Annotated in this window: 59 protein-coding genes (2 of these 59 only partly in view); 43 read left to right on the forward strand and 16 right to left on the reverse strand. The window is 34.7% G+C overall.

Annotated features, from left to right (window positions below; genetic code table 11):
• The 7 genes from MHI40_RS04950 to pepF form a co-directional block, all read left to right on the forward strand.
• Nucleotides 1-825 carry the 3' portion of an ABC transporter ATP-binding protein gene (locus MHI40_RS04950; protein ID WP_340761774.1) on the forward strand. 240 nt of this gene lie to the left of the window's left edge, so 825 of the gene's 1065 nt are visible here — the last part of the coding sequence; its start codon lies beyond the left edge, outside the window; it ends in the stop codon at nt 823-825.
• Nucleotides 825-1766 (forward strand): ABC transporter ATP-binding protein, encoded by a 942-nt coding sequence (locus MHI40_RS04955; protein WP_340761775.1) that lies wholly within the window; start codon nt 825-827, stop codon nt 1764-1766. The genes MHI40_RS04950 and MHI40_RS04955 overlap by 1 nt, the downstream gene beginning before the upstream one ends.
• Before the next feature lie 424 nt (nt 1767-2190).
• A complete protein-coding gene (locus MHI40_RS04960; RefSeq protein ID WP_093535591.1) occupies nt 2191-3399 on the forward strand; it encodes a putative glycoside hydrolase in 1209 nt (402 codons plus the stop codon).
• A gap of 392 nt (nt 3400-3791) precedes the next feature.
• Nucleotides 3792-4187 (forward strand): transcriptional regulator SpxA, encoded by a 396-nt coding sequence (spxA, locus tag MHI40_RS04965; RefSeq protein ID WP_175453953.1) that lies wholly within the window; start codon nt 3792-3794, stop codon nt 4185-4187.
• Between the two features lie 225 nt (nt 4188-4412).
• On the forward strand, nt 4413-5081 hold the full coding sequence (gene mecA, locus MHI40_RS04970; protein ID WP_093535589.1) for an adaptor protein MecA: 669 nt from the start codon (nt 4413-4415) through the stop codon (nt 5079-5081).
• Nucleotides 5082-5204: 123 nt separating this feature from the next.
• Nucleotides 5205-6356 carry a competence protein CoiA gene (locus tag MHI40_RS04975; protein ID WP_340761776.1) on the forward strand — a complete coding sequence of 384 codons (1152 nt, stop codon included), beginning with the start codon at nt 5205-5207 and terminating at the stop codon, nt 6354-6356.
• A gap of 62 nt (nt 6357-6418) precedes the next feature.
• A complete protein-coding gene (gene pepF, locus MHI40_RS04980) occupies nt 6419-8239 on the forward strand; it encodes an oligoendopeptidase F (RefSeq protein WP_340761777.1) in 1821 nt (606 codons plus the stop codon).
• 487 nt (nt 8240-8726) lie between these two features.
• Here the strand turns inward: pepF and MHI40_RS04985 are convergent, their stop codons facing one another.
• The 4 genes from MHI40_RS04985 to MHI40_RS05000 form a co-directional block, all read right to left on the reverse strand.
• Nucleotides 8727-9542, reverse strand: coding sequence for a ClpXP adapter SpxH family protein (locus MHI40_RS04985; RefSeq protein WP_245762631.1), 816 nt, complete (start codon nt 9540-9542; stop codon nt 8727-8729).
• Nucleotides 9539-9937 (reverse strand): globin domain-containing protein, encoded by a 399-nt coding sequence (locus MHI40_RS04990; protein ID WP_093535583.1) that lies wholly within the window; start codon nt 9935-9937, stop codon nt 9539-9541. Before MHI40_RS04990 ends, MHI40_RS04985 begins: the two co-directional genes overlap by 4 nt.
• Before the next feature lie 248 nt (nt 9938-10185).
• Nucleotides 10186-10836: a lytic transglycosylase domain-containing protein gene (locus tag MHI40_RS04995; RefSeq protein WP_340761778.1), complete on the reverse strand. Its 651-nt coding sequence runs from the start codon at nt 10834-10836 to the stop codon at nt 10186-10188.
• A gap of 5 nt (nt 10837-10841) precedes the next feature.
• Nucleotides 10842-11417, reverse strand: coding sequence for a CYTH domain-containing protein (locus MHI40_RS05000; RefSeq protein ID WP_340761779.1), 576 nt, complete (start codon nt 11415-11417; stop codon nt 10842-10844).
• A gap of 98 nt (nt 11418-11515) precedes the next feature.
• Here MHI40_RS05000 and MHI40_RS05005 point away from each other — a divergent pair, with 98 nt between their 5' ends.
• The 6 genes from MHI40_RS05005 (at nt 11516) to MHI40_RS05030 (ending at nt 16471) form a co-directional block, all read left to right on the forward strand.
• The gene (locus tag MHI40_RS05005; RefSeq protein WP_340761780.1) at nt 11516-11899 is read left to right on the forward strand and encodes a UPF0738 family protein; all 384 of its coding nucleotides are present in this window, start codon (nt 11516-11518) and stop codon (nt 11897-11899) included.
• 32 nt (nt 11900-11931) lie between these two features.
• Complete coding sequence (locus MHI40_RS05010) at nt 11932-12606, forward strand: GTP pyrophosphokinase (RefSeq protein ID WP_093535578.1); 675 nt, start codon at nt 11932-11934, stop codon at nt 12604-12606.
• A gap of 3 nt (nt 12607-12609) precedes the next feature.
• A complete protein-coding gene (locus MHI40_RS05015; protein WP_340761781.1) occupies nt 12610-13416 on the forward strand; it encodes an NAD kinase in 807 nt (268 codons plus the stop codon).
• Nucleotides 13413-14324, forward strand: a complete 912-nt coding sequence (locus tag MHI40_RS05020; protein WP_340761782.1) for an RluA family pseudouridine synthase — start codon at nt 13413-13415, stop codon at nt 14322-14324. Before MHI40_RS05015 ends, MHI40_RS05020 begins: the two co-directional genes overlap by 4 nt.
• Before the next feature lie 343 nt (nt 14325-14667).
• Complete coding sequence (gene mgtE / locus MHI40_RS05025) at nt 14668-16053, forward strand: magnesium transporter (protein ID WP_093535572.1); 1386 nt, start codon at nt 14668-14670, stop codon at nt 16051-16053.
• 52 nt (nt 16054-16105) lie between these two features.
• Nucleotides 16106-16471, forward strand: coding sequence for a hypothetical protein (locus MHI40_RS05030; protein WP_340761784.1), 366 nt, complete (start codon nt 16106-16108; stop codon nt 16469-16471).
• Between the two features lie 127 nt (nt 16472-16598).
• Here MHI40_RS05030 and MHI40_RS05035 read toward each other — a convergent pair whose 3' ends face one another.
• Complete coding sequence (locus tag MHI40_RS05035; RefSeq protein ID WP_340761785.1) at nt 16599-17114, reverse strand: CotY/CotZ family spore coat protein; 516 nt, start codon at nt 17112-17114, stop codon at nt 16599-16601.
• Nucleotides 17115-17250: 136 nt separating this feature from the next.
• On the opposite strand from MHI40_RS05035, the gene MHI40_RS05040 reads away from it, so the two are divergent.
• From MHI40_RS05040 to MHI40_RS05070, 7 genes are all read left to right on the forward strand, one after another.
• A complete protein-coding gene (locus tag MHI40_RS05040; protein ID WP_340761786.1) occupies nt 17251-17643 on the forward strand; it encodes a hypothetical protein in 393 nt (130 codons plus the stop codon).
• Nucleotides 17643-18098, forward strand: a complete 456-nt coding sequence (gene spoVAC, locus MHI40_RS05045; protein ID WP_340761787.1) for a stage V sporulation protein AC — start codon at nt 17643-17645, stop codon at nt 18096-18098. Before MHI40_RS05040 ends, spoVAC begins: the two co-directional genes overlap by 1 nt.
• A complete protein-coding gene (locus MHI40_RS05050) occupies nt 18092-19099 on the forward strand; it encodes a stage V sporulation protein AD (protein ID WP_340761788.1) in 1008 nt (335 codons plus the stop codon). The genes spoVAC and MHI40_RS05050 overlap by 7 nt, the downstream gene beginning before the upstream one ends.
• A gap of 1 nt (nt 19100) precedes the next feature.
• The gene (gene spoVAE, locus MHI40_RS05055) at nt 19101-19466 is read left to right on the forward strand and encodes a stage V sporulation protein AE (protein WP_340761789.1); all 366 of its coding nucleotides are present in this window, start codon (nt 19101-19103) and stop codon (nt 19464-19466) included.
• A gap of 67 nt (nt 19467-19533) precedes the next feature.
• Nucleotides 19534-19692 (forward strand): YjcZ family sporulation protein, encoded by a 159-nt coding sequence (locus MHI40_RS05060; protein WP_093535558.1) that lies wholly within the window; start codon nt 19534-19536, stop codon nt 19690-19692.
• Nucleotides 19693-19724: 32 nt separating this feature from the next.
• Nucleotides 19725-19970 (forward strand): stage VI sporulation protein F, encoded by a 246-nt coding sequence (locus tag MHI40_RS05065; RefSeq protein ID WP_340761790.1) that lies wholly within the window; start codon nt 19725-19727, stop codon nt 19968-19970.
• A gap of 98 nt (nt 19971-20068) precedes the next feature.
• Nucleotides 20069-20371: a hypothetical protein gene (locus MHI40_RS05070; RefSeq protein WP_340761791.1), complete on the forward strand. Its 303-nt coding sequence runs from the start codon at nt 20069-20071 to the stop codon at nt 20369-20371.
• 158 nt (nt 20372-20529) lie between these two features.
• On the opposite strand, the gene MHI40_RS05075 is transcribed toward MHI40_RS05070, so the two are convergent.
• Complete coding sequence (locus tag MHI40_RS05075) at nt 20530-20880, reverse strand: hypothetical protein (RefSeq protein WP_340761792.1); 351 nt, start codon at nt 20878-20880, stop codon at nt 20530-20532.
• A 206-nt stretch (nt 20881-21086) separates the two neighbouring features.
• On the opposite strand from MHI40_RS05075, the gene MHI40_RS05080 reads away from it, so the two are divergent.
• From MHI40_RS05080 to MHI40_RS05095, 4 genes are all read left to right on the forward strand, one after another.
• Nucleotides 21087-21611: a hypothetical protein gene (locus MHI40_RS05080; protein ID WP_340761793.1), complete on the forward strand. Its 525-nt coding sequence runs from the start codon at nt 21087-21089 to the stop codon at nt 21609-21611.
• A gap of 76 nt (nt 21612-21687) precedes the next feature.
• On the forward strand, nt 21688-23259 hold the full coding sequence (locus MHI40_RS05085; RefSeq protein ID WP_340761794.1) for a DUF2642 domain-containing protein: 1572 nt from the start codon (nt 21688-21690) through the stop codon (nt 23257-23259).
• Between the two features lie 125 nt (nt 23260-23384).
• On the forward strand, nt 23385-23972 hold the full coding sequence (locus MHI40_RS05090; protein WP_340761795.1) for a DUF6897 domain-containing protein: 588 nt from the start codon (nt 23385-23387) through the stop codon (nt 23970-23972).
• 207 nt (nt 23973-24179) lie between these two features.
• Nucleotides 24180-25535, forward strand: a complete 1356-nt coding sequence (locus tag MHI40_RS05095) for an arsenic transporter (RefSeq protein WP_340761796.1) — start codon at nt 24180-24182, stop codon at nt 25533-25535.
• A 310-nt stretch (nt 25536-25845) separates the two neighbouring features.
• Here the strand turns inward: MHI40_RS05095 and MHI40_RS05100 are convergent, their stop codons facing one another.
• The 3 genes from MHI40_RS05100 to MHI40_RS05110 are packed head-to-tail and all read right to left on the reverse strand — an operon-like array spanning nt 25846 to nt 27576.
• Entirely contained in the window at nt 25846-26274 is a 429-nt protein-coding gene (locus MHI40_RS05100) for a GNAT family N-acetyltransferase (RefSeq protein WP_340761797.1), read from the reverse strand.
• 3 nt (nt 26275-26277) lie between these two features.
• Entirely contained in the window at nt 26278-26793 is a 516-nt protein-coding gene (locus MHI40_RS05105) for a YjcG family protein (protein WP_093535540.1), read from the reverse strand.
• A gap of 60 nt (nt 26794-26853) precedes the next feature.
• Entirely contained in the window at nt 26854-27576 is a 723-nt protein-coding gene (locus MHI40_RS05110; RefSeq protein ID WP_340761798.1) for an alpha/beta hydrolase, read from the reverse strand.
• Between the two features lie 100 nt (nt 27577-27676).
• On the opposite strand from MHI40_RS05110, the gene MHI40_RS05115 reads away from it, so the two are divergent.
• Nucleotides 27677-28261 (forward strand): phosphatidylglycerophosphatase A family protein, encoded by a 585-nt coding sequence (locus MHI40_RS05115; protein WP_093535536.1) that lies wholly within the window; start codon nt 27677-27679, stop codon nt 28259-28261.
• Nucleotides 28262-28309: 48 nt separating this feature from the next.
• Here MHI40_RS05115 and MHI40_RS05120 read toward each other — a convergent pair whose 3' ends face one another.
• A complete protein-coding gene (locus tag MHI40_RS05120; RefSeq protein ID WP_340761799.1) occupies nt 28310-29038 on the reverse strand; it encodes a thermonuclease family protein in 729 nt (242 codons plus the stop codon).
• Nucleotides 29039-29145: 107 nt separating this feature from the next.
• Complete coding sequence (locus MHI40_RS05125; protein ID WP_175496189.1) at nt 29146-29286, reverse strand: hypothetical protein; 141 nt, start codon at nt 29284-29286, stop codon at nt 29146-29148.
• Nucleotides 29287-29574: 288 nt separating this feature from the next.
• Between MHI40_RS05125 and MHI40_RS05130 the strand changes: the two genes are divergently transcribed.
• The 8 genes from MHI40_RS05130 (at nt 29575) to MHI40_RS05165 (ending at nt 43540) form a co-directional block, all read left to right on the forward strand.
• Nucleotides 29575-30963 carry an aldehyde dehydrogenase gene (locus MHI40_RS05130; protein WP_340761800.1) on the forward strand — a complete coding sequence of 463 codons (1389 nt, stop codon included), beginning with the start codon at nt 29575-29577 and terminating at the stop codon, nt 30961-30963.
• A 216-nt stretch (nt 30964-31179) separates the two neighbouring features.
• On the forward strand, nt 31180-33357 hold the full coding sequence (locus MHI40_RS05135) for a sensor domain-containing protein (RefSeq protein ID WP_340761801.1): 2178 nt from the start codon (nt 31180-31182) through the stop codon (nt 33355-33357).
• A 190-nt stretch (nt 33358-33547) separates the two neighbouring features.
• A complete protein-coding gene (locus MHI40_RS05140; RefSeq protein WP_340761802.1) occupies nt 33548-34597 on the forward strand; it encodes a M42 family metallopeptidase in 1050 nt (349 codons plus the stop codon).
• A gap of 313 nt (nt 34598-34910) precedes the next feature.
• Nucleotides 34911-36485 (forward strand): peptide chain release factor 3, encoded by a 1575-nt coding sequence (locus tag MHI40_RS05145; RefSeq protein ID WP_093535526.1) that lies wholly within the window; start codon nt 34911-34913, stop codon nt 36483-36485.
• 309 nt (nt 36486-36794) lie between these two features.
• Nucleotides 36795-39860: an efflux RND transporter permease subunit gene (locus MHI40_RS05150; protein WP_340761803.1), complete on the forward strand. Its 3066-nt coding sequence runs from the start codon at nt 36795-36797 to the stop codon at nt 39858-39860.
• A 65-nt stretch (nt 39861-39925) separates the two neighbouring features.
• Nucleotides 39926-41014 carry an SDR family oxidoreductase gene (locus MHI40_RS05155; RefSeq protein ID WP_340761804.1) on the forward strand — a complete coding sequence of 363 codons (1089 nt, stop codon included), beginning with the start codon at nt 39926-39928 and terminating at the stop codon, nt 41012-41014.
• Nucleotides 41015-41315: 301 nt separating this feature from the next.
• Entirely contained in the window at nt 41316-42086 is a 771-nt protein-coding gene (locus MHI40_RS05160) for a TerC family protein (RefSeq protein WP_093535520.1), read from the forward strand.
• Nucleotides 42087-42187: 101 nt separating this feature from the next.
• A complete protein-coding gene (locus MHI40_RS05165; protein ID WP_340761805.1) occupies nt 42188-43540 on the forward strand; it encodes a TrkH family potassium uptake protein in 1353 nt (450 codons plus the stop codon).
• A 379-nt stretch (nt 43541-43919) separates the two neighbouring features.
• Here MHI40_RS05165 and MHI40_RS05170 read toward each other — a convergent pair whose 3' ends face one another.
• Nucleotides 43920-45656, reverse strand: coding sequence for a B12-binding domain-containing radical SAM protein (locus MHI40_RS05170; protein WP_340761806.1), 1737 nt, complete (start codon nt 45654-45656; stop codon nt 43920-43922).
• A 185-nt stretch (nt 45657-45841) separates the two neighbouring features.
• Between MHI40_RS05170 and MHI40_RS05175 the strand changes: the two genes are divergently transcribed.
• Both MHI40_RS05175 and MHI40_RS05180 read left to right on the forward strand, forming a co-directional pair.
• A complete protein-coding gene (locus MHI40_RS05175; protein ID WP_340761807.1) occupies nt 45842-46897 on the forward strand; it encodes an ATP-binding protein in 1056 nt (351 codons plus the stop codon).
• 75 nt (nt 46898-46972) lie between these two features.
• Complete coding sequence (locus MHI40_RS05180; protein WP_340761808.1) at nt 46973-47419, forward strand: MarR family winged helix-turn-helix transcriptional regulator; 447 nt, start codon at nt 46973-46975, stop codon at nt 47417-47419.
• A 218-nt stretch (nt 47420-47637) separates the two neighbouring features.
• On the opposite strand, the gene MHI40_RS05185 is transcribed toward MHI40_RS05180, so the two are convergent.
• From MHI40_RS05185 to MHI40_RS05195, 3 genes are all read right to left on the reverse strand, one after another.
• Nucleotides 47638-48261, reverse strand: coding sequence for a hypothetical protein (locus MHI40_RS05185; protein WP_340761809.1), 624 nt, complete (start codon nt 48259-48261; stop codon nt 47638-47640).
• Between the two features lie 147 nt (nt 48262-48408).
• Nucleotides 48409-49020 (reverse strand): CPBP family intramembrane glutamic endopeptidase, encoded by a 612-nt coding sequence (locus tag MHI40_RS05190; protein ID WP_340761810.1) that lies wholly within the window; start codon nt 49018-49020, stop codon nt 48409-48411.
• A 60-nt stretch (nt 49021-49080) separates the two neighbouring features.
• Nucleotides 49081-49269: a YkvS family protein gene (locus MHI40_RS05195; RefSeq protein WP_093535505.1), complete on the reverse strand. Its 189-nt coding sequence runs from the start codon at nt 49267-49269 to the stop codon at nt 49081-49083.
• A gap of 112 nt (nt 49270-49381) precedes the next feature.
• Here MHI40_RS05195 and MHI40_RS05200 point away from each other — a divergent pair, with 112 nt between their 5' ends.
• From MHI40_RS05200 to MHI40_RS05230, 7 genes are all read left to right on the forward strand, one after another.
• Nucleotides 49382-49573, forward strand: coding sequence for a hypothetical protein (locus MHI40_RS05200; protein WP_340761812.1), 192 nt, complete (start codon nt 49382-49384; stop codon nt 49571-49573).
• Nucleotides 49574-49667: 94 nt separating this feature from the next.
• Complete coding sequence (locus tag MHI40_RS05205; protein WP_340761813.1) at nt 49668-49844, forward strand: aspartyl-phosphate phosphatase Spo0E family protein; 177 nt, start codon at nt 49668-49670, stop codon at nt 49842-49844.
• A gap of 17 nt (nt 49845-49861) precedes the next feature.
• Nucleotides 49862-50800, forward strand: a complete 939-nt coding sequence (locus tag MHI40_RS05210) for an AAA family ATPase (protein WP_340761814.1) — start codon at nt 49862-49864, stop codon at nt 50798-50800.
• Nucleotides 50797-51957, forward strand: coding sequence for a DUF58 domain-containing protein (locus MHI40_RS05215; RefSeq protein WP_340761815.1), 1161 nt, complete (start codon nt 50797-50799; stop codon nt 51955-51957). The genes MHI40_RS05210 and MHI40_RS05215 overlap by 4 nt, the downstream gene beginning before the upstream one ends.
• Nucleotides 51950-53194, forward strand: coding sequence for a DUF4129 domain-containing protein (locus MHI40_RS05220; protein ID WP_340761816.1), 1245 nt, complete (start codon nt 51950-51952; stop codon nt 53192-53194). The genes MHI40_RS05215 and MHI40_RS05220 overlap by 8 nt, the downstream gene beginning before the upstream one ends.
• A gap of 142 nt (nt 53195-53336) precedes the next feature.
• Nucleotides 53337-54206 carry an NAD(P)-dependent oxidoreductase gene (locus MHI40_RS05225; protein ID WP_340761817.1) on the forward strand — a complete coding sequence of 290 codons (870 nt, stop codon included), beginning with the start codon at nt 53337-53339 and terminating at the stop codon, nt 54204-54206.
• Nucleotides 54207-54271: 65 nt separating this feature from the next.
• Nucleotides 54272-55177, forward strand: a complete 906-nt coding sequence (locus MHI40_RS05230) for a chemotaxis protein (RefSeq protein ID WP_340761818.1) — start codon at nt 54272-54274, stop codon at nt 55175-55177.
• A gap of 84 nt (nt 55178-55261) precedes the next feature.
• On the opposite strand, the gene MHI40_RS05235 is transcribed toward MHI40_RS05230, so the two are convergent.
• On the reverse strand, nt 55262-55723 hold the full coding sequence (locus MHI40_RS05235; RefSeq protein WP_340761819.1) for a YkyB family protein: 462 nt from the start codon (nt 55721-55723) through the stop codon (nt 55262-55264).
• A 192-nt stretch (nt 55724-55915) separates the two neighbouring features.
• On the opposite strand from MHI40_RS05235, the gene MHI40_RS05240 reads away from it, so the two are divergent.
• Nucleotides 55916-57671 carry the 5' portion of a sensor domain-containing protein gene (locus MHI40_RS05240; RefSeq protein WP_340761820.1) on the forward strand. It continues 284 nt past the right edge of the window, so the window shows 1756 of its 2040 coding nt (coding positions 1-1756); the start codon lies at nt 55916-55918; its stop codon lies beyond the right edge, outside the window.

Raw genomic sequence — 57671 nt, forward strand, 5'->3', positions numbered from 1 at the left:
TCGGATAAAGAGATGCAAAAGATTCGAGGAAAAGATATTTCAATGATTTTCCAAGATCCAATGACTTCTTTGAATCCTACAATGACAATTGGTAACCAGATTATGGAGCCAATTTTAAAACACCAAAAAGTTGGGAAATCGGAAGCACGTAAAGTAGCAATAGACTTATTGCGTTTGGTTGGTATGCCGAAACCTGAAGCACGTATTAAGCAATATCCTCACCAATTCTCTGGTGGTCAACGTCAACGTATTGTTATTGCTATTGCGCTAGCATGTAATCCACAGATTCTTATTGCGGATGAGCCAACTACTGCATTAGATGTAACAATTCAAGCACAAATTTTAGAGTTAATGAAAGACCTTCAAAAGAAAATAGATACATCTATCATCTTCATTACACATGATCTTGGGGTCGTGGCAAATGTTGCGGATAGAGTAGCCGTTATGTATGGTGGTAAAATAGTTGAGATTGGGACCGTAGATGAAATATTCTATAACCCTCAACACCCTTATACATGGGGCTTACTAAGTTCAATGCCTTCATTAGATAGTGCTGATGAAAAATTATATGCAATTCCAGGAACACCTCCTGATTTATTGTATCCACCTAAAGGTGATGCATTTGCACTACGTAGTGATTATGCTTTGAAAATAGACTTAGAAGAAGCACCACCATTTTTTAAAGTAAGTGATACGCACTCAGCTGCTACATGGTTGTTACATCCGGATGCTCCACAAGTTGAGCCTCCACTAGCAATTGTAGAACGTATGAAAAAGTTCCCAGGTAGCCGCTATTATGAAGGAACGGAAGGAGGGACTTACTAATGGCTGAAAAATTACTAGAAATTAAAAATCTTAAGCAGTATTTCAATCAAGGTAAGCCTAATGAAGTTCGTGCGGTAGACGATATCAGTTTCGATATATATAAAGGGGAAACACTTGGATTAGTAGGGGAATCTGGCTGTGGTAAATCCACAACAGGTCGAACAATTATACGCCTTTACGAAGCAACAGATGGACAAGTAATTTATGATGGTATTAACGTTCATGATAAAAAGTCGAAAAAGGATTTAAAATCATTTAACCGTAAAATGCAAATGATCTTCCAAGATCCTTATGCTTCGCTAAATCCGCGTATGAAAGTACTGGATATTATTGCGGAAGGTTTAGACATTCATGGACTTGTTAAAAATCCAAAAGAACGTAAAGAACGTGTTGTGGAATTATTAGAAACTGTAGGGTTGAACCGTGAGCACGCTGACCGTTATGCACATGAGTTTTCTGGTGGACAAAGACAACGTCTAGGTATTGCGAGAGCACTAGCTGTTAATCCAGAATTCATCATTGCCGATGAGCCAATCTCGGCATTAGACGTTTCTATTCAAGCACAAGTAGTTAACTTACTAAAAGAATTACAAGAAGAAAAAGGCTTAACTTATTTGTTTATCGCCCATGATTTATCAATGGTTAAGTATATTTCCGATCGAATCGGTGTTATGTATTTTGGTAAGTTAGTAGAACTAGCTTCTGCAGAGGATTTATATAAAAATCCAATGCATCCATATACACAGTCACTATTGTCAGCTATACCACTTCCAGATCCAAATTATGAGCGTACTCGTGTGCGTAAATCATACGATCCTGCTTCTCATAATTATCAAGATGGGGAAGAGATAGCAATGCGCGAAGTAACGCCTGGACATTTTGTATATTGTTCAACAAAAGAGCTTGCCACTTTACAAGCTATTTCAGGTTCACAAGTATAATAAATCAGCGACCATTCATACGAATGGTCGCTTTTTTTGAAAGAAAGTATATAAGGTACTGCACTGGATTCCAAGTAAATGATATGAAAATACTCACACCTAAGCGATAAACCTTTCAATGAAGTATTACTTACTAGATTGACTGGATTGTAATGTGCTGTCTTCTATAGGGCCGAGAAAACGTCAGCGGAAAGTATTTTAGTGGACAAACGATGTGGTTCACCTCTTCAAGTATTAGCTGACTAATTTATTCTGTCCGAAGTGCCTTTTATATCATAAATTGATTTAATCGTATTTTAATGGGTATACATGTAAGGTAAATATGAAATTCTCGCACTCTATTTATTTTTGGTCTAATGGCACTTTCTTTCATAGTTTGAACTTGTTAGAATAGAGTGACTTATAGGAGAGGGATTTTTAAAATATGAAAAAGTATCTAAGAGTAATAGCTTCTGCATCGATAGCAATGACTGTATTTATACCTGGTGCGGTTAGTGCGGAAACAAATTTATTTTCAAAAGAATTTTCTACTAAAGAATTTAGCTTTCAAGCAATAGACGAAACTCTTGTATCTTCATCTAAATTATTCACCTATGATTCGGGTTTAACATTTGAATATCCAGATGCGGTAAGAGGTGTTTATGTAACAGGGCATTCTGCAGGTGGAGAACGTTTTAATGATCTAGTGAATTTAATGGACACAACAGATTTAAACGCAATGGTTGTTGATATTAAAGATGATTTTGGAAACCTTACATACATCCCCAAAGAAGATTCAGCATTAGCAAAATACGATATTGGGAAACCATACATAAAAGATCCGCAAAAAATGTTGAAAACCATGGAAGAAAAGAAAATTTACCCGATAGCGCGTATCGTTATCTTTAAAGATACAGAGCTTGCGGAGAGAAAGCCTGAATGGTCATTTGTAGATGGTACATCAGTCTGGAAAAATGGACGTGGGGAAGCATTTGTTAATCCTTTTATGAAAGAGGTATGGGATTATAATGTGGAAATAGCAATTGAGGCAGCTAAAATGGGCTTTAAGGAAATTCAATTTGACTATGTTCGTTTTCCAGAAGGTTTTGAGAAGAGAGAAAACACGTTAAAATACTCAATGGGTGAATATGAAAAGTCAGACCTAGATTTTGTTCAACGTAGGGTTTCGGCAGTTACAGATTTTGTAGCTTATGCAAAAGAAAAGCTTAAACCATATGGTGCTCAACTATCGGTTGATATTTTTGGATATTCAGCTACATTACCAGAGGCACCGGGAATCGGTCAAAATTTTAGTAAAATATCTGAAAATGTGGACGTAATTTCTTCCATGATTTACCCAAGTCATTGGACCTCTTACTTTGGAATTGCAAAACCAGATTTAGAGCCATATAGATTAGTACAAGAATATGCGAAGGTTGAAAATGCTAAACTGGCAGAGCTGGAAAACCCGCCTGTCTCACGTCCTTGGCTACAAGATTTTACTGCTTCGTATTTAGGGGCGGGGAATTATCAACAATATGGTAAAGAGGAAGTAGAGGCCCAGATTAAGGCATTAAGCGAAGCTGGGATTAAAGAATATTTATTATGGAATGCAGGCAATAAGTATACTAAAGGCGTAGATTATACTCCTTAGGCATAGAATAACAAGAAAGTAGAATGATATTATCATTCTACTTTTTTCTTTTTTGAAACCTTTTTGCATTTAAAACGTACTATTAAGTATAACAGTTATTTTCATTAAGTATCACTAATTGAGAAAATAGTATTTTATGTTGGAGATGTTTAAGTTCTTGAAATGGTGGGTAATAATTAGTATATAACTAAAAATGATTCATTCTATATAAGGATTACCTAATAAGTAACACGAAATTGTGACAGTAATTTTTCCTAGTTAAATTTTTCATTAAAACGTATTTTAAAAAAATTAAAAGTGGTGTATACTAAAGAAAGTATATAACTACATTAAATTAATTATAATCTACTTTATATAACACAGACATTTGAAGGGACGTGTTTTTTAAAATGATGGTAACTTTATTCACTTCACCAAGTTGTACTTCTTGTAGAAAAGCAAAAGCGTGGTTAGAAGAGCATGAGATTGCATATAAAGAACGTAATATTTTTTCAGAACCACTTAGTATAAGTGAAATAAAAGAAATCCTTCGTATGACAGAAGACGGAACAGATGAAATTATATCAACACGATCTAAAATATTTCAAAAGCTGAATGTTGATTTAGAAAGTCTCCCGTTACAACGTCTTTACGAACTAATTCAAGAACATCCTGGCTTGCTACGTCGACCAATTATTTTAGATGAAAAGCGTCTACAAGTTGGTTACAATGAAGATGAAATTCGTAGATTCTTACCTAGAAAAGTACGTGCTTATCAATTACTTGAAGCACAACGTCTAGTTAACTAGTGTAATATTAAGCTAATTGTTTTTCAAAGTACTTTTTTGAAAAATAATTGGCTTTTCTTTTTTTCTTCCACTTGCATTCAAGGCTAAATTTTTCTACAATCCATGTAGTTTGATTAATAATTTTAAAAGTTAAGCAGGAATCCTTTTCTTTTTTTTATAAACGACATACAATAGTAATAGACACTACACATTTGAGACGGTAAGAAGCGAAAGGAGATGTGTTAAATGGATATCGAGCGTATCAATGATAACACTTTCAAAGTATACATTTCATACATCGACATTGAAGAAAGAGGCTTCAGCCGAGATGAAATCTGGTTCAATAAGGATAAGAGCGAGCAGCTTTTTTGGGAAATGATGGATGAGGTTCATGATGATGATCATTTTGAAGAATTAGATGGTCCTTTATGGATTCAAGTTCATGCGATGGAAAAAGGTTTGGAAGTGATTGTTACAAGAACGGAATTAACAAAACAAGATGAGCGTTTAGGGAATAATTCAGATGCTGATGATATATCTAGTAAAATATTTAAAAATGGGGTATCAAGTTCTATCGGTCCACATGAGTTTGATGATTTTTCAAGTTATATGGATGAATTAGATGAAATTCCAACGGATTATACATTTGTTTTTGAAAGCTTTGAGGATGTAATTGGTCTAGCAAAAAAATTAGATGAGGCAGATTTACAGACTTCTTTGTATTTTTATGAAGAGAAGTATTATTTGCATATCGTTTTTGATTTTGATGAAACCGAATTTGAATTGGTACTTAATACATTAAGTGTTGTTTCAGAGTTTGCAAATAATTCAAAGACAACCATTCATATAATTCAAGAGTATGGGAAAGAAATAATTTCCAGTGGAGTTCTAGACGAATTAAATAAACATTTTTAAAACCTTCTATTTATAGAAGGTTTTTTTGATTGCTTCTTTATAAAATCTTTCTGGATATGCGCTAATACTTTTGTTTAAAGTAGTAGCATTATTTTCTGAAAATTTGTATATTGGTATTTGGAGGTGATACCAATATTATCAGCTGTAACAAGAGATGGAGAAATAATCATACCTGCACAACATCCTCGAACCTTTTTAGATATTTTAAAAACGAGCAATACCTTCTCCTGCGCTCAATGTAGCGAACAAGTTATTTTGAAAAATGGACCAATAAAAATCCCACATTTTGCTCATACTCGGAATATTTCCTGCAATCAGGCTTTTTCAGAAGGAGAAAGCGAGGACCATTTAAATGGTAAATTGGATTTATATGAGTTTTTGCAGAAACATTCATCATCCGTAGAATTAGAAGCTTACCTACCTTTTCTTCATCAAAGACCTGACCTATATGTTCAAAGCAATGTATCCAAATTTGCAATAGAATTCCAGTGTAGTCAAATCCCCGTTACCACAATTCAGGAGCGTACAAATGGCTATATAACTAAGCAAATTATTCCTCTATGGATCTTGCGGACACCGAGAAGTTCCGACTTTCCAATCCATGAAATAGGCACTATGAAGCTATCCTCCTTCCGGCAACAGTTCTTTTATACGACCCCAAATGGAAAAGCAATACTCACCTATTGCCCTCGAACAAAGTATTTTCATTATATTTCAAATCCAATGCATGTAAAGGCTAATAATTATATTGTTAAAGTTAAGAAGCTATCCTTGGAAGAGCAGTCCTGGCCCTTTGCCATACTAAAAAAGAATTCATGGGAAGAGTTTCAAAAATACTTATGCTTATACAAGCACCAACGCTCCAAGCATTTAGACAATCTATACTTTTTTAATAGAAAAGGAGTCCAATCCTTGTTCCTCCAAATATGCTATAGATGGAGAATGCATCCCAAGAAAGTACCTTTTTTTATAGGTATTCCAACTAAACTAGCTGTTGTTTTTCCTACCCATGCGATTGAATGGCAAATTCAGTTTATAGATTATTTACATCAACTAGGTCTATCCATTCCACAAGCAGACTATCAAAATTGTGAAACTTTTCTATTAGATAGAAAGATATCATCCCAACCTTCCACAGAACATATAAAAGCAGTAAAAAACTATCTTAATACGCTTCAACGCTGTCTAATTTCTACTGAAGATGCAATATATAATAGTAAAATGAATTATTATTTAATGAAACGATTGTTATACAGTGAATTCCTTGCAAATTGATTTGAATATTGAGAAAATAGAAGATGATTCGAAATTCGAAACAGTAAGAGGGGGAGTTTAGTTTGACTACAGATACAAAAAATAAAATATTGACTCGTGACGAAGTAGCAGAAAATTTAACTTGGAAATTAGAAGATATTTTTGCTTCAAATGATGAATGGGAAAAAGAATATCTAGAGGTAGCGAAATTGTCAGAGAAGGCATCTTCTTATCAGGGAACAATCAGCAATGGTGCTGACGCTCTGTTAGAAGTGTTGACTTACCGTGATGAAATTACTTCAAGATTGCGTAAACTATATACATTCGCACATATGAGAACGGACCAAGATACTGCAAATAGCACATATCAGGCGATGGATAGCCGTATAAAATCATTGTATGTGAAAGTGTCTACTGTGCTATCGTTTTTAGTGCCAGAAATTCTTTCCGTTGATGAGACTGTAATTGCTAGTTATTTAGCTAAAAACAAGGATTTACAAGTTTATAAACAATTACTTGAAGAGATTAATAAAGAGCGTCCTCATGTACTTCCAAAAGAACAGGAAGCATTATTGGCACAGTTTTCGGAAGTTGCAGGTGCATCAGCTGATACCTTTGGTAAACTAAATAATGCAGATTTAGAATTTCCATTTATCAAAGATGAAGATGGCAATGATGTCCAACTAACCCATGGCAGATACTCACGTTTCTTAGAAAGTGAAGATCCGCGTGTACGTGAAGATGCTTTTAAGGCGATGTATGATACGTATGGAAAATTCCGAAACACATTTGCTTCAACGCTTACAGGGAATATTAAAGGAGACAATGTTAACGCTAAAATTCGTAACTATAAATCGGCACGTGAAGCTGCTATGTCTAACAATCATATTCCTGAGAGTGTATATGACAACTTAGTCAATACAGTCAATAAAAATGTTCATTTACTTCATCGATATGTAGCTCTAAGAAAAAAAGTATTAGGCTTAGAGGAAGTGCATATGTGGGACTTATACACCCCATTAGTGAAAGAATTGGATATGGAGTACACATACGAAGAGGCAAGTGATGCGATGCTTAAAAGCTTTGAACCTTTAGGTGGAGAATACGTGTCTATTGTCAAGCAAGGACTTGAAAATCGTTGGGTTGATGTAGTAGAAACGAAAGGTAAACGTTCTGGCGCTTATTCTTCAGGAACATATGGTACAAACCCATATATACTGATGAACTGGCAAAACAACGTTAACAACCTTTTTACGCTTACACATGAATTTGGCCATAGTATTCATAGTTATTATACTAGAGCTAATCAGCCTTATGTTTACGGAGATTATTCTATATTCGTGGCAGAGGTAGCTTCTACATGTAACGAAGCATTATTGAATGATTATCTACTAAAAACGATTGATGATCCAAAGAAACGTATTTACTTATTAAATCACTGGTTAGAAGGGTTCCGTGGAACTGTTTTCCGTCAAACTATGTTTGCGGAGTTTGAACATATTATTCATCAATTGGATCAAGATGGTGAAGCTTTAACAGCAGATAAACTGACAGAAGAATATTATAAGTTAAATCAAAAGTACTTTGGGGATGATATTGTAATTGACGAACAAATAGGATTGGAATGGGCTAGAATTCCTCATTTCTATTACAATTACTATGTATACCAATATGCGACTGGTTTAAGCGCTGCAACTGCTTTAAGTAACCAAATTTTGACGGAAGGTAAGCCGGCTGTAGACCGTTATATTAACGAGTTCCTAAAAGCAGGATGTTCAGATTATCCAATCGAAGTATTGAAAAAAGCTGGCGTAGACATGAACACTGCTGCTCCTATTGAAGAAGCGTGTCGCGTATTTGAAGAAAAATTAAATGAATTAGAACAACTACTTTTAGGAGAATAACAACAAGGCTTGGCTTAATGCCAAGCTTTTTTTGTGGAAATATACCGTAAGCACCAAATTACCTGAAAAAGAGATGCTGGTCGTAGTGATGTAAAATGCGATGAAACATCTAAAAAGAAACTCGGCAATCATACGGATGAGCCGTCCAGTGTAATTCACCAACGGAAAATAGGTTTTAATATAGTGTCAGCTTTATCGTTCTCAGTAGTGCGCTGATAATATGTTAGGGATAGAGGTAAGACGTCCTATGATGTATGACGAATTTGTGAAAAGATAAGCTAATATATTGTATTATATAATATGGCGTGGTAAAGTAAGAGTGTGAAATAAATCACAAGATAACATACACCCCTTTGTTTGAACGTGAACATTTCTCCCATCCCCTTTGTAAATGAAAACACCCTTTCCTCGGTAGGAGGAAAGGGTGTTTTCTGTATTTATGACAATAAACAACGGCCTATCTTATAAAAGATAGGCCGTTGTTTATTTATTTTAACCGCCATAATACGGTATTTGGTAAGAGTAGTCTTTCAACCTTTTGCAATAATAGAAGTTTTTTAAGCTCACGTTCTGCTAATTGATTAGAAATATTATAATAGCTTGCAATCTCACTTGTAGTTAAAGAATGGAATCGATCAAAAAGCTTTTCAAGCAACGGAGGGTCTTGTATTTCAGGCTCTTTATTTAACATTTCTTGTAGAATTTGTACATATATCTCGTAAGGATAATTTCCGGAAACTTTTAAGCCTTCATCTTCGATATTTTCATTAAAGAATACAATACTTGGAAAAGAGTCGACTTCCATTTCACAAGTAATGGATAAGTCGCTTTGGAAGGACCTAGCACATTCATTGGAAATAAAGTCTCGTGTAAATTCATCAACATCGAGTTTAACTTCTTCTGCTATTTCCTGTAAAACAGAAAAGGATGTAACATTTTTAGTCTTCAAAAACAAATATTCTTGTATTTTTATGAAAAACCGTAAAGCAGCTTTTTTCCCTTGGAATTCAGCTGCTTTTACAGCAATTGAAGGGAAAACTGAATGTTCTATTTTAGAAATACTGAATGGATCATTACTCAAATCGGCATTGGGAAAGTTACAAACTGTATTTAACTTATTCAATTTAGTACTTAATACAGTGCGTACAGTAAAGTACTGGCCATACTCTACTTGCAATTTCCGTAGGGTAGGTTGCATATCCCAACAAGTTGGACAAAGTGGGTCCAAAAACACATACATTTCAAGCGGCTTGTTTACTACTGGGGATGTGCACGTATCAGACGGAATTTGTATTCTTGTCACGTTTTCTCCTCCTCATGACTCGTTTGATTGACCATGTGGTTGGCTGTAAGTTCTAAGCGGCGATAAAATGTATCCCGAGACTTCCCTTCTAATCCTACTGTATCCATCGCATCTCTCATACAGGAAAGCCATGCTTGTGCTCTTTCAGGAGTGATCGGGAATGGATTATGTCGCATTTTCATCATCGGATGTCCGTGTTCTTCTGTATATAAATTAGGTCCACCTAAATATTGAGTTAAAAATTGTTTTTGTTTTCTTGCTGTTTCCGATAAATCATTAGGGAAAATCGGTATAAGCAGTGGATGCTTTGCTACATTGCCGTAAAACGTATCCACGAGCAGATGTAATTTTTCTGCTCCGATTTCATCGTAAGGAAGTATAGGCTGTTGTGTCATTTTCTTTACCCCTTTGCTCTAGCACTATATTCATTCTATCAACGAAACCTAAATATCTCAAACAATTAGATTATCTCATAGTAAACGGTAGTCGAATTTTAGTATAGACAACTAACGAAAAATCTAATGAAAATAAGCCTTTTAATCCCTTTTGATAGGACAAATATATTATTTTATCTTCTTCCCTTACCAAAGGGAATGGCATAAAAAAACAACCTACTAATATTAATAGGTTGTTAATGTTTCGGTTATGCATGGAAGTTATTCATCACTTTTTGTACGTAATTTTGTGTTTCTTTATATGGTGGAATACCATCGTATTTTTTTACTGCTCCTGGTCCTGCATTGTATGCAGCAAGCGCTGTTTCAATATTGCCATCAAATTTAGTAAGCATTTGACTTATATATTTTGCCCCACCCATTATATTTTGTTCAGGATCTAATGAATTAGTAACGCCTAAATACTTAGCCGTACCTGGCATTAATTGCATCAATCCGGAAGCACCAGCAGAACTAGTAGCAGAGGGGTTAAAGTTAGACTCTTGTTTAATAATAGAAGAAATCAGTTTTTCTGGAACATTGTACTTTTCTGCAGCTCGTTTAATAATTTCATCATAGTCTGTCCCATTTGTAGTAGGGGGTGAATAAGAAGAGATTAAATTCGCTAGACCACTCTGTGCAGAGTTTACACTAGATGGAACAAATACAGGGGATTTTCCACTATATAATAATGAAGAAATATCTTCATTTGTCTGACTCCCTGTACTAGCTTGTAAAACTTGTCCTAACATATCAGAAAATAAGGAAGGATTGGAAGAGTCATTTTGAGAGCTTTGCACACTACCTAAAGTTTGCATTGCATTTATTTCCATTAAAACTTTTAAGGATTGAATATCCAAAGGGATCAACCTTTCAACATATTGTTATATTTTACTAGGCGAGCAATTTTCTTATCAGTGTGTCGAAATGGAATATTATGTGCTTCCAACAATTCAAGAAACACTTTTTTTCCATATTTTACATCACTACTCTCATATTCTACCTCATAATCCTCTGTTTGACTATAAATGGAGTGATCTAAAAAAAGAGTCCCGTTTTTATAGGACATTTCGACACGATTTGTTTGTAAGCTTCCGATACAGAGTAAAGGAGTGGCAAGATTAAATTGCTGTAGAAAGGGAATAGAAGGGAAAGCGGATTGTTTAATAATAGCATCCCTTTCAAAATCAGACACTTCTACTGTATTTTCTTCCATCACATGTTCTTCTATCGGTCGTTTAAGAGTAAGTTCATTTTTATTTGTTAATACGCGCAAGCGAAAGCCCATCCGATTGTCCTTGAAAAAGTTATTTTGTGTATCAAAGTAATAATTTGTTTGGGTGTGAAAGTCCTTTTGATCTATTTGAAAAAAGGATACAAAGCATTCAAATTCTTGTTTTGTTAATAAATTTTTAAACTCTATTTCTTTTTCGGATTGCATATTACACGACCTTTCCTATTATTTCTATTATATGCGCTTTTCAAAGAGATTCAATATGTTAAAATAGTGGAAGCATAGACAGAAAGGAACGATTTATTTTGCCTATTACTTATAATGTGCTTAGTGGTGTTCAATTAGAAAATGATATACGCTTTACGCTAGAAGTATTACCTAATAATCCTCAACTAAAAGCAGCGGGTCAAATGATTACTGATTCAGACTCTATGGCTTTTATTTATCTCTTAGAAGATGAAATAGGATATCATTACTTAAAGTTTGGCCAAGAAGTTTGGCCATTACTTGTAAACACCTTAAAAGCTGTAAAAGATCCATCGTTGCAAATAGGTGACAAAGAAATGATCTTACAGGGCTTTAAAGAGGAACTGAACATGCTAATTTTTAATATAGAAGGTAATGACAATTACGGTGCAGATTTCTCCAGAGCAGTGGAAGAAGCATTTAGTGAAATTTTACAACCATAGAACTAAGGTCATTGGAAGTGGAGGACAAGCTTATGGGGCAATGGGATCGCTTTTTGGAGCCGTACAAGCAAGCTGTGTCAGAGTTAAAAGTAAAACTAAAAGGAATGCGCGCGCAGTTTGAAAGAGATAATACAAATTCACCTATCGAATTTGTAACTGGTCGTGTCAAACCGTTGGCAAGTATATATGATAAATCACTTGAAAAAGGAATCTTATTTGAGCCTTCTGATACGTTAGCGCAAGAAATACCAGATATTGCTGGTTTACGGATGATGTGTCAATTTGTAGATGATATAGAAACTGTCGTAGTTCTGTTGCGCGCTAGAAATGACATAAGAATAGTAGAAGAGCGCGATTATATTTCCCACAAGAAACAAAGTGGGTATAGATCCTATCATATGATTATTGAATATCCAGTTCAAACAATTCACGGGGAGATAAATATTCTCGCTGAAATTCAAATACGTACATTAGCGATGAATTTTTGGGCATCTATCGAGCATTCATTGAATTACAAATATAAAGGAATCTTTCCAGAAGAAATTAAAAAAAGACTTCAATATGCGGCAGAAGCAGCATTTCGGTTAGATGAAGAAATGTCTTTAATCCGTGGAGAAATTCAAGAAGCACAAAAATACTTTAGTGAAAATAAGGAACTTTCTCATCCAAATCTCCTGGAATCCAAAAATGAAAGAGAGGGAACATGAATTATGAAATTTTTTATATTGTCCCGAAATGATGATTTATCGAATGAATTAATGGAAAGTGCCAAAACGTATCTAGTAGATTTTGGACTCGTTATTGATGAAGAAAATCCGGATATCGTCTTATCCATTGGTGGGGACGGCACATTATTACATGCATTTCATAAATATAAACATTTAACCCCTTCTGTAGCTTTTGTCGGACTTCATACAGGGCATCTAGGATTTTATGCGGACTGGAAACCAGAAGAGATTGAAAAACTTGTTATTAGCATTGCGAAAAAAGAATTTGAAGTAATAGAATATCCTTTACTTGAAGTAACGATCAATTATAAACATGGGGAAGACAGTTCGGTCTATTTAGCATTAAATGAGTCTACTGTAAAATCACCTGATGTTACATTAGTAATGGATGTGGAACTGAACGGAGATCATTTTGAGCGATTCAGAGGAGATGGTTTATGTATGTCTACTCCATCCGGGAGTACGGCATATAACAAAGCACTTGGAGGGGCCATTGTGCATCCTTCGTTAGAAGCTATTCAACTTGCGGAAATTGCATCTATTAATAACAGGGTCTTCCGAACAGTTGGTTCATCACTGGTCTTACCGAAACATCACTCTTGTTTACTAAAGCCTGTGAAAGGACCGGATTTCATGGTTACTGTAGACCATCTTCAGTTATTACACAAAGATGTTCAATCTATTAAGTATCGAGTAGCAGATGAAAAAGTTCGTTTCGCTCGGTTTAGATCATTTCCTTTTTGGCATAGAGTACATTCTTCCTTTATCGATAGTGATTTAGAAATATGAAAGAAGATTTAATCCATTTAGAATTTCGAGTAAATGAGTCGCAACAATTACTTCGGGATGCAATTCGGCAATACGGTATTTCGAAAAAAGCATTGACTAGTATTAAATACGAAGGTGGGCAAATTACGGTTAATGGAGTGGAGAAGACCGTACGCCATAAGTTAGATATAGGGGATTCGGTCAAAATTACATTTCCACCTGAGAAAAAGAGTTTGGGATTAATACCTCAGCAAGTCGACTTTCCAATTTTGATGGAGGATGACCATCTTCTCATTCTTACAAAAGTTGCCGGCATAAGCACAATTCCATCTCGCGAACATCCCATCGGAACAATGGCCAATTATATAGCTGGATATTTGGAGAAAAGTGGACTGTCTTCTACAGTACATATTGTAACTAGGCTTGATAAGGATACTTCTGGTATCATTTGTGTGGCTAAGCATCGTCACGCACATCATTTATTAAGTGAAATGCAACAATTAGGCCAAATTTCACGTGCTTATGAGGCTTTCGTTCACGGTCATATTGAACAAGATGAATTAGTTATTGATGCTCCTATTGGTAGAAAAAATGGTAGTATTATTGAACGTATTATCGATGACAATGGTAAACAGGCTAAAACCACTGTTCACGTATTATCTCGTTTTGAAATCGACGGAAAAAAACTTACGCATGTACGATTATATTTACATACTGGTCGTACACATCAGATTCGAGTACATATGATGTCTATTGGTCATCCATTAATCGGAGATGATCTATATGGTGGTGAACTCCAAATCATAAGTAGGCAGGCACTTCATGCGAAAGAACTAAAATTGATACACCCATTTACAAAAGAGCGTATGCACTTAGTTGCTCCATTTCCAGAAGATATGAAAGCGCTGATTCCCACTAATTATTCCTAAGTGACAGGAAGAATGGTGGGATTTCATATTTTTAGTAATTGAGTTCGTATTTATAAAAAGTTAATGGTAGCCAAACCAACCTCATCGGTTTCTAATCCAGACGGACACTTCATTCCCTGTCACTTCGTCCACAGGGCGGTTTTAACATGGGAATCGCAGCCTTACGCTCCAATCAGCGAAGGTCATTAAACAAATACGAATTATAGGTTATAATATTAAGTTATTTTATGTGTTTCATATTGTTGATTTAGTTAAAAGATAACCTAAATTTTTTATTAAATTATTTCCTAGGGAATATTAACATTGCTTATTTAGTGCTTACTTCATACAATAAATAAGCAAAATGCAGAGAGGAGGAGAAAGTGTGAAAGATGAAATCACCCAAGAGCCCTTAGAGGAATCTATCTTAATTGAATTTCTATTGAATGAATCAATGGAAGAGTTTAGAGAAGAATTTATGCAACTACATCCGTATGATCAGTCCATATTTTTTGAAAAGGTGGAGCCAGATGTACGTATGAAAATTTATCATTACCTTTCTCCTAAAGAAATAGCTGAACTATTTGAAGCAACAAAATTTGATGGCGAGCAATATGATTTGTTTATGCAGGAAATGGATATTACATATGCTGCAGATATGCTTTCCTTTATGTTTACAGATAATGCAGTAGATGTTCTAAATGAGTTAGGTAAAGATAAGGTTGCTAGTTATTTAAACATTATGGATAAGGAATCTGCAAAAGAAATTAAGGACCTCTTGCATTATGAGGAATATACAGCTGGTTCCATCATGACAACAGAATATGTAGTCATTCCAGAAAATTCAACATGTCGCTCAGCAATGACTATTTTGCGTAGCGCTGCACCTGAAGCAGAAACCATTTATTATTTATTTGTGGTGGACGATGATCATAAACTATCCGGTGTTATTTCACTGCGTGATTTAATCATTGCAGATGAAGATACATTGATAAAGGATATTATGAATGATCGCGTAGTAAGTGTTTTAGTAAGTGTTGACCAAGAAGAAGTAGCAAGAATGATCAAAGACTATGATTTCCTCGCTGTTCCAGTAGTAGATTTTAAAAATCATTTACTGGGAATTGTAACGGTCGATGATATTTTAGATGTATTAGACGAAGAAGCATCAGATGATTACTCGAAACTTGCTGGTGTATCCAATATGGACACCTTTGATAAAGGACCATTACAAGCTGCTAGAAAAAGACTGCCTTGGCTTATTATTTTGTTATTCCTAGGAATGCTCACTGCTAATCTAATGAGTATTTTTGAACAGACACTAGATAAAGTTGCACTTCTTGCTGTATTCATTCCCCTAATCGCTGGTATGGCTGGTAATAGTGGGACTCAAGCTCTAGCCGTTGCAGTTCGTGGTATTGCAACAGGAGATATAGAAGAAGAAAGTAAGACGAAATTACTTTTTAGGGAAGCTGGCACTGGACTGATTACCGGTCTCATTTGTGGTTTGCTTGTGGTCGGAGTAGTATTTTTTTGGAAACATGATTTGCTAATTGGTATTTTGGTTGGTTCATCGATCTTTGGTTCGATTTTTGTTGCTACTTTGGGAGGTTCTTTTATTCCTTTATTGATGCATCGAATGAAAATAGATCCCGCAGTCGCATCGGGACCATTTATCACAACAGTAAATGATGTCGTGAGTATTTTAATTTACCTTGGATTGGCCACTTTATTTATTTCATCATTGTAGTTTGTATCATATTTTTTAAAATTGCATAAAGTAAAGGAAAAAGGATGTGCTAATGAACTCATTTAATGATCCTTTGCTCTTTATAAAAGGCCCACCAGTTTTTCATCTGCCACCAAATGAACGAGCTGTAATTCCATACGAATTACTAGATGAAAGTACATCGATTTATGAAATACAGAAAAGTTATTCGACGAAGACACTAGCAATTATAGATAAATTAAAATTTTTAGCAAAACCATTTCAACGTAAAGTATATCAACCGTTAATATTTCATCTAAAAGGTGGAGTAACTGTGCCAGGTGAAGTAGAGCGGGTTGAAGAAAGTCAAGTTACTTTACTAGTTGGAAAAGAAGAATTGATGACGGTTCCATTAGAAGAGATCGAAAAGATTATGTGGCGTGGAAGTATATTGAAGTGAACTTAGGCTATCCTATTGTAGGATAGCTTTTTTGTGTTTAAAGAAATCATTGACAGGTGTTTCAAAAAAAATCACTAAAAAACCGCTCGGGTTCCCCCGAACGGAATAGACACTACAGATGAAACGATCAGTCACATACATCTAAAAATACATCGGCGATACATTCAATTGCACAGAAACAATTCAAATCTACAGTAATACAACTGCCAGTTGATCTGAAATTTCTAACTTTACAAAGTTTTCTTAAGTCGATTTTTGTACCACAATCGTTTAATAAATCAACTTCGTTACGTTCTCTGTCAAGTGGCTCTAAAACTCTTAATGTTGCACAGCAACCATCAAAGATATCTTCTACACGGAAGTAAACTGAAATACAATCACAATCAAATCTATCATTATCACGGAAGAACGCTTTAAAAGGATCTCCATCTTTCGTTAATAACATAAATACTCGTGTGTCTGCTTGACGTCTACTAGCAGGGCTAACAAGACCTCCAAGTGGTTCTAGAAAACAATTTGTCGGACATTGAGGGCAATCATCTGTTGCTTGATCTTGAATGTCCTTAATAGCACGGACAACATCACAAACACAATTTCCAGACTGCGTTACATCGGTAACATCACCTAATTTTCCACAACCCATTAAAATTCACCTCCTCTTCATCTCTTACTAACGTATGTGGGAAGTTCATCTTGACAAGGGCAAATATCTCGTAAGCAATTTGCATATTTCAAATACCAGCGAGCATACTAACACAAAAAAAGGAGCATGTAATCATATGAAAAAAAGCTTAATTGTTTTTCTAATGGTTTTATTGTTGGGCGCTTGTTCTAGCGAGAAAGAAAAAGTGATTTTCCCCTCAGATAATTCCTCTTCTTTAAAACCAATCATGCAAAAACAAGATACGATTTATGGTTATAAAAGTGTGATAAATGAGGAAGATATTTTAGTTGCAATCAATATAAATCGCTTCGATCGTTTCAATAAAGCAAAAATCGAAAAAAAAATTACTAAACAAATTGAAAAACAATTTCCGGAAAAGAAAGTACTTGTTACGGGTGATCAAAAACTTATGTGGGAAGTAGAAACCATCATCGAAAAGAAATTGAAACAAAAGGAACTGAAAAAGTCGATTGAAAAAATAAAATTGTTATCAAAGGAAGAGACCTAATGGACCAACAACAATTTCAAAAAATAGTAGATGAAAAAAATCCCAAAGTGCCATTTTTTATGAACATACTCAAAGCATTCATTGTTGGAGGAATCATCTGTACTATAGGACAACTTATTACATTTTTCTATATGCGCTTTTTCCCTTTTACAGAGGGAACTGCTGGAAATCCAACGGTTGCTACGTTGGTATTTATCGCAATGATTTTAACTGGAACTGGTTTATATAAAAAAATTGCACAAATTGGAGGTGCTGGATCAGCGGTACCCGTTACAGGATTTGGTAATGCAGTAATTTCAGCTGCAATAGAGCATAAATCAGAAGGGTATGTATTAGGGGTTGGAGGCAATATGTTCAAACTTGCAGGATCGGTTATTGTATTTGGTGTGCTATCTGCATTTGTCGTTGCACTTATTAAAACAATATTAGTGAATATAGGTGTTGTCTCATGGTAAATACGTTTGGAACTCTTCAGTTTACAACTAAAATTTGTATAGCCAATACGGGAACAGTGGTGGGACCAGTAGAAAAGGATAGTACTTTTGCTGATTCCTTTGATGAGGTTCTTTCATTAGAAACAGAAAAGGATGAAACAAATGAGCAGGCACATGCTCGGATGATTGAAAGTGCATGTCATTGGGCTGCTAAAAAAGGTCATACTCAGGTAGATAAAGTAGATGTTCTGATAGGAGGAGATCTTATCAATCAGTTATCTCCAACGAATTTTGCAGCACGGAGCCTGGCTATCCCATACTTGGGAGTTTTTTCAGCTTGTGCCAGTTCGATGGAATCGGTTATTCTTGGCTGTCTTTTGTTGGAGTCAGGAAATGCGCGGACTGTACTTGCGGGAGCTTCTAGTCATCATCAAGCTGTAGAGCGTCAATTTAGGTACCCGTTGGAGTATGGTACTCAAAAACCTAAAACATCTCAATGGACTGTAACTGGAGCAGGTTTTTCTCTGTTAGAAAAAGACTTGAAAAATACTCCAGTCGTCACCCATGCAACTATTGGCAAAGTGGTGGATAGTCAACAAACAAACCCATTACATATGGGTGCAGCAATGGCCTCTGCTGCTAGAGATACAATCGAGCGACATTTAACGAATACGAATAGTAAAATGGCTGACTTCGATGTAATTATGACAGGGGATTTAGGCAATATAGGAATTTCTATATTAAAGGAAATGTTTCAAGATGAAAATACTGGTGTTATCTTGCAAGATGCGGGTGCTCAGTTCTATGGAAATGATAAGTTTTTCAATGCAGGTGGTAGTGGAGCAGGCTGTTCGGCTGTTGTTTTCTTCGGTCAAATATACGATCAGTTAAAAAAAGGATCTTTTAAACGTGTATTGTTAGTAGCTACAGGGGCATTATTATCCCCTTTAACATTTCAACAAGGGGAAACAATCCCTTGTATTGCTCATGCTATTGAATGTCGTATGGAAAAGAGGGGTTAACATGATTTCATCATTAGTGACTGCTTTTATCGTTGGTGGTTTGATATGTGTTATTGGTCAAATTTTCATGGATGTATTTAAACTAACACCTGCACATACATTAAGTACTTTAGTGGTATTAGGTTCTATATTAGATGGGTTTGGTCTATATGAGCCATTGATTGACTTTGCTGGTGCAGGAGCGACGGTTCCTATAACTTCCTTTGGAAATTCTTTGACACATGGAGCACTAGCAGAAGCAGAAAAGCATGGGTTAATCGGTGTATTGACTGGAATGTTTGAAGTAACAAGCTCTGGTATAAGCTCTGCAATATTGTTTGGTGTCATTGGTGCGTTCATTTTTCACAAGCGGAAGACAATGTACTAGTTGATTCGCCCTTTTTTCCTTTCTCCTCTCGCATACAATAAGTTGAAGAGGAGAGGAGGGAAAGAGTATGTATGACTACTGTGGTGGAGGATGCCAAGGATACCAAGGATACCCGGGGTATGCTGGAGGCAACGAATATGGTGGCAACAAAAGTTCAACCTTTGTACTAATCGTTGTATTGTTTATATTACTAATCATTGTTGGTAGAAGCTTTCTCCCTTATTAATAAAAAACAATAAGATGTGAGGGGGAAAAATTATGCAAAATTCATTTTTTAAATCTATAGAAAATAAAACCGGTGTGTCAATGGATGACCTATTTACGCTTGCCAATGCCATCTCACATGCTGATTTTACGGATGAGAAACAAGTTCGTAAAATTGTACGTAAAGTTGGCAAGTTAGCAAATAAACCTGTTTCTCAGGAATTAGAAGATGAACTTACACGCTCTATTTTACAGAGTGGGAGTTCGTTAAGTTTAGCAGATATTCAAAAACTATTATAAGTTTGTAAATTAATTAAACTTTTTATAAAAAAATAGGTTTAAGAATAATAGGATGGGGTAAAGCGTAATATAATAAAAATAATGTGGGGGTGGAGAACATGGGATATATTCTTCCAATACAACCGATTCAATCACAAGTTTATGCTAATAGAATGATTGGGAATGCTTATAATTTTGCTTATATTGATAATATTCAACCTGTAAAATTTAAATCTGGTTTTGATGATCACTTAGAAGAGCAGGAACAATTTTTAGAAGAGGAAGCAGAGCAATTAATGGAACAAGAAAGACCATCAATCCAACCATTATTTAAAGGCTTTATCCATCCAAATCCAGTAAACTTATCTCCACTAATAGCTGAAATCAGTGGTAAAGGAAACAGTGTTAATACGTATGTTTAGTTCATAGTATTAGAAAGATCGCTTATCTACGATAAGCGATTTTTTCAGGATAAATCTCAATTTTGAACTAACAACAACGAAAAATAAAAGGTCCAGCTAATTCCATCATGGGATTAGCTGGACCTTTATTTATTACTCCGTCTGACTTAGTACTATGGTTATTTTTTATGTCCTTTTTTCTTTTCGTCTGAATGTTTCTCATGGTCAGCACTTTTTTCACTTGATTCTGTTTTTTCGTGTTTTTTCTTTTTATCTTTTTTGTCTTCATCTGTATTTTCAAAATTACTGGATTCTTTATGTTCTTTTTTAGTGTCTTGTTTTTTCTCTGAATCCTTCGAGGTCTTTTTTTCCTTATTCTCTTTATCTTCTTTACTATCTTTTTCTTTTTTCGCATCCTTGTCTTTTTTGTTCTCTGATCCTTCCTTTGCTCCTATTGTTTCATCTTCTGATTCGCTTACATTTTTATCAGCAATATCATTTGATGTATCTTCCGACTTATGATGAGGCATTTTTTTCTTTTTGTGGTCTTTCAAAATACTCACTACTTTCTATGATTTAATGACACTATTACAGAATATGAAGAGATGCATCATATTGTTCGGTGAGTTAAGATGATGGGTGCTTGTATAATTAAAGTGAAATGGGCGTTTAACCAATACTCAGGTCCTCCAAGATACATATAGATACAAGGATAACTAAAAAGGAGGTTAGAAAGATGAATAAGAAAATGTTACTCTCTCTAGTAGACAAAGTAATTAAAGTAGATAGAGGTGGCCCAGAATCGAGAGTAGGTTTACTCTTGTCAGCTGAGGACGATTACTTTACTTTATTAACAGAAAACGATGGAATTATATATTATAGTACACAACATATTAAAAGTTTGACGAATCATTCAAAAAACCAGACAGAATTCAATCTTGAAATACCGAAAGATTTTGAGTATATTCAAGCCGATGATTTCAAAGGTATTTTGAATTGTCTAACATTACAGTGGGTAAAAATTAATCGTGGTGGGCCTGAAACACTAGAAGGTGTTTTAGATTCAGTTACAGATGATTACGCAATAATTGTGGCGAACGAAGAAATAATTCGAGTTGCTTTATTCCATATTCGTAATATTAGTTATGGAGTGAAGATTGAGAAAACGAAAAAAGACAAAGATAAAAGTGGTAAAGAGGAAAATAAAAATAATAAAGAAGATAATAAAAATGAATCAAAAAATCAAGAAGAAGCAAAGTAAAGCTAGTAAATAAGTATGCATTCGTCGCTTTTTTAATTAAAAGCGACGAATATTCTATAAGGGAGGTGACCTCCAAGTGCAGAAAAGAAACTTCGAAAACGTATTATATGCCAATGAAAAGAAGAGTATAGGATTGTATTTAGCTAATAATCAATTCGTTGAAGGTATCTTATTAGATATTCAAGAAAATCATATTGTTTTGGAAGTGAATGAAAATACTTTCTATATAGCGATACATCAAATACAAGCAATTTCTAAGAATACTACCGATTTGTCTCTAGCAAAGAAGTTTAGTCCATATCTAGTTAGAAATGATATGACAGATGTGTTAATTGCATTAAGGTACCAATGGGTTACGGTAAACAAATACGGAATTCCTACTCTTTACGGAATATTAAGCAGTATCTTCGAGGATCATATCATTCTAATAAATAGGAAAGAGTTATTTTTTATTCCTATTTCACATATTACCGATATTTCTAGCAATATATCTGAAAGTGACCTCTATTTTTCCAATAAGAAGGAACAACTGGCTATCCAAAAACTATACAGATTTAGTATTAGCAAAGGTTCTATTGAGGTTATAAATGAGAATTTATCTGTGGAACAAGACAGAACTAAACTAATGGCCAATAAGATTGTTGCAAATGTGACAGCTCCTCTACGCGAACCGGAAGTAAGGAAGAATACAACCCCTGGTGAATTAACAGAGAAAGTTAGTACTTTAGTTAGTAAACAAGAAGTTGAGGCAGTGACGATTGGGATTACTGATAAATTAGTGGACCCGATTAAAATAACTGGGTTAGAGGATAATGACACTTCTGCTAAAGCTGAATTGGAGCAAAAAGGTAGCAGTGGAGATTTAGCAATTGCCGAGGCTATTATTTTAGAGTTAGAAGAGGAAGTATCCAGTATAGATGAAGTCGAAAGTGAAGTAACAGACTTAATAGCTGAAGATAAATTATTAGATAAAGCTATTCCTCCTCAATCAGAAGAACAACTTGAGATTTACCTAGATGAAATAAAAGATCAAATTGAAGAAGAACAAGTTAGTTTTGATTCCAATGAAGAACTAAATATTCCTGAAAAAAGGTCGAAAGTGAAGGGGAAAGATGTACTTCTAACGGCTTGGAGCTCAATGAATAGTGATCAATCTACTATTACATTACCAAAGAAAAATGATTTGAAAAATAAAATGACACCCCCAATTGAAAATAAATTAGTGACCACGTCCAAGCCGGAGCTAAATGAACAGACAGATTATTCAAAACAATTTGGTGGAAACTCGGATGGGCAAGACAAACTAGATATCTTAGATAATCCAACGCGAACATTAGAAAAAAAAAAACCTCAATTAAATGTAAATGTGATGAGTAAAAAAGAAGTGAATGAAATGTTGGAGCAGCAATACTTTGCCTTGATGAATTACGCAGCAGTTCAAATTTCAAATGCGGTAAATTTTAAACAAACAGATAACAAATTATATTTTCACCCAAGAGTCGAGGGCAGTCCAGAAAAAGTGAGACAGTATGAAATGATTTATGGTTATCCAATATATGACTCTAGGCACGACACAGCTGCAATAGAAAAACAATATATATCGCTAATGAGACATGCAACGACAATGTACCGGAAGTTAAGACGGTAGTGTTTCCAGGACGAGTAAATACTAAAAGGAGTTGTGACCTTGAATAAAATTATTCAAAGTCTACTGAAGGAGTATGTCCAAATAGAGGTGTCAGGAAAAAAGTATTAAAGGGTACTCTAATTGATGTGGGAACAGATATTATAGTTATTTTCAATGGTACAGATTATATGTATATTCCTATCATTCATATCCATAGCTTCTGTCCTCTAAAGAAAAATGAGTTAGATACCCTTGCCCCAATAGAGTCTTCTAGTATTAAAACTGGTGAAAATAATCATGAACTATCCTTACGAGTAACGCTACATCAAGCTCAGGGAAAGAGCACTGAAATATACTTAATAGATGATCAGCCCCTACATGGTTATATCACTGAGATAATGGATGATTATTTTGAATTTTATTCGCCGATTTATAAAACTATGTATATATCTACCAAACATTTAAAGTGGCTAATTCCTTATCCTACAAATGAATGTCCTTACGGGTTAAATAATCTGAAGTTCCAACTATCAGTGACAGAAGCTAGTGCGGATACTTTTAAAAACAAAATAGAAAAATTTATAGATAAGATTATTGTGTTTAATATTGGTGGAAGTAAGAGTCATATTGGAACTATAAAAAATGTAGAAGAACAAGTTGTCGAGTTGGAGGCAGCTAGAGCAGTTAAGGATTATATAAATATTGATCATATAAAAACGATTCACGGAGTATAAAAAATGTATATATAAAATTAGAAGCATGAAATATTTCATGCTTCTTGAAGTTGGGGATAGATAGAATTTATTTATTCTATTATGTAAAATAATGAGTTTTATAGAATATTTTAGAGAATATGGACATACACCTCGTTTCTCTAATGGGAAAGGAATATACATACAAGGAAGGGGACAATCATAATAAGGAGAGGAAATGGTATATGTATGAGTTTGCAAATTGGAATCGCCATTCTGGTGTTCCTATCTACGATGTTAGTCATTTTTGTAAGACCTAGAGAAGTAAATGAAGCTTGGCCAGCAACAATTGGCGCTGGGATATTATTATTTGCAGGAATTGTGACTTTAGCAGACGTGTTTGATATTATCGATAAAGTTGGAGGGGCGTCCATTACGATAATATCGACAGTTGTCATGGCTGTCATATTGGAAAGCTTCGGTTTTTTCAACTGGGTAGCTACTCGAATTGTAGCTTTTTCAAAAGGATCAGGTTATCGATTGTATTGGTATATACAGTTATTATGTTTTGGAATGACATTATTGTTCAATAATGACGGAAGTATTTTGATAACAACTCCCATTTTAATACTACTACTTAAGAACATGAGACTAAAACCTCCTCAACAAATCCCCTATTTAATCAGTGGAGCTTTAATTGCGACTGCCTCCAGCGCACCTATCGGAGTAAGCAATCTAGTTAACTTAATAGCATTAAAGATTGTTGATATGTCTTTATGGATGCATACTTTAATGATGTTTGTCCCAGCAACTTTAGGGTTATTATTTATGTCCTGTTTGATGTTTGTCATTGTGAAGAAAAGACTGCCTGAAACTTTACCAAACTCTCTCATTAATGTGGAGGAATCATTTTTTACTCAAAACTTTCATCCACTGAAAGCAAGTATTTCCCTGGAGACGAAACATAAGCGTAGTAAATTTATGTTCAAGATCCTATTCTTTGTCTTAGTTGTAAGAGGGATGCTATTTTTTGCTTCTTATGTAAATATTCCCATTGAAATCGTTGCAGCAATTAGTTCGCTTATTCTATTACTATGGAGAGGGTATTATTTAAAATCTAATCCAATAGATATTTTGAAAAAGACACCATGGCATATTCTACTTTTTGCATTTTCTATGTACGTAATTATCTACGGCCTACACAATGTCGGTCTAACTGCACTACTAGTTGAGTGGTGTGAGCCGATAGTTCAGCAGGGGTTATTCCAAGCTAGTTTCATCATGGGGGGATTAGTGTCTATACTATCAAACCTTTTTAACAATCATCCTGCCTTAATGATTGGGACGATAACATTAACAGAAATGGGCTTAGACCCGATTACTTTAAAAACGATTTATCTTGCCAATATTATTGGGAGCGATATGGGTTCACTGTTGTTGCCAATTGGCACACTTGCTTCCCTTATTTGGATGGACATCTTAAGGAAAAATAAAATTAAAATTACATGGAAAGATTATTTGAGCATCTCGATAAAAGTAATTCCTATAACAACGATTGTAACGTTAACCCTCTTATACTTTTGGGTGCAAATCGTTTTTAATTGAAAGAGATGAAAAGCCTATGATTAAGCGGGAACTTTTCAAACAAAATGGAGATTTCCTGCTTTACTATTTAAAACAAAAAACCATAAAAAGTCTTATCTCCAACTAGGATGTTTATGAAGTTTGGAATATTTTGATGAACTTTATATGGATACATATATGGTTTGAATTCATTCGTTAATAGTATATATATGATATAGCATGAAAGAATGTCACGGAAATGAAAATTTTGTAAATATTGGTCACTCAAAAAGTTTCCAAACGTAAAATGGAGAGTCTGACGTTAGTCAAAACTCTCCATAAAATTGTCGTATTAAATTTGTTTCTCCATCGCTCTGTGAGGAATTCCAGCCTCTAAAAATTCAGGTGAGGTAATAGTATAATTTCTTTTTTCATAAAAAAGAATGGCCTGACTTTGTGCATTTAGCTTTAGCTTATTAATGCCGGTAGAATTCGAGTAGTCCTCCATGCATTGCATCATGAGATTACCTAACTTTCGTCCACGATAACTTGGAAGAATACATACTCTTTCTACTTTACCTATTCCAGATTCAATAACTCTAATTCTACCTGCGCCGAATGGAGTGCCTTCGTCGTATGCTACAAAATGTACTGCCTCTTCGTCATGCTCATCAAGTTCAAGATGAAGAGGGACGTCCTGTTCTTCAACAAAAACTTTTCTTCTAATTTTTATAGCATCTTCATATTCTTTTTCAGTTTCCACTTTCTTTGCGTACACCAATACTTACTCAGCTCCAGACAATCTAAATGTTTCGTATACAGTCCATGATCCATCTTCCAGTTGATATAAAAGATGTAGGCGATCGATTTCTTCTTCAAACTGTGCACCAATCATTTTTAATTGTGGCAGTATATCATCATGTTCACTTGCGTTCATCTTTTGAGCAATTGTAATATGAGGAACAAAAGAATAGCTTTCATCCTCATTATATTGAATATCATTTAAATCCTCATGCAGTTTAACTAGCTCAGCTGTTGGTTCCACATGAAAGTATATAGCATTAGTAACAGGGGCAAATGAACTTACCTTAGTTGTTTTTAAAGTAAATGGTTTATGATTACGCACTACTTTATTAACCTTTTCAGCGATGGTTTTAATCTCATTTTCATCGGCTTCAAATACACCTTTGACCGTCATATGTGGAGTGATTAAAGCATAGTGAGGGTCATAACGCTTTCTATAGGAGTTTGCGAAGTCCTGTACCTTTTTAGATGGAAAAGCAACAATTCCGTATTTCATTTTTCATTACCTCCTCAAATTATTAAAATAACAATATTACCTATTATAACAAATCTTTCTCTATAGGCTAAAATTTTGCAACAACGCTCTTTTTATATCTGGTTGCCAAAGCTTCCAAGTATGGTCTCCTCTTAATTCGTCATAAAAGGTCAAAAATCCTTTATTTTTAAATAAATTGTGTAACTCTCTATTTGGAGTAATGAAGTCCGTTAATAAACCGTCCCCTGTTTTCACTGCTTTTTCTTCCGTTCCAATGACGTGGTAAAGAGAAAATGCATGAATGTCTTTATATTTCTCGACGGATTCTATTACAGCCTGATTGACAAGTGGGGAGTGCATTATTACTCTTCCAAATGTATTTGGATAGGCTAAAGCTGTCATGAGTGAAACAGTAGCAGCTAACGAATCGCCTATTAGTGATCTGCCCATTCCAACTTGATAAGTAGGATAGTTTTCATCTATATACGGTACTAATTCTTGCGCCAAGAAACGTTTGTAAGCAGGAAATTGAGAGCCATCTGGATGATATTTATCTCTTCGATCTTTTACGTTTTTATAAGGTACTCCAACTATGATTAAGTTCTCAATTGCTTGTTCTTCATATAACTCATCAGCCATTCGAGAAATTCTTCCTAGTTGAAAATAGTCTTTTCCGTCAGATGCTATTAGTACAGAGTATTTATAGAGAGGTGAATAATTTGGAGGCAAGTATATTAGAAGTTGCATTTCTTCCTGTAAAGCCTCACTAAAAAACGATATATCTTGTATAGTTCCCTTGTTCATAATTTCCTCCTAATATCATTCATGTAGTACAGAAATTGTATCATATACTAGCAAAGAGGTATAATAAACGAAATGATGAAACAACAAGGGGGATAACAATATGGATAGACAAACATCTAGAGTCCATTCTCGTGAAGTAGAGCAAGCTACAAAAGACGCGTTAAAAAGACGTGGAGTTACTTTAGAAGAAATAGCAGAGATTGTATTTGAGATGCAATTTCCTTACAATAAGGGACTTACTATAGAACATTGTATAGAATCTGTTAAAAGTGTATTGAAAAAAAGAGAAATGCAACATGCGATATTAGTTGGTATCGAACTTGATGAGTTGGCAGAGAAGAAAATGCTATCTGCACCATTGCAACAAATAGTGGAAGCGGATGAAGGTTTGTTTGGGGTAGACGAAACGATTGCATTGGGAGCTGTATTTACTTATGGCAGTATAGCAGTAACTACATTTGGCCATTTAGATAAAAACAAAATTGGACTTATTTCAAAATTAGATACTAAAATTGGAGGAGCAGTTCATACATTTTTAGATGATTTAGTGGCGAGCATCGCTTCTAGTGCAGCTTCACGTTTAGCGCATCGGACAAGAGATTTAGAAGAACAAAATGAAACCTTTGCAGATATTTCACCTGAAGAAACAGTTCCAGAAGCTAAAATAAAAGGTGCAAGAACATAACATAAAAAATACAGTCAGTGGCGACATCATCTCCCACTGATTGCATTTTTACTCACCGGACTTTTTGAAGCCGGCTTGTATAGCATCCTGCTCAGTACAAAACCATTCTTCAGGATTAGTTTGTTCATAATATTTCCCGCTAGGTATATGGTAAATTTTTTTGCCTTGCCGATTAATATTTCCTTTGATATTACATTGTTCAGTTGTGGATTTTTCTTCAGCATTATTATTAGTTAGAACTTCAGCATTAAAACCTCTATTAGTAACATAGTTATCTGTCTCCCATATACCAATACTTCTTTCTTTAGCCACTTTAGAAGCTTCCTCAAACTCGTCTAAATATCGAGTGTTCGGAGGGAAGATATAGGCTGTCCTTGCTAGTCCCTCTTCGAGCAAAGTTTCTTGGACGCTTTCGCCGTCTACATACACATAAGCGAGCATTCTCCCATAGTCGTCTAGTCGATTTCCTACATCAAACTCAATGGTTACATTCCCACTCTTTATTATTTCCTTGTTGCGTTGTTTTGCTTCTTCACCAAATGGTTGTTTTCCTAGAGTGTGATGATTTGTTTCGGGAGTGTCTATTAACAAGTATCGAACTTTTTCTATGTCTCCATTATATTTAACTTTAATCGTATCACCGTCAATAACTTCCACAACTTCAACAGCTATTTGATTGGTACTTCCATCAGTTTGAATCACACCATTAGTGGAACTTTCATCACAACCATATAGAAGTACAGTGAATAGAACTAGATAAGAAAAAATCTTCTTCATTTATTATCACCCATTGTAGTTTAGCATATAAATAAAGAGGAAATAAAAAATCAGCTTTTCCTTATACAATAGAAGGGAAAAGCTGAAATCCTAAATAGATTATTCAATTAGTGTTTCTCCATTTCACCTTGATCCTCTTGAAAATATAAAAATGTTTCTTCTTCTAGTTCATTTAAACGCTCTTTATTTAGCCCTAATGCGAAAGCTCCTGTAAAAATGGGCTCCCACCAAGTTTCTGTTTCAGTCATTATTATTTCCTCCCTTTTAATAATTTGTTTTGTTTATATATACGATTTTTATACCCTGCTGAGCTTCGCATATAAACCAATTACGTGAAAAATGAATCGTTTAGCACAGGGATTCTGAAGTCTTATAGACTTATAGTTGTAGTCTATTGGTGGAAATGACTTCTTGCAATTAGTATTCCACGAAAGGTAGACTTCATGTATTGCATATTAAATGTTTATTCTTTCTTCTATTAGAAAAAAATAGTATGATTCCTTTAAGATTAAATGAATAAAAGGGGAGAATAAAAAATGAAATTTTCAGAGCAACAATTAAACCATATGCTAGAAGAGCATCAAGCCTATTTTTATGCTGGAATGACTCGACCTGTAGAATTTCGAATAGCCCAATTAGAAATACTTAAAAGTACGATTAAAAAATATGAAGCAGAAGTAATAGAAGCATTATACAAGGATTTAAGAAAGAGTGAATTCGAAGCCTATGTCACAGAAATAGGATTAGTTTATGACAATATTTCATTTATGATTAAAAATATTGCGCAGTGGATGGAACCGAAGTACGTAAAAACACCTGTTGCTTTAATGCCATCTAAAAGCTTTGTTGTAAATGATCCTTATGGAACCGTATTAATAATTGCACCATTCAATTATCCATTCCAACTTATTATGGAGCCGCTAATTGGAGCAATTATTGGAGGAAATTGTGCAGTTATTAAACCTTCAGAAGCAACACCTCACACCACTAATATTGTGAAGAAAATTATTTCTGAAGCATTTGATCCGAGATATATTAGAGTATTAGAGGGAGAGAAGGAAGAAACCTCTTTGTTAATACATGCTCCTTTTGATTTTATATTTTTTACTGGAAGCGTCCAAGTAGGAAAAATAGTGATGAAAGCAGCTGCAGAGCGATTAACACCCATTGCTTTAGAATTAGGTGGGAAAAGTCCAGCGATTGTGGATCATACTGCAAATTTAGCTGTAGCAGCTAAACGTATTGTATGGGGGAAATTTGTGAATGCAGGTCAAACATGTATAGCGCCTGATTATGTATTAGTGGAAGAATCGGTAAAAGATAAGTTTATCGAACAGATGAAAAAAGCAATTACACAGTTTTACGGAAAAGAATTGCAACAAAGTCCTGACCTAGGAAGAATAGTAAATGGTAATCATTTTGATCGCCTTAAGAGAATTTTAGAAGAGGAAAGTGACCATATTATTTTTGGAGGGAAAACGGATCGTGATGATTTATTTATGGAACCAACTTTATTGAATGGAGTTGATTTCAATAGTCCATCGATGGAAGAGGAATTATTTGGACCGATACTACCTATAATTGCTTACAATGATTTACGGACTATAATCCAGCAAATTCGTAAGTTTCCAAAACCTTTGGCTGCTTATATGTTTAGTGAACATGAGAAAGCGCAGCAATTCTTTCTTCAAGAGCTACCATTTGGAGGAGGCTGTATAAATGACACAATCACGCATGCTGGAAGTGCTCATTTACCATTTGGCGGAGTAGGGAACTCAGGAGTACAATCCTATCACGGAGAAGCAAGCTTTACTCTATTTACACATCAAAAGTCTATCGTGAAAAAAAATACAAGCTTTCCAGTAAATATCGTTTTCCCACCTTACAAGAACAAAGTGAAGCTAGTGAGAGGCTTACTAAAGTAATGGTATCAGCCAATAGAGCTTTATAAAATGAGATAAGTCATTCTAGTCTTTGTACTAGAATGGCTTTTTTTAAATACTTAATAGATTTCAAAATGTCACAATTCATAAATAATAGGTGAGTTATTATGGTGATTCCATTGACAAAGGGTGACTATTTTACTAAAATTGACTTAAATTACTAATACTAAACAATCATTTTTAGGTAGGTGAGGCACTATGGAGTCTGTATTTAATACAAATACCGAAGAATTATTATATAAAGTTAAAACTGCAATCTTCAATGAGTCATTGGGTAGCGATATAGCACTTCAGGAAAAGCTAGATGATGCCTTTTTTAAAATGGAACTCATGGACTATGCAGTGAATGAAACGATGATAATAGCGGTAACCAATAAGGTAGGACAAATATTATTCGTGAATGACCGCTTCTGCCAGATTACAGGATACTGTAAAGAAGAACTAATAGGAAATACACATAGAATTATTAACTCGAAAACTCATCCTGAAGCTTTCTTTAAAAACATGTGGTCTACTATTCTAAATGGACATACATGGACAGGTGAAATATGTAATAGACGTAAGAATGGCGAATTATATTGGGTGAAAACGTATATAATACCTGTTGAAAATAACGGATATGATACCTATTTTCTAAGTATCCGCACTGATATTACTATAGAAAAAGAAAAGGAAATATTATTGCAGTCCAAACTACTTTCTTCCTTTGAAACTGTGGCACACCATATAAACAATCTTGTCTTCAAAGTGGAAAAAGATAGTGAAAATAATTATGGTTTTTCATTGTTGACCGGAAAATTAGCCTCAGAGTTTTTAGCAAAGAAAGGTCTACAAACGATTCAACCTAGCATTAATTCCATAAAAAATAAAATATTAATTCCTATTTATAATATGAATACATACATCTCAGAAGAGATGACAGATCGATTATTATTTCATCTAAAAAAAGTTATTACTGGTGAGGAAGTTTCTTATAAGGAATGGTTAGATGATAGATGTATACATATTACAATCTCTCCTGTTGAAACAAATGGAACAATAAGTGGCGCGATTGGTATTGGAAACGATATTACGGAACTTGAGTCGGCAAGGACTAAATTGACTGAGCTTGCCTACCGCGATCATTTGACAAATACGTTTAATACTGCGGCTTTAGAAAAAGATATTGTACAAGTGATAAACGAAAACACACCCTTTAGTTTTCTATATATTGATTTGGACAGATTTAAAAACATTAATGATTCCCTTGGTCATTTTACTGGTGATTCCCTCTTGAAGTTAGTAACGGCTAGGATTAAGGACTTTTACAACACTACAGGGGAGTTATATCGCATTGGTGGGGATGAATTTGTTGTACTTATTAAGGGGCAAGTGGAAAGAACTAAAATGCTTGAAAACGCAAAGCTACTTATTCAAAAGGTAGAAGAACCTTTTAATATAGAAGAAATGGAAATTCATATATCTTGTTCGATTGGAATAGCGTCCTTTCCACTACATGGATCTAGTTATAAAGAAATTCACCGAGCGGCTGATTTAGCATTAAATATTTCAAAGGAAAATGGTAAACGAAATGCGGTGCTGTTTGATTTGAAACATATGGAGGGCTATGTCAACAAAGTAAGCTTAGAAAGTGATATACGTAGCGGATTGGACAAGCATGAATTTTATCTTGTCTATCAACCAAAAGTCAATTTAAAAAGAGGAACGATTGAAGGCTATGAAGCACTGATACGTTGGAATAAAAAAGGAAAAGAAATTATTCCTCCAAATGATTTCATACCTTTCGCAGAAGAAACGGGGCTCATTATCTCAATTGGTAAATATGTTTTAGAAGAAGCATGTAGACAAGCTGCACTGTGGATTAAACAAGGGGTCCCTTTTAAAACTATTTCCGTTAATATAAGTCCTATAGAGCTAGAGCAAAATGATTTCTTAGCAAATGTACATACAATTCTAGAAAAAACAGGTTTACCTCCTCATTATTTAGAAATTGAGTTGACTGAAAATGTTTTGATGAAAAATATGGAAAGATTGTTGAAAATATTACATGATCTTGAATCAATGGGTATTAAACTTGCAATGGACGATTTCGGTTCTGGTTTTTCTAATTTCCGATATTTGAGTGAGTTACCGATTCATACATTGAAAATTGACCGTAGTTTGACAAGCCAAGTATTAATAGGTAGAGATGCAGTAATTGTATCCTCTATTATTAAAATTGGTCATAGCCTTGGTCTCGAAGTAGTAGCAGAAGGAGTAGAGACAGCGGAGGTCATTGAGTTTTTAAGAGAAAATGACTGTCATACTGTCCAAGGATATTATTTCTCTAAACCTTTAGAGGTCTATCAAGTACCTCACTTTGTGCTGGCAAATTAAATAAAAAAGTGGATTTACTCTTTCGTCTAGTCTATGACAACAGATAAGTAGTATTACTTTATCTAATGATAATCTAGAACCTTAAAGTGAATCCGCTTTTTTAGTTGTTGAAATAGTATCCTAATTAGGTGTATCTGATTATATAAGATTTTGTTAAGATAAGACTAAGGTAGTGAAAGGGGATAAAAAAGTGTCATATACATTTGAAGCAAAAGAAACGGTAGCATTATTAAAGCAATTAGTAGAAATTCCTAGTCCGTCTGGTTATACAAAAGAGATTATGGACTTTATGGAAAATATTTTAAAGCAACTGCAAGTGAATTATATTCGGACAAATAAAGGTGCATTAATCGCTACTATAAAAGGAACAGATGATACAAAACATCGACTTTTAACAGCCCATACAGACACATTAGGTGCGATGGTAAAAGAAGTGAAAGGTAGCGGAAGATTAAAACTTACGATGGTAGGCGGCTTTAATTGGAATGCTGTGGAAGGTGAGTACTGTACTATTCATACAGCAGATGGCAAAAAAATTAGAGGTACTATTTTAATGCATCAAACAACTGTGCATGTATATAAGAATGCCAGTGGTTTACCTAGGGATGAGCAAAATATCGAAGTTCGTATAGATGAAAAAGTATTAACGGCTGAAGATACACGTAAATTAGGTGTAGAGGTTGGAGATTTTGTTTCATTTGACCCTCGATTTGAAGAAACTGAAAATGGTTTTATCAAATCTCGCCATCTCGATGACAAAGCGAGTACAGCATTACTACTGCAATTAGTCAAAACCATTCAAGATACAGACATGACATTACCTCATACAACACATTTCTATATTTCTAATAATGAGGAGATCGGATATGGTGGTAACTCTAATGTGCCGGCTGAAACAGTGGAATATTTGGCTGTTGATATGGGTGCTATCGGAGATGGTCAATCGTCTGATGAGTATACCGTGTCTATTTGTGCAAAGGATTCTTCAGGACCTTACAATTACGAGCTAACTCGACGATTAGTAGAATTGGCTAAAAATGAAAATATTGAATATAAGTTAGATATTTATCCTTACTATGGATCTGACGCATCGGCGGCTATTCGTGCAGGATATGATGTGAAGCATGCACTACTGGGACCTGGTATTGAAGCATCTCATGCATACGAGCGTACACATATTGATTCGTTGGAAAATACAGCAAAACTTTTATATAGTTACGTAAATACAAAAATGTCTTAAGAGTCCTGCTTATTTAAGCTTAGCGCCTAACCTGCCAGATTCAATTTCGAATATAGGTTAAAGGTATACTGTACCTTTAACCAATTTTTGAAGTGATTTCTAGGTCGAAATTGGCGCTTTCGCTTTTTTTATCAAACTTCAACGTCATGCTCCATGAGTGATAACATATGGTTCGATAAAGAGGAAAATGATTTTTGCTGCGGTGTTTCCAATGATTTTCAGAGTAAACATAAGCACTTACACTTTTTTTACTTGTTTTTTGCTCCCTAAATCCATATGATAAGAAAGTGAAATAAGAAGGAGATATAACAGAATGGATATAAAATTACAAGATGAAATATTGAAAAGAAGAACCTTTGCAATTATTTCCCATCCCGATGCTGGTAAAACGACTATTACGGAAAAGCTTTTGTACTTTGGTGGAGCTATTCGTGATGCAGGTACAGTTAAAGGGAAAAAATCCGGGAAATTTGCAACGTCTGACTGGATGGAAATCGAAAAGCAACGTGGAATTTCGGTAACATCATCCGTTATGCAATTTGACTATAATAATTGTCGTATAAATATATTGGATACACCTGGACATCAGGACTTTAGTGAAGATACGTACCGTACACTAATGGCTGTTGATAGTGCAGTTATGATAGTCGATGCTGCAAAAGGTATTGAAGCTCAAACGTTAAAACTATTTAAAGTTTGTCGTATGAGAGGAATTCCTATTTTTACGTTTATAAACAAACTTGACCGTCAAGGGAAAGAACCACTTGAACTTATGGAAGAGTTGGAAGAGGTTCTAGGTATTCAATCATATGCCATGAACTGGCCAATAGGTATGGGAAAAGAATTTTTAGGGATTTATGATCGTTTTAATGGACGGATTGAACAATTCCGTACGGATGAATCAGAGAGATTTCTTCCTATAGATGAGAATGGAGAACTTGCCGTAGATCATTCGATGAAAGCAACTTCTTATTACACTCAAGCAATGGAAGATATTATGCTGCTAAATGAAGCAGGTAATGATTTTGATGAGGAAAAAGTACTTGCAGGTGATTTAACACCAGTATTCTTTGGTAGTGCTTTAACAAATTTCGGGGTTCAAACATTTTTGGAGACTTATTTACAGTTTGCTCCAACCCCTCAACCACGCATGACTGAAAAAGAGGAAGAAGTAAATCCACTAAATGAAGATTTTTCTGGGTTTATCTTTAAAATTCAAGCAAATATGAATCCAGCTCATCGTGACCGTATTGCTTTTGTGCGAATTGTCTCTGGTAAATTTGAGCGTGGAATGACCGTGACTTTGGCTCGAACGGGGAAAACCTTCAAAGTGACACAATCTACACAATTTTTAGCAGATGACCGTGAAACAGTTGAAACAGCAGTTGCGGGAGATATTATTGGGCTATACGATGTGGGGAACTATCAAATAGGGGATACCGTTGTCGGAGGTAAAAAAGCATTTACGTATGAAAAGCTACCTCAATTTACACCGGAATTATTTGTGAAAGTAACTGCTAAAAACGTACTTAAGTCGAAGCATTTCCATAAAGGAATCCAACAGTTAGTGCAAGAAGGAGCAATCCAATACTATAAGACACTTCATACAGAAGAAGTTATTTTAGGTGCAGTTGGACAGCTTCAATTTGAAGTGTTTGAGCATCGTATGAATAACGAATACAATGTCGATGTTCGAATGGAATCGATTGGCTCAAAAGTAGCCCGATGGATTGAAAATGAGGAAGATGTAAAGGAATCGATGACAGGTCCACGCTCGATGCTTGTCCGAGATCGATATGATAATTATGTATTCCTGTTTGAAAATGAGTTCGCTACTCGTTGGTTCCAGGACAAATACGAGCATATTAAACTTTATAATTTACTTTAATCTCCAAGAGGTTGCCTATCAGGTGACCTCTTTCTTTTGTAATAATGGAAATTGTTTTACTAGCGGTCGAGAGCCAAATACTAGTGCTTCCAGTGGTTATACCTCTCGGAGCTCTATATATTATTGCTGTCATACTAGACTAAGCGTTCTCGAGGCACAATACCTTTCCAAGTGAAATTTTTATCCGAAAAAAGCGTGTAATAGCGTTCAATCTCATGAGGGCTTTTATTTACATGTGATAAAAATTTGAACTCTTCTTCTGTAGAGCATATGATATAAATAGCACAATAAGAAGGTGGTCCCCCGAAAATGAAAATTAGTGACTTTTCTATAAAAAGACCCGTATTTACAATTGTTATAATGTTCTTAATCATAATTCTGGGCGGGGTTTCATTTTTTAAAATACCTGTTACGTTAATACCAGATTTAAATCCACCAATCGCAGTAGTTGTTACAAATTATCAAGGGGCAAGCCCAGTTGAGGTAGATGAGAAAATTACGAAGCCTTTGGAAGCTTCACTTAGCACTTTGCCAGGAATTGAGTCTGTAAATAGTACTTCGCAAGAAGGGGCAAATTTCATCTTGCTAGAATTTGATTGGTCTACGGATATGGATGCCATTCAAATGGATGTTATGCAGCGTATCGATATTATTCCTCTCCCTGATGGAGCAGACAAACCACGATTCCTTAAATTTGACCCTGCCCAATTCCCGGTTATTCAACTTGCACTGAATGCGGAGAATTCTGAAACTGATATTCAGCTAATAGCTAAGCAATTAGAGAAAGAACTGTTAAGAACTGAAGGAGTTGCAAGTGTTAATATATCTGGTTCTTTAGTGGAAGAAGTGCAGATTTTACTGGATCAAGAGAAATTAAAAGCTAAAGGACTTACACAGTCAGATATTGTACAAGTCATTCAAGTAAATAATATTTCCCTTCCAGGTAATCCCGTTGAAACAAACGAGGATAAATCACTTACTACTCGTATCATTAGTACACTAACGTCTGTAGATGATATTAAAAACTTAGTTGTCACAGTTAACCCGTTAGATGGGACGGCAGTTACAATTGCCGATGTAGCAACGGTAGATTTAACAAAGGCAGAACAGTTTTCGGAAACTAGAGCCAACGATGCACCGGCTGTTTTACTATCAGTTTTCCAAGAATCTAGTGCTAATACAGCTAATGTCTCCACATCTTTTCAAGAAGCATTAGATAAGCAATTGGAGAAAAAGGCGTTTCAAAATGTAAATGCCAATATACTTTTTGACCAAGGGGACTATGTAAAAATTGCCATTAATAATATTGGAACTACTCTTATAACGGGTGGATTACTGGCAATGGTTATATTATTTATATTCTTAAAGGGCATAAGAAGTCCTATTATAGTTGGGGTTGCCATTCCGTATTCCGTTATTGTAACGTTTGTTCTTATGTATTTTGCTGGTTTTTCTCTAAATATTATGACGTTAGGGGCATTAGCTCTTGGTATAGGGATGCTTGTGGATAACTCCATTGTTGTTATTGAGAATATTGAACGACATTTAGGTTTAGGAAAAACACCAAAAGAAGCTGCTAGTATTGGAACGAAGGAGGTAGCAGGTGCTATAACTGCTTCCACTTTGACTACAATAGCTGTGTTTGTTCCAGTTCTCTTTTTATCTGGTCTAATTGGACAGATATTCACAGAATTTGCGCTTACGATATCTTTCAGCTTGTTTGCATCATTAGTAGTAGCCATTACTGTTATTCCGATGATGGCAAGTAAATTATTGAAAAAGCCAAAAGGAAATATAGAGGCTAGAAGAAGGAGGTCGAAAACGTATAGTAATTTTGAACGATCGATTAAGTGGACTTTAGGTCATCGTGCCATGATATTAATAATTACTGTGATTCTTTTAGTAGTTTCGACTATCGGCTTATTCCGCGTTGGGACAGAGTTTTTACCCGCAACAGATGAAGGATTTGTTACTATTGCGGTAGATCTAGAAAAGGGCTCTTCTTTTGCAGCTACTGATAAAGTAGTCAAGAAAGTAGAAAAGATTCTTAAAAAAGAAGAGGATATCGAGGTTTATGTCAGCTTTGTTGGAGGCAGTCAAGAAGGACAGTCTAGAGGAAGTGCAAATTCTAATACAGCAGAAATTTCTGTGAAATTAAAAGCATTAGAGGATAGAAATCGTTCTGTTTTCACTTTTGTAGATGAAGTGCAACCTAAGGTGGTAAAAGCTGTAGGAGCTGATGCAGAGATAAATTTCAATGTCCAAACTGCTTCAGGTTCTTCTCCGAATGTTGTGTCATTTACTGTGTCGTCTAACGATAAGAAAAAATTAGACACAGCAGTGAATCAATTACAGCAAGATTTAACCAGCTTAGATGGAGTTGTCCAAGTTACAAATGATTTAACTACTAAAGTAGAAGAAGTTCAGATAAATGTCATTCGTGAGAATGCTATAGATTATGGAATTGCTCCTGCGCAAATAGCCCAGACAGTAAATAATATGACGAGAGGGGTATTAACTTCTCAAATTATTGATGAAAATGATCAAGTTTTAGGTGTGTATGTAAAGTTTGATGAAAAGTATAGAAGTAATCTAGAGCAGTTGAAGAAATTGCAATTACGTACTCCTTCTGGTCAGTACATTGCTCTGGAAGAAATTGCGACAATTGATATAGCAGAAGGACCTGTAGCCATTCGAAGTGTCGATCAAGCTAGTGCAATCTCATTTTCAGTAAAATATGAGTCGGCGTATTCGCTAGGTGAAATGTCAGATTTAATCGATGAGATTATTCAGGAACAGAAATTTACAGAGGATATTGCCGTATCTTTTGGAGGCGATCGAGAATTATTAGATAACTCCAAGAATGATATGATATTAGCGGTAATACTTGCTGTAGTATTGGTGTTTATAGTGATGGCAGCACAGTTTGAATCATTCAAATATCCTTTTGTAATTATGTTCACTGTTCCACTCGTGGTGATAGGTATTTTCATTGGACTATTTACGACTAATTTACCAATAAGTATTTCTGCTATAATAGGAATTTTAATACTAGTGGGAATTGTTGTAAACAATGGAATTGTGTTGGTCGATTATATTAACCAACGTAAAAGTGATGGTATGTCCTCATATGATGCAATTATTACATCTGTACGTGATCGTGTACGTCCAATACTGATGACAGCATTGACGACAATATTAGGCTTAGTACCATTAGCTTTAGGAATTGGGGAAGGTACCGAGATTAATCAGCCAATGGCAATCACAGTAATAGGGGGATTAATAAGCTCCACTTTCCTCACACTATACGTAGTTCCGGTCATCTATAGTCTATTTGATAAAGAAACTAGAAGGAAACATCCAAATATTCTGTAAAATAGAGAAAAGAGTCTTCAGTTGGAGACTCTTTTTTTGTATACTGTAAAAAAGGGGTGTTTTTATTGTCGTCAGCATTAATAACAGGATTTCCAGGCTTTTTGGCAAAGAATATTATTAAAGAGTTAAGAAAGCAGGATGCTTATTCCAAAATATATGTACTTGTACTCCCTTCACAAACTGGTTTAGCGGAGAAAATGATTGCTGAAATTTATCAAGATCAACACCATTCTCAAACTATTGAAATAATAGAAGGAGACATAACTCTACCGGATGCGGGGATTATTACGAATACACTTGAAAAGTTACGAGACGAAGTCGAATATATTTGGCATCTTGCCGCTATATATGATTTAGCTGTCCCTAAGGAAATTGCATGGAAAGTAAATGTTCACGGTACAGAAATGTTTAATAGAGTAGTTACACAGTTCTCTAAACTAAAGCGATATACATATTTTAGTACGGCTTATGTTGCAGGTTTGAGAGAAGGGAAATTATTAGAAACAGAATTAATTCGTCCAGCAGGATTTAAAAACCATTACGAAGAAACAAAATATGAGGCTGAATTACTTGTTGAAAAGTTAAAGGAAACAATACCCGTTACAATTATTCGACCGGGAATAGTAAGAGGCCACTCAGAAACTGGAGAAACGATTAAATTTGATGGTCCATACTTCTTTGTAAATATGATTTCTAATCTAAGAAAGCTTCCTTTTCTCCCGTATTTAGGTAAATCCACTGCATGTATAAACGTAGTTCCAAGTGATTACATAACGAAAGCAGCCATCTATTGTTCACATAGCGAAGAAGCCATTGGTAAAACGCTTCATTTAACTGATCCCAATCCTTATCCAGTGGAAGAGGTATATAGAGCATTCGTAAAAGAACTTACAGGAAAGTATCCTAAAGGAAGGCTCCCGCTACCAATTGCGAAAACCGCAGTTGCTTTGTCTCCAGTTCGGAAATTCTTACAAGTTGAAAAAGAAACATTAGATTATCTAACATGGAATGCCACATTTGATACGACAAATGCTGAAAGTATTCTTACCAAAGGAGATATTACATGTCCAGACTTCATTCAAACGGTACCGACAATGATAGCATTCTATAATAAGCATAAGAATGACACTTCTTTTCATATTCCGATAAAGTGAACTTGAGCCCTCATTTATTTAAGACGTTTTAGCAGATTAAAAGTGATAATCATACGAATCGTTAATGTAGCATATAGTAGTTATTAGTTTACAAGAGGAAGAATAATGGTATAATTAGAACATAATTAAATAAACTTTTGACTAACGTCAAAGGGGAGTAGCTATAGGGAAACCTATTTCATAGTCGTCATTACGTGGTTATGCCACCGGTTATGATAGCAATTATAATATTTTTGCTTAGCAAGACCTTTGCCTTTTTAAGGCATGGGTCTTTTTATATGCAAAAAAGGAGGATTTTTTTATGGACACGGCAATATTATTGGAATACGGTTGGGTGTTATTAGTTCTAGTTGGTTTAGAAGGATTATTAGCAGCCGATAATGCAGTCGTAATGGCTGTAATGGTAAAACATTTACCGAAGGCGCAACAGAAAAAAGCATTGTTTTACGGTTTACTAGGTGCTTTTGTATTTAGATTTTTAGCGTTATTCATGATTACTTTCTTGGTGAATATTTGGCAGGTTCAAGCATTAGGAGCGGCATACTTGTTATTCATATCTATAAAACATATTTATGATCAACGTAAAAGCCCTGGACCACATATAGATGTGGAAGGAATGGAGCCTAAAAAAGGATCCGGTTTCTGGATGACTGTATTAAAAGTAGAGCTTGCAGATATAGCATTTGCTATTGACTCTATGCTAGCTGCAGTTGCAATAGCAGTAACATTACCATATTGGGGAACTTATGAAATTGGTGGTATTAATGGAGGGCAATTCGCAGTTATGTTCCTAGGCGGAATCATTGGTCTAATAATTATGCGATTTGCTGCACATAAATTCGTACAATTACTAGAGAAGATGCCTACATTAGAAACAGCTGCATTCTTAATCGTAGGATGGGTTGGGGTTAAACTTACTGTTATGACTTTATCACATCCAAACGTTGGCGTGTTAGATGAGCATTTCCCACATTCTACTCCATGGAAGTTAACTTTCTGGATCGTATTACTTGCGATTGCTATTGGTGGATACCTTTTAGGTGTTGCAAAACAGAAAAAAGAAGCAAAATAATTAGAGTAAAAGCGTAAAAAGATAGTTTTAGCTATCTTTTTACGCTTTTTTTTTTTACAATGAGATAATGATTACTCGAAATGTTGAAAGGAAATAAAATAATGAAGCAGCCACAACTTAAAAAGAGATTAAAATTTACACCTGCTCAAGTAATTGTTACGTATTATTTTATTGCTATAGCTATTTCAGTAGTTCTTCTTTCTCTTCCAGGAGTGCATAAACCTGGTGTAGAAGTCGCATTCATTGATAGTTTGTTCACGGCAGTGAGCGCAGTCTCTGTTACTGGTTTGACTGCAGTCAGTATTTTGGATACATATAGTGTCTTTGGTTATTTCATGATTATTCTTATTTTACAACTTGGTGGAATTGGGATTATGTCACTAGGGACGTTTGTCTGGTTAATAGCTGGGAAGAAGATTGGTTTACGTGAAAGGCAGTTAATAATGGTTGATCACAATCAATCTAACTTATCAGGCGTCGTTCATCTAATAAAAGAGATTGTTAAAATTCTCTTGCTTGTCCAAACTATTGGCGCAGCGCTATTAACTGTCTATTTTACACAGTATTTTGATACGATAAAACAGGCAGCAATTCATGGAATATTCACATCTGTATCCGCAACAACTAATGCTGGGTTTGATATTACTGGGCAATCATTATATGCATATCATAATGATTATTTTGTTCAAACGATTACAGGAATATTAATCGTTTTTGGAGCGATAGGTTTTCCAGTTTTAATTGAGGTAAAAGAGTTTTTATCGAACAAAAATAAGAATTTCCGCTTTTCTTTGTTTACGAAGTTAACGACTATTACATATGGAGCATTGTTGCTATTTGGAACTGTTATGATTTTTATATTAGAATTTTTTAATTCATTTAAAAGTATGCCGTGGCACGAGAAGTTTTTTACTGCATTTTTTCATTCAATTTCCACGCGGTCAGCAGGACTAACGACGATAGACGTTACTATATTTAGCGAAGGTACCAATTTTTTGATGAGTGTTTTAATGTTCATTGGTGCTTCACCTAGTTCTGTTGGAGGCGGAATTCGTACTACAACTTTCGCTATTGCGCTTCTATTTTTAATCCATTTTTCAAGGGGCAAAGAGAATATCCAAATTTTTGGTCGGGAGATTCACTTAATAGATGTGTATCGCTCGTATGCTGTTATTATTCTAGCTTTAGTAATGGTTTTCACTGCTACCATACTTCTGACTGTAACGGAGCCTGGAGTTCCAATTTCCTCCTTAATATTTGAAATTACTTCTGCTTTTGGAACTTGTGGTATGAGTCTAGGTATTACAGGGGATTTGTCGAATATTGGAAAGGTTATTATTATGATTCTGATGTTCATAGGTAGAGTTGGATTAATCTCCTTCTTATTCACATTAGGTGGTAAGCATAACAAAACAAAATATCGTTATCCGAAAGAACGTGTAATTATTGGGTGAATGAAAAAACGAGCTATTCCTTTAAGGATAGCTCGTTTCAGACTGTAGACAAACTCAAATTTAGGTGTATAGAGTTGAATATTAAACTCGGCAAGGCCCACCACTTCGCTTTCCGTGGGCTTGGCTTCAGCCTCCTCGTCACTACGTTCCTGCGGGGTCTTCAGCTCAAGCTATTCCCACTGGAGTCTTCGTGGTGGACCTTGCCTTATAAAACAGTTCCAATAGAGTAATCAATATCTTACTTTTAATAAGAAGAATAAACATCCTTAGGAACATTTATAACTATTCATAACCGTTTATAAAAATACCTTTGTCGTCAAACTGAGCTATTCCTTTACGGATAGCTCGTTTTACTTTTTGAAATTAGAAAGGCTGTAAATTATTTGTGCACAAATGATAAGTGAGGAAACTCTGATTTACCAAAGGTAGTTAGTAGATATCCTTCTTTTTCTTCAATAGATCCTTGCATAAATGCATCTACATCAATAGAAACTGGTGTGATGAAAGTTTGTTTGTATAATTCTCTTTCATTCAGCTGAAGCGTTGTAAAGGACTCCCCAGCAAGCTCTGGGTTATCTAGCAATAATTTATACATCTTGGATTGTTCTTCCTTACTAAGGTCATTATTCCACCAAGGCTTACGAGGTTGAAACTTTTGGTTAGATAAATAATCTAATTTCATGACACTTCGAATAGTAGGCAATGATATATGATTTAGTCCTTCCAAGAACGTATAAAGTCTAGTATATAAATCCTCCAATTGATGACCGATTCTAGACCAGTTACGCTCTTCCCAGAATGTACCGAACTGTTGGAAGAAATCGAAAGGAGATTCAAATACATGTTCGAATAAATACTCTAATGTGCGGTCCATCCGGTGAGCATTCCAATACTTCTCCAGAACATCTTCTACTTGTTTAATACGCAAAATATCATCGAAGGTTAACACATTATTTGAAAATATTTCATATGGGGCTTGGTCTACATAAACGTAGCCATATTTCTGAGCTTCAACTCTTAATCCAGTTCCACGAAGTAATTTTAGAAAACCTAACTGAAGTTCTTCCGGACGCATTTCGAAGACTTCATTAAAAGTATTTCTAAATGAAGAATAATCTTCTTCTGGAAGACCTGCGATCAAATCTAAATGTTGGGCAATCTTTCCACCACTTTTAACCATAGTTACAGTACGTTTTAGCTTTTCAAAGTTCTGGCGACGTTGTACAAGTTCATTTGTTAAATCATTTGTAGATTGAACACCTATTTCAAAACGGAATAATCCTGCTGGAGCATTGTCGTTTAAAAATTGAATTACTTCAGGACGCATTATATCTGCAGTTATTTCGAATTGAAAAACAACTCCCGGTTGATGTTCGTCAATTAAAAATTGGAACATTTCCATCGCATAACTTCGACTAATATTAAATGTTCGATCCACAAATTTAATGATTCTTGCACCATTTTCCATCAAATAACGAATATCCTCTTTGACTTTGTCGCGGTTAAAATATCGAACCCCAACCTCTATAGAAGATAAGCAAAATTGACAAGAGAAGGGGCATCCTCTACTTGTTTCTACATAGACAATACGTTTCGACAAATCAGGTAGATCTTCTACAAAACGATAGGGGGAGGGAGATAATCTTAAATCGAGTTTTGGAGGTAGCGGATTAAGTATAAATTTGTCATCTCGAACATAAGCTAAACCAGGAACATCTTTTATAGTTTGTTTATCTGCTAAATAATTTAGTAAATCTTTAAAGGACTGTTCTCCTTCACCGACAACTACGTAATCTATTTCTCTAATTTGTCGAAGCCAGACATTAGTATCATAAGAAACTTCAGGACCACCTAAAACGACAACAACAGATGGGTCCACAGTTTTTAGCATTTTAATAACTTTTATTGTTTCTTCAATGTTCCAAATATAACAGCTAAAACCAACTACATTAGGCTTCTTTTGATAAAGGTCTGCCACAATATTAAACGTTGGATCTTTAATGGTATATTCAACTATTAAGGGGTGATACTCGGGTTCAGCATATGCTTTTAAACAGCGTAGTGCCAAGTTTGTATGTATAAACTTAGCATTCAATGTAGTTAATATAATATTCATTGTTCATAAACTCCTTTATTAGTATTTCTATTGTATCAGTCATTACTACTGTCGACAATATAGGTCAAAAGAATTATGTCAATCTGTCCGTCATTGTGGAATAATCAGAATAAATAATCATGTATAAATAAAATCTCTGTTTTTCAATCTTGTGGTGGAAATAATCCGAAAAGGCGGGTGTTTTCTTGTTAACAAAATATGAATATAAAGAAAGTTTAGGGAATATATTCGAGCTTTTCTCGAGTGGACTTATATTTATTAATGACAAAGGGATATTATTAGATATGAATTCATATGCCGAAAAAATTCTAGACATCAACAAAGATGACTATGTTGGTAATCATGCTAATGATTTATGTGAGATGTTTAGTGTAAGTGATGAGGAGAAAAAGTTCCTAGTAAAAAAACTTAAAAAAGAAGGATATTTGGAAAATCATATGGAATACCAACCGATCGTTGGTGAATATAAATATGTACATGTAGTAATTTCTAAACAAAGTGATAGTGATTTATATTTATTAGAAATTAGTGATGAATCGGAAAAAATATATATGAAGAAAAGATTGGATCAATCGGAATCACTGCGAACATTAGGCCAATTAGCAGCAGGAATAGCACATGAAATTCGAAATCCTATGACATCTTTGAAAGGTTTTACTCAATTATTAACTCAAAATGCAACGGATGATGCGAAGCGTTACTTAACTGTAATTAATGAAGAAATCAATAAAATGGAAGAAATACTTACTCAATTTTTAGAACTCTCCAAACCAAGTAAATCTAAGTTTACTGTCATAAATATTGAAGAGATAATACTAGAAGTAGTGAGCTTTATGGGTCCCCAAGCATTACTAAAATCAATCAACCTTCATGTTACTAGTCAAACAAACGGAGAGTGTCAGGTAATTGGGGATAGTCAGCTACTTAAGCAGGTATTTGTAAACGCTATTAAAAATGGAATGGAAGCAATGCCTAATGGGGGAAATATTAATATTAATATTTCTTATAAGATAGGGAAGTTTGTTAGTATTTCTGTCTGTGATGAAGGACAAGGCATTGATGACGAACATATCAATAAAATTTTTCAGCCTTTTTTCACTACTAAATCAACCGGGACAGGTCTAGGGCTCTCACATGTCTACAAAGTAATTGAAGAGCATGGAGGAAATATAGAAGTTAGTAGTGTAGTAGAACAAGGTACTACTTTTGAATTTGTCCTTCCATTAAATAATAGTTTATAAAGCTTTTTGACATTTCAAAGCTTAGACCTATATAATAGTGGGTAATGTATTTTATATAGGTGAGGATGACGAAATATGACAGCTGAACAGTCAAACAGTGCATTAAAACTATTCATAGTATTATCTCGTGCCCATAAAGTAATCCATGAATGTACGAATCAGTTTTTTCAAGAAAATGGTTTAAATCCAACGGAATTTGCTGTACTAGAGCTTTTATATCATAAAGGTAAACAACCCCTTCAGCAAATTGGTAACAAAATTTTGTTGGCAAGTGGTTCTATTACGTATGTAGTTGATAAATTAGAAGGACGAGGGTATGTTAAAAGAGTTTCGAGTCCTACGGATAGACGTGTAACATATGCAGAAATATCCGAAGAAGGTACGTTGTTTATGGATGAACTATTTCCGCGCCATGAGGAACAATTAGTAAGTCTTATGGGTGCATTATCCGAAGATGAAAAGCAGGTAGTCATTGAACTTACAAAAAAGTTAGGTTTATCAATTAAAAACTTATCATACTAATATTTTATCCTTTGAACCTTGCAATGTGAGCGGGGTTTTTGTTTTTTACCGAAAGAGATAGTGAGTGAAATTGAATCTTCGAATGGATTACGCTCTAGTTTTCAAGAAAAGTACTAGCCTGTTTTAAAAAGATATTAAAAAAAGAAGGAGTGGTCATGACGTTAGTCATGACCACTCCTTCAATAATTAGTCGGGTAATAATATAGCGAGTACTGTAATTATTTAGATTTAATTGTTTCAGCCATTTGTACAAATTTCTCAAGTGCAGGTGTAGCAGCTGTGTCAAAAACAGTTAACTTAACGAGCAATCCATCACGTTCAAATACATATCCAGAAACTTTGCCATCAGTTGTATCGATCTGATGAGCGGAAACATTTTTGATAGAATCATGTGTAGGAATCATATTGTCGTCCGTAATTTCTGTAACAGTAGAAGATTCATTGGATGCTTGCAATGAAGCCATTGTATTCTCTTCAATTTCTTCAAGAGTAATTTCCTCTGCCGAGAAAGTTTCGATACGCATAGATTGTAGATCGTTTTTTTGGTTAAACAATAGGTCTTTATTTGGTTCTTCAGCAGTTAACTCATAGCCCTCCAACACAGTGATGGAATAGTTATTACTATCACTTTCCGTTGCGGTCCCTTCTAATTCTTTCTCAGGTGAAGCAGCTTGTGTTGTATCAACCTCACTATTTTCAGTTACTTCTGGGGAAGTTGTTACTTTCGCATTTTCAGTTTCTTGTGTATTACTATCCTGTTTCTCGGTTGTTGTACTTGTCCCACAAGCTGCGAGAATTACTGTTAGTAATAGTATAGAAAGTAGCGTATAAATTTTTTTCATCCTTATTCAGCTCCCTTTTATTAGATAAAGTCTTTGCTTTTCATTCAATACTTGTCCAAATTCAGTATCTCAAGTTGCTACAGAATCTCAGCGATTGTTGGCTAACAAAGTACTCGCACAGATTGACGAAAAGGTTTTTCATATGTTTCAAGTGATGGGTAATATTAAAAACAATAGAACAAGCAATGTGATATGGGCGAGAACAATTGCAGTAATACTACGTTTCCACTCATATAGTATACCAAAGATGATCCCTACGAAAAATCCTCCTAATATACCTATCCAAAAACCAGTGAAAATGAACGACAATCCAAATAGTAAGGAACTTAACACAACAGCATATTTAGGCTTCATAAATTTTTTTAATTTTTGTTGGATTAGTCCTCTCCAAAATACCTCTTCCCCAGGAGCGATGATGAATACTAACAGGAGATAATGCCAGATAGCGGATGGTCCAAAATGATTTAGAAATTTATCTATACTATTTGTCCAACTAGCTGGTCCCATGTCGATTAATAAGTATGATACTTGAATGCCTGCATAAGCAAATATCCCGAACATAACTCCAAGAAAAATTAAGCGAACTGAATTGTTGTCTTCTTCCATTTTGGAGAAGTAGAAAAAAGCTGCCATTAGGAAAAACACAGAAAACGTATAAAAGTACCAAAAAACTTCTTCGTTCGAAAAAGTAATCCAGGACAAAAAGTAAGCAAGAAAAAGTGAAAATACTAACTGATAAATGGATAATTGACGAAACATAATACACATCCTTCTTATATTTAAAAAACCGTCCATCTTTTGAGAGGAACGGCATGACGTTTAATCTTCATTACTATATAATATTTTATAACGCTTATGATTTATTACTGTCTTTTCTTCTGCCTCAAGCTCGTTAAAGTTCTCCATATAAGTTAAGTTAACGATTACAGAATTTTCATTGACTTTCTCTACAATGCCTTGAAGACCATCTTTGAATTCAATAATATTCCCAACTTCAGCTATTTTCATAGAGTGCCCCATCCCCTTAAGAACGTAATATAATACAGTTTGCCTTAAAATAAGGAGTACGTAAAGTATTTTCACTGAAAATCTTAAAATATTTGTGAAAGGAATGAGATATATGCATGAATCATATGAAGAAAAACTTAATATGCTTAAAAATAGAGATCTTAAAGAAATAGTCATCGAAAAAAATGAATTTCTAGCTTTTAGAAAAGAATTAGTTTTGCGAGAGGATTTTAAACACTTTTCTGGTAATGCAAAACAAGGTGGGCAGGTAGTATACACTTATTTAGATGTAGCTAGAAGTTAAGGATGTCATTAATTGTCGTCCGTTTATTGGTTTAGCGCTTTTCAAAAATAGGTATACTTTAAAGAATATACATTTTTAAAAGGGGCGATTCAGTATGTCAGAAACAAGGTCAAATCAATTAGAAGTTACAAGAGAAAAAATGATAAAGTGCGCGATAGAAAAAGGAATCTTAAACAATGAAACGATTAAGTTAAGTGAAGAATTAGATCAATTATTAAATGATTTCCAATATACTGATATGAGTGATATAGAAACAAAAATAGAAGGATAATAGGGGGAGAGAGTAGATTGAGTAATATATCATTATTACAACAAGAACTGAACAAAGCTATCATTGGGAGAGAAACAGAAATTAAATTTATGTTAATGGGGTTGTTAGTGCAGGGTCATGTACTATTGGAAAGTGTTCCTGGCTCCGGTAAAACAATGATGGCTAAAGCTTTTGCAGAAGCTATTCATGGTGAATTTAAGCGTCTACAGTTTACTCCAGATGTATTACCTTCAGATGTTACAGGTATTAGTTATTTTCATCCGCAAAAACAAGAATTTGTTCTTCGCGTAGGACCAATAATGAGTAATATATTACTAGCTGATGAGATTAATCGTGCTACTCCTCGAACCCAGTCTAGTTTGTTAGAAGCAATGGAAGAAAAGCAGGTCTCAATAGATGGGGAAACAATTCCTCTGTTAAAACCATTTATGGTAATTGCCACACAAAATCCTGTCGAATCCCAACAAGGAACTTTTCCATTGCCAGCAGCGCAGTTAGATCGGTTTTTGTTTAAATTGGCGATAGATTATCCTTCAAAGGATGAAGAAAAAACTATTCTAAAAAAATTTGGTCGCACTCCAGGAAAAGTAAATATAGAGAAAATCGTATCTTTGGATCAGATCGAGATGTGGTCTGAACAAGTGAAAGAAATAACCGTGCATGAGGATATCATGACCTATATTATTCAAATTGTGCATAGTACAAGGAATCATCCGTACATAGAACTTGGACTTAGTAGCCGTGCTTCTCTGGCTATTCTCCAAGCAGCGAAGGCATATGCATTTGTGAACAACAGAACATTTGTAACACCGGATGATGTGAAGAGTGTTATCGAACCAGTATGTCTTCACCGCATGAAGTTATCACCTCAAGGAATGCTAATTCATAATTTAGCAGAGATTTTAACAACAATAGTTGAAGAGGTGGAAGCACCAGTGGAGGCTAATGTGCGATGAATTGGAATCGTCATGGTGCAGGTATGAAGAATACTAGAATGTATATAGATGTTCTAGTATTTTCTCTTATTCTCTGTTTTCTATTTAAGCAGTATATTTTAGTAACAATTATTTCATTTTTATTGATAGTAGCGCTGTTACAAATAATTTATTATCACCGAGTTGGAAAAAGGTTCGAATTTGTAAATGAAAAAAAAAGAATACGCTTAATGAAAAACACTTCCTCTGATTTTACATTGACTTTTCACAACAAAGGACTCCCAATTTGGAATGCAGTTCTAAAAATTAGTTTTCAAACGAATATAGCTCCAGATGGTATAGGCAATACAACTATAGGGGAGTTTCACGAGGTTAGAATTCCTTTTTCAATAGGATATAAAAAAACCGTTTCCTTAAAGGTACCTATTAAAGGGATATCCAGAGGCCTTGCTAGAATTAGACAGCTCGAAGTACTGATACCTCATCCATTAACAGAAGGATCTATATTACTGGAGTACAAGCCGTTTATATTAATAGATGCTATTGTTTTTCCTACTATAAATGAAGTGAAGACTAATTTTCCACCATCTAAATTGAAGCAAGGTGACTTACCTTTGAATGCTTCTTTGTTTGATGATCCTTTCTTCCCTGTAGGTACACGGGAATACGAGCCTGGCGATCAATTTCATCATATACATTGGAAGGCTAGTGCAAAGACGGGACAATTACAAACAAAAGTTTTTACACGTGTGGCCAATGTGTCTGCTCTATTTGTTGTTAATGTTGGGGAAAGATACAGCGTTCTTTCTGATTTTGAAGAAAAAATAGAATGGCTAGCTTCCTACATAGATGCTTGCTACAGAGAAGAGATCCCTTTCTCATTTGCTATAAATATCCGAGCAACAGGAAAAGTTCCTTTTGTACATCTACCACTTGGTAGTGGGGATTCGCATCGTATCCAAGCAATGGAATTGCTTTCCATCCTATCGATAGCTAATAGTATTATTCCTTTTGATAGATTACTAGCATACATAGATATACATGAGGAGTTACCAGTGGTGACGTATGTAATGACGCCTCATGTAGATAATTTTACATTGTGGCTCCATCGATGGGAGCAGAGCACGAATGTAATATTAATGGCGTCTACAAAGGTAGGGGGCATATCTAATGAATGAAGTGCTTAGTTCGAAAATGGTTCAAGCGGAGTCCCTGGGCAAATACATACAAGATATATGGATAATTGCCTTAGTGTCCGTTATTTTTCATCAGGAAACGAATATTGTGTTACCTTTTTTATGGATCATACTTCAGGTTTTCATTGTTAGCTGCGTGCAAATAATTATGAGTAAAACTGGTCCAAGGCCAATAATTCCGTATATAGTTCCTATGAGTGTTTTACTAATACTATTTCTTTTTAATAGCCCACTCTGGTTATACATAATTGGTACGGGAATATCTATATGGCGCCTACAAATACGATTTAATAAAATTCAAGATGAACAGTCAGTAGAAAGTAATTATCATTTGAGTTTCTTCCTAGTATTTTTAGTAGTTCATTTTATTTGCTTAATCATTGGGATTGAGGACTATATTTTTCCTTTATATAGCATCGTCATTTTAGGTATTGTGATCCAAGGTGCAACGAGACTATATGCTGTGTGGATAAGCACAAATAAACAAAATTCAGCTTCCTTGGCTCACGTAGCAGGTGGATTTTCTATCGGATTAGTATTTGTAGTTGGTTTATCAATGTTGGTTTATTTTACAATACCATTGTTAAGAACTGGGTTCGGTTTTCTGCTAGGTAAGGTGATGACTATAGCTATCATTCCATTTGTCCCTCTATTGGAATATCTAGACAAGTTATTAAATAAGTTAGAAATAAAAATTCCGGAAGAAATGGAACGTATCCCGTCAGAAGAGCAAACGGAACTTGAACCACAAGAAGTTGTATCCGAAACTTTAGGAGGAGCATTTCCATTTGAACTAATCTTCATTGTTTTAGCTATCCTGGCGATTATACTTTTCCTTCGATTTTTAATGAAAAACAAACCAGATGAGCTAATTGCAGAGCCAAGTGTAATTCATTATTTGAATAAAGAATTAGAAGGTCAAAAAGAAGAGCATGAACATATTGGTCAGCAATCCCTGTATAAAGTGGATACGTCTCTATTAAGAGAGAAGTATCAACAATTTGAAGTAGAGGCTTCGTTCTATACTTATAAACGGGCTAAAAGTGAGACAGTTCGTGATTGGTTCCGACGAATGGAATGGGTCGTGCAGGACGAGTTCTTTCAAGTATACGAAGAAGTAAGATACGGGGGCCAAACGATTTCTTCAGAGATGGCCCAACTTTTTCAAACAAACCTGGAAACAATAAAAAAAGAATTTTTTTTTGAAAAAGATGTTTAAAAAATATAGAGCGGGGCATAATAATAAAGAACACAGCAACATTCTCATTTCCCCCTTTTTAAGGATCATCCAAAAGTTATATGGATGGTCCTCTTTTTTTGGTACACTTAATGTATTAAAAAATATAAATGGGGGATTAACTATGTCAAAAAAATTTAGTGTTGGTTTTATTGGTACAGGTGTAATGGGGAAAAGTTTAGTAAAGCATCTATTGAATGATCATCATGAAGTAACGATTTATACAAGAACAAAAGAGAAGGCAGCTGATTTAGTCAAAGAAGGAGCAGTATGGGTTTCTTCCCCTAGCGAGGTTGCAAAGAAAGTAGAGATATTATTCACTATGGTTGGCTATCCACACGATGTGGAGGAAGTGTATTTTGGAGATAATGGTATTTTTCAAATAGACAATGTCAATCTAATTGTGATAGATATGACAACTTCGACACCAACCTTAGCTAAGAAAATTGAAGAAAAAGCAAAAGAGAAAGGGATGCTATCGTTAGATGCCCCTGTTTCTGGAGGAGATATTGGTGCACAGCTAGGAAAGCTTTCTATTATGTGTGGTGGGGAAAAATCGACATTTGAACAAGCACTTCCTATTCTAAGTCTATTTGGAGAAACGATTTTATACCAAGGGGCAGCTGGTGCTGGTCAGCATACTAAAATGTGTAACCAAATAACTATCGCTACAGGTATGATTGGTGTTTGTGAGGCATTAGCTTATGGAAGAAAGGCTGGCTTAGACTTAGACCAAGTTTTACGCTCCATTTCAACAGGAGCAGCAGGATCATGGTCACTTAGTAATTTGGCCCCAAGAATGATAGCAGGAAATAATGAGCCTGGCTTTTATATTAAGCACTTTGTGAAAGACATGAAGATTGCTTTAGAAGAGGCGGATAAAATGGGTCTTCAATTACCAGGTATAGCACTTGCCAAATCCTTATATGAGGAACTAATGGAAGACGGGTATTCCGAAAATGGTACACAAGCCCTAATAAATATGTACAAATAATATAGTAATTATTTACTACTACATGTTATAATAACTGTACATATTATGAAGGTAGGCGAATTATCGTGAGCGACCAAAAAGGAATATTACTTGAAAGTGGCACAAATGAATTAGAAATCGTGGAATTTCAGGTTGGACAAAATAAATTTGGTATAAATGTGATTAAAGTTAAAGAAATAATTCAGCCTATTGGCATTACATTTATTCCACACGCGCACCCCCATGTGGAAGGGATTGTTCAACTTCGCGGAGAGGTATTGCCTGTAGTAAGCATGAACCGAGTCTTAGGAATTCCTGTTCAAAACAAGAGTGATCAAGAAAAATTTATAGTAGCAGAGTTCAATAAACAACGTGTCGTTTTCCATGTAGATAATGTCACGCAAATTCATCGTATCTCTTGGGATCAAATTGAAAAACCATCAGATATTTATCAAGGTAGCTCTTCCCATGTTATTGGAGTTATTAAAAGACAAGAAGAAATGATTCTATTAATAGATTTCGAGAAAATTATTGTCGATATTAATCCAGAATCAGGTATTAGTGTGGAGTCTGTGAAAAAACTTGGTAAACGTGAGCGATCAGATAAAAAAATTGTAATAGCAGAGGACTCCCCTTTACTTCGTAAACTATTACATGACACTTTGACGGAAGCAGGTTACGCAAACCTAGAATTTTTTGAGAACGGATTAGATGCTATTAACTATTTAGACCAAATAACTAAAGTGACGAATGATATTGCTGAGCATGTACAAATCGTTGTAACAGATATCGAAATGCCTCAGATGGATGGTCATACATTGACTAAAAAGATAAAAGAGCATACTATTTTATCCAAGTTGCCTGTACTTATTTTCTCCAGTTTGATTACGGATGATCTTCGTCATAAAGGAGACCAAGTCGGAGCAGAGGACCAAATTAGTAAACCAGAAATAGCTGAGTTGGTCTTGAAAATCGACAAATTTATTTTGTAGGTTCGTCTAGGTTTATATTGAATAACTCAAAAAAACTAGCAAGGGGATTAGTTTCTTCCTGCTAGTTTTTTTGTATATAATTTCTTACCTGTCTAAATAGGATTTCATGGTACGTTTATAGTTTTCTTTCATGTAAGACTTAGTACAAACAACAGGTTGCTTTGAAGGCTTTTTTACAATAAGTTGAGGACCAATATAATCGGTAAGTAACTGTTTAGCCACTTTTAAATTCATCTTTCTAATTGGGTTTCGATATGAGTCGTCTAAATGCCCAAGGTGGGGGAGGTTCTTAAAATCTTCTTTTACCGGAATCATATGAAAATAGTAGTCGGCATACTGGATTAAGACAGAGGATTGTTGTTGACTATTTTTAGGGTTTCGTACGAAATGAAGACCAACTTTTTTTGCTTTATTTTCAGCTATTAACTTTTCAATCGTTAACTTTTTTAATTCGTATAGTGGTTTGTTGTCTATTGCTGTTTTCGCATGACGATTAACAGTATAAATTGCTGTTGCTATGTTTTTTTCATCAAATATAACGGACATATAATCCTCCTCGAAAGTTGCTCCATAATTATATCATACCAATTTTGTAGTTAATTGTGTACACAAACCAAAAGAATAGTGAAAAATAAATATATTTGAATAATTATCCTAAAGAAAGTAGTGAACAAACCGATAAAATGAAGTAAAGTTATTTATATATCAAGTACTTTTATGTAATCATTGGAGGACTATATGCATAATTCATCAAATAAAAATTTAGCTATCAGTGATTATTTAATAAAGATTATCGACGAAAATCCTTTGATTCCAACATTTTTGTTGAAAAAAGAGGAACAAAATAAATTTTCATTAATTTATGTAAATGATGCTGCTACTTCAATTTTAAATCCGTTAGATCAAAGCACATTAGAAGTAGTGTTAAACCAATTACAACCTATGCTTGTCAATAATAGTAAGCATAAGCTTTATCCAAATATACCTTTTACTATACATAAAAATTTATTTACATATGATATAACCATTGTCCTACTAGAAGATGGAATAGAACCGATCTATAGTGTGACAATGTATGATAGGACGAACGAGGAGAAAGAAATAAGTATTTTAAAAGAGTTTAAAGATAAATATCTGTCTCTTTTTAATAATAATTTGGACCCCGTCATATCCGTTTTTGAGAATGGAGAGATCCTCGATCTAAACGGTACTACTTCAAAAATTTTAGGGTATAATCCAAAAGACTTAGTAGGACAATCTATTGAAATGTTAATAGACGAAAATTCGAGGAGAAATTTCCAGTTAATGATGAAACAAACATTAACAGGCTATCCTACAGAAATGCAAAGTTGCTTAATACAGCATGTTAAAGGGCATTATATACCGATGTATATAAAGGCTATCCCACTGGAAAAAAATAATATTGTGACTACTTTTCACTTAGTTCTGCGCGATACAACCGCAGAATCTGATGAACAAGAACAGCTATATTATCTTGCATATCATGATCACCTTACTGGCTTGTGGAATAGACGTGCATTGAAGGAACATTTACAAGATAATGTGGTGAATGCAATGTCAGGAACTGAAATTTCAGTAGTTAGGATAGATTTAGATCGTTTTAAAATGATAAATGAATCACTTGGCTACAATTACGGTGATGAATTGCTCAAGAAAATTGCAGATCGACTTGGATTATATATTGATAAATCCAGTAATTTATATAGACAAAGTGGCGACGAATTTGTTTTTATAGCGGTTGGTAAATCTAGAGACGAAACTAGTGACTTTGCAGAGAATATATTATTAGAACTTTCTAAACCTTTATACTTAGACCATCAAGAATATTTCGTCACGGCTTCAATTGGGATTTCGATGTTCCCCTATGATGGGAAAAAAATGGATGAGTTACTTATCAAAGCAGATCAAGCATTATATATTGCTAAAGATAGAGGAAGGGCACATTACCGTTTCTATCAAGAACAAATGAACTTAGCTTTTCCTAATGATGCATTAATGGAATCACATTTAAGAAGAGCAATTGAGAAGGAAGAATTCTCTATCCATTACCAGCCGCAAGTTAATCTAGTAACTGGTGAGATAAATTCGTTTGAAGCATTACTTCGTTGGAATAATAGGAAGTTTGGATATGTATCCCCTATGAATTTTATACCACTTGCAGAAGAATCAGGAATGATTATGCAAATAGGAGAATGGGTGCTAGAAGAAGTTTGTAAGCAGCTAAAGTATTGGCAAGAAAAAGGCTATCGCCCAGTTAGAATCGCAGTAAATATATCGCCAAAACAGTTTATCCAAGATAACTTCGCTAGAAAGATTAACGAAAAAATACAAAAGTATGGTATCAGTCCGAGTTCGTTAGAAGTGGAGATTACCGAGAGTGCTATGACCGATATGCAAGATACTTTTTCTACTTTAAAAGAACTGAAGAATATAGGAGTTGTTATTTCAATTGATGACTTCGGAACTGGTTATT

This window comes from Psychrobacillus sp. FSL H8-0510 (assembly GCF_038008345.1).
GTDB lineage: Bacteria > Bacillota > Bacilli > Bacillales_A > Planococcaceae > Psychrobacillus > Psychrobacillus psychrotolerans.

What these genes read in the sequence shown, in the direction of transcription:
- MHI40_RS05095 (WP_340761796.1), top strand. Translation starts at nt 24,180, where the DNA reads ATGAGTTTGCAAATTGGAATCGCCATTCTGGTGTTCCTATCTACGATG.
- MHI40_RS04955 (WP_340761775.1), top strand. Translation starts at nt 825, where the DNA reads ATGGCTGAAAAATTACTAGAAATTAAAAATCTTAAGCAGTATTTCAAT.
- MHI40_RS05160 (WP_093535520.1), top strand. Translation starts at nt 41,316, where the DNA reads ATGGACACGGCAATATTATTGGAATACGGTTGGGTGTTATTAGTTCTA.
- MHI40_RS05105 (WP_093535540.1), bottom strand. Translation starts at nt 26,793, where the DNA reads ATGAAATACGGAATTGTTGCTTTTCCATCTAAAAAGGTACAGGACTTC.
- MHI40_RS05135 (WP_340761801.1), top strand. Translation starts at nt 31,180, where the DNA reads ATGGAGTCTGTATTTAATACAAATACCGAAGAATTATTATATAAAGTT.
- MHI40_RS05035 (WP_340761785.1), bottom strand. Translation starts at nt 17,114, where the DNA reads ATGGGTTGTGGAAAATTAGGTGATGTTACCGATGTAACGCAGTCTGGA.
- MHI40_RS05020 (WP_340761782.1), top strand. Translation starts at nt 13,413, where the DNA reads ATGAAAGAAGATTTAATCCATTTAGAATTTCGAGTAAATGAGTCGCAA.
- MHI40_RS05015 (WP_340761781.1), top strand. Translation starts at nt 12,610, where the DNA reads ATGAAATTTTTTATATTGTCCCGAAATGATGATTTATCGAATGAATTA.
- MHI40_RS05205 (WP_340761813.1), top strand. Translation starts at nt 49,668, where the DNA reads ATGTCAGAAACAAGGTCAAATCAATTAGAAGTTACAAGAGAAAAAATG.
- MHI40_RS05185 (WP_340761809.1), bottom strand. Translation starts at nt 48,261, where the DNA reads ATGAAAAAAATTTATACGCTACTTTCTATACTATTACTAACAGTAATT.
- spxA (WP_175453953.1), top strand. Translation starts at nt 3,792, where the DNA reads ATGGTAACTTTATTCACTTCACCAAGTTGTACTTCTTGTAGAAAAGCA.
- MHI40_RS05190 (WP_340761810.1), bottom strand. Translation starts at nt 49,020, where the DNA reads ATGTTTCGTCAATTATCCATTTATCAGTTAGTATTTTCACTTTTTCTT.
- MHI40_RS05000 (WP_340761779.1), bottom strand. Translation starts at nt 11,417, where the DNA reads ATGCAATCCGAAAAAGAAATAGAGTTTAAAAATTTATTAACAAAACAA.
- MHI40_RS05195 (WP_093535505.1), bottom strand. Translation starts at nt 49,269, where the DNA reads ATGAAAATAGCTGAAGTTGGGAATATTATTGAATTCAAAGATGGTCTT.
- MHI40_RS04960 (WP_093535591.1), top strand. Translation starts at nt 2,191, where the DNA reads ATGAAAAAGTATCTAAGAGTAATAGCTTCTGCATCGATAGCAATGACT.
- MHI40_RS05110 (WP_340761798.1), bottom strand. Translation starts at nt 27,576, where the DNA reads ATGAACAAGGGAACTATACAAGATATATCGTTTTTTAGTGAGGCTTTA.
- MHI40_RS05125 (WP_175496189.1), bottom strand. Translation starts at nt 29,286, where the DNA reads ATGACTGAAACAGAAACTTGGTGGGAGCCCATTTTTACAGGAGCTTTC.
- MHI40_RS05030 (WP_340761784.1), top strand. Translation starts at nt 16,106, where the DNA reads ATGAACTCATTTAATGATCCTTTGCTCTTTATAAAAGGCCCACCAGTT.
- spoVAE (WP_340761789.1), top strand. Translation starts at nt 19,101, where the DNA reads ATGATTTCATCATTAGTGACTGCTTTTATCGTTGGTGGTTTGATATGT.
- MHI40_RS05170 (WP_340761806.1), bottom strand. Translation starts at nt 45,656, where the DNA reads ATGAATATTATATTAACTACATTGAATGCTAAGTTTATACATACAAAC.
- MHI40_RS05220 (WP_340761816.1), top strand. Translation starts at nt 51,950, where the DNA reads ATGAATGAAGTGCTTAGTTCGAAAATGGTTCAAGCGGAGTCCCTGGGC.
- mecA (WP_093535589.1), top strand. Translation starts at nt 4,413, where the DNA reads ATGGATATCGAGCGTATCAATGATAACACTTTCAAAGTATACATTTCA.
- MHI40_RS05040 (WP_340761786.1), top strand. Translation starts at nt 17,251, where the DNA reads ATGAAAAAAAGCTTAATTGTTTTTCTAATGGTTTTATTGTTGGGCGCT.
- MHI40_RS04990 (WP_093535583.1), bottom strand. Translation starts at nt 9,937, where the DNA reads ATGACACAACAGCCTATACTTCCTTACGATGAAATCGGAGCAGAAAAA.
- spoVAC (WP_340761787.1), top strand. Translation starts at nt 17,643, where the DNA reads ATGGACCAACAACAATTTCAAAAAATAGTAGATGAAAAAAATCCCAAA.
- MHI40_RS05165 (WP_340761805.1), top strand. Translation starts at nt 42,188, where the DNA reads ATGAAGCAGCCACAACTTAAAAAGAGATTAAAATTTACACCTGCTCAA.
- MHI40_RS05060 (WP_093535558.1), top strand. Translation starts at nt 19,534, where the DNA reads ATGTATGACTACTGTGGTGGAGGATGCCAAGGATACCAAGGATACCCG.
- MHI40_RS05225 (WP_340761817.1), top strand. Translation starts at nt 53,337, where the DNA reads ATGTCAAAAAAATTTAGTGTTGGTTTTATTGGTACAGGTGTAATGGGG.
- MHI40_RS05065 (WP_340761790.1), top strand. Translation starts at nt 19,725, where the DNA reads ATGCAAAATTCATTTTTTAAATCTATAGAAAATAAAACCGGTGTGTCA.
- MHI40_RS05050 (WP_340761788.1), top strand. Translation starts at nt 18,092, where the DNA reads ATGGTAAATACGTTTGGAACTCTTCAGTTTACAACTAAAATTTGTATA.
- MHI40_RS05200 (WP_340761812.1), top strand. Translation starts at nt 49,382, where the DNA reads ATGCATGAATCATATGAAGAAAAACTTAATATGCTTAAAAATAGAGAT.
- MHI40_RS05075 (WP_340761792.1), bottom strand. Translation starts at nt 20,880, where the DNA reads ATGCCTCATCATAAGTCGGAAGATACATCAAATGATATTGCTGATAAA.
- MHI40_RS05150 (WP_340761803.1), top strand. Translation starts at nt 36,795, where the DNA reads ATGAAAATTAGTGACTTTTCTATAAAAAGACCCGTATTTACAATTGTT.
- MHI40_RS05215 (WP_340761815.1), top strand. Translation starts at nt 50,797, where the DNA reads ATGAATTGGAATCGTCATGGTGCAGGTATGAAGAATACTAGAATGTAT.
- MHI40_RS05235 (WP_340761819.1), bottom strand. Translation starts at nt 55,723, where the DNA reads ATGTCCGTTATATTTGATGAAAAAAACATAGCAACAGCAATTTATACT.
- MHI40_RS05115 (WP_093535536.1), top strand. Translation starts at nt 27,677, where the DNA reads ATGGATAGACAAACATCTAGAGTCCATTCTCGTGAAGTAGAGCAAGCT.
- MHI40_RS05145 (WP_093535526.1), top strand. Translation starts at nt 34,911, where the DNA reads ATGGATATAAAATTACAAGATGAAATATTGAAAAGAAGAACCTTTGCA.
- mgtE (WP_093535572.1), top strand. Translation starts at nt 14,668, where the DNA reads ATGCAGAGAGGAGGAGAAAGTGTGAAAGATGAAATCACCCAAGAGCCC.
- MHI40_RS05120 (WP_340761799.1), bottom strand. Translation starts at nt 29,038, where the DNA reads ATGAAGAAGATTTTTTCTTATCTAGTTCTATTCACTGTACTTCTATAT.
- MHI40_RS05130 (WP_340761800.1), top strand. Translation starts at nt 29,575, where the DNA reads ATGAAATTTTCAGAGCAACAATTAAACCATATGCTAGAAGAGCATCAA.
- MHI40_RS05080 (WP_340761793.1), top strand. Translation starts at nt 21,087, where the DNA reads ATGAATAAGAAAATGTTACTCTCTCTAGTAGACAAAGTAATTAAAGTA.
- MHI40_RS05070 (WP_340761791.1), top strand. Translation starts at nt 20,069, where the DNA reads ATGGGATATATTCTTCCAATACAACCGATTCAATCACAAGTTTATGCT.
- MHI40_RS05010 (WP_093535578.1), top strand. Translation starts at nt 11,932, where the DNA reads ATGGGGCAATGGGATCGCTTTTTGGAGCCGTACAAGCAAGCTGTGTCA.
- MHI40_RS05180 (WP_340761808.1), top strand. Translation starts at nt 46,973, where the DNA reads ATGACAGCTGAACAGTCAAACAGTGCATTAAAACTATTCATAGTATTA.